This window comes from Corynebacterium massiliense DSM 45435 (assembly GCF_028609805.1).
Classification (GTDB): Bacteria; Actinomycetota; Actinomycetes; order Mycobacteriales; family Mycobacteriaceae; genus Corynebacterium; species Corynebacterium massiliense.
In genome coordinates this window covers 1,146,095-1,202,911 of sequence record NZ_CP063189.1, presented here as the reverse complement: position 1 = coordinate 1,202,911, position 56,817 = coordinate 1,146,095, and the positions used below count along the sequence as shown (strand labels likewise).

Annotated in this window: 52 protein-coding genes and 1 tRNA gene (2 of these 53 only partly in view); 32 read left to right on the top strand and 21 right to left on the bottom strand. The window is 65.0% G+C overall.

What is annotated here, in order from left to right; translation table 11 throughout:
- From rapZ to secG, 7 genes are all read left to right on the top strand, one after another.
- Positions 1 to 865, top strand: the 3' portion of a protein-coding gene (gene rapZ, locus CMASS_RS05660) for an RNase adapter RapZ (protein ID WP_022862043.1). It extends 8 nt beyond the left edge of the window; 865 of the gene's 873 nt are visible here — the last part of the coding sequence; its start codon lies off the left edge, out of view; its stop codon occupies positions 863 to 865.
- 59 nt (positions 866 to 924) lie between these two features.
- Positions 925 to 1,881 carry a gluconeogenesis factor YvcK family protein gene (locus CMASS_RS05655; protein WP_022862042.1) on the top strand — a complete coding sequence of 319 codons (957 nt, stop codon included), beginning with the start codon at positions 925 to 927 and terminating at the stop codon, positions 1,879 to 1,881.
- Positions 1,882 to 1,960: 79 nt separating this feature from the next.
- Complete coding sequence (whiA, locus tag CMASS_RS05650; protein ID WP_022862041.1) at positions 1,961 to 3,019, top strand: DNA-binding protein WhiA; 1,059 nt, start codon at positions 1,961 to 1,963, stop codon at positions 3,017 to 3,019.
- Positions 3,020 to 3,283: 264 nt separating this feature from the next.
- Positions 3,284 to 4,291: a type I glyceraldehyde-3-phosphate dehydrogenase gene (gene gap / locus CMASS_RS05645; protein ID WP_022862040.1), complete on the top strand. Its 1,008-nt coding sequence runs from the start codon at positions 3,284 to 3,286 to the stop codon at positions 4,289 to 4,291.
- A 114-nt stretch (positions 4,292 to 4,405) separates the two neighbouring features.
- On the top strand, positions 4,406 to 5,620 hold the full coding sequence (locus tag CMASS_RS05640) for a phosphoglycerate kinase (protein ID WP_027018460.1): 1,215 nt from the start codon (positions 4,406 to 4,408) through the stop codon (positions 5,618 to 5,620).
- 78 nt (positions 5,621 to 5,698) lie between these two features.
- A complete protein-coding gene (gene tpiA, locus CMASS_RS05635; RefSeq protein ID WP_022862036.1) occupies positions 5,699 to 6,484 on the top strand; it encodes a triose-phosphate isomerase in 786 nt (261 codons plus the stop codon).
- A 157-nt stretch (positions 6,485 to 6,641) separates the two neighbouring features.
- Positions 6,642 to 6,878: a preprotein translocase subunit SecG gene (gene secG / locus CMASS_RS05630; protein ID WP_022862035.1), complete on the top strand. Its 237-nt coding sequence runs from the start codon at positions 6,642 to 6,644 to the stop codon at positions 6,876 to 6,878.
- Positions 6,879 to 6,982: 104 nt separating this feature from the next.
- On the opposite strand, the gene pgl is transcribed toward secG, so the two are convergent.
- From pgl to tkt, 5 genes are all read right to left on the bottom strand, one after another.
- Entirely contained in the window at positions 6,983 to 7,729 is a 747-nt protein-coding gene (pgl, locus tag CMASS_RS05625; RefSeq protein WP_022862034.1) for a 6-phosphogluconolactonase, read from the bottom strand.
- A 67-nt stretch (positions 7,730 to 7,796) separates the two neighbouring features.
- Complete coding sequence (locus tag CMASS_RS05620; protein ID WP_022862033.1) at positions 7,797 to 8,738, bottom strand: glucose-6-phosphate dehydrogenase assembly protein OpcA; 942 nt, start codon at positions 8,736 to 8,738, stop codon at positions 7,797 to 7,799.
- 45 nt (positions 8,739 to 8,783) lie between these two features.
- Positions 8,784 to 10,322 carry a glucose-6-phosphate dehydrogenase gene (zwf, locus tag CMASS_RS05615; RefSeq protein WP_022862032.1) on the bottom strand — a complete coding sequence of 513 codons (1,539 nt, stop codon included), beginning with the start codon at positions 10,320 to 10,322 and terminating at the stop codon, positions 8,784 to 8,786.
- Positions 10,323 to 10,447: 125 nt separating this feature from the next.
- Positions 10,448 to 11,530, bottom strand: a complete 1,083-nt coding sequence (tal, locus tag CMASS_RS05610) for a transaldolase (RefSeq protein ID WP_022862031.1) — start codon at positions 11,528 to 11,530, stop codon at positions 10,448 to 10,450.
- A gap of 25 nt (positions 11,531 to 11,555) precedes the next feature.
- A complete protein-coding gene (gene tkt, locus CMASS_RS05605) occupies positions 11,556 to 13,730 on the bottom strand; it encodes a transketolase (RefSeq protein ID WP_205617715.1) in 2,175 nt (724 codons plus the stop codon).
- Positions 13,731 to 13,935: 205 nt separating this feature from the next.
- Between tkt and CMASS_RS05600 the strand changes: the two genes are divergently transcribed.
- A complete protein-coding gene (locus CMASS_RS05600) occupies positions 13,936 to 14,880 on the top strand; it encodes a heme o synthase (protein WP_022862029.1) in 945 nt (314 codons plus the stop codon).
- A gap of 38 nt (positions 14,881 to 14,918) precedes the next feature.
- Here CMASS_RS05600 and CMASS_RS05595 read toward each other — a convergent pair whose 3' ends face one another.
- From CMASS_RS05595 to mptB, 5 genes are all read right to left on the bottom strand, one after another.
- Complete coding sequence (locus tag CMASS_RS05595; protein WP_022862028.1) at positions 14,919 to 15,896, bottom strand: quinone oxidoreductase family protein; 978 nt, start codon at positions 15,894 to 15,896, stop codon at positions 14,919 to 14,921.
- Between the two features lie 42 nt (positions 15,897 to 15,938).
- A complete protein-coding gene (locus CMASS_RS05590) occupies positions 15,939 to 16,970 on the bottom strand; it encodes a COX15/CtaA family protein (protein ID WP_022862027.1) in 1,032 nt (343 codons plus the stop codon).
- Between the two features lie 64 nt (positions 16,971 to 17,034).
- Positions 17,035 to 17,826, bottom strand: a complete 792-nt coding sequence (locus tag CMASS_RS05585; RefSeq protein WP_022862026.1) for an ABC transporter permease — start codon at positions 17,824 to 17,826, stop codon at positions 17,035 to 17,037.
- Positions 17,827 to 17,828: 2 nt separating this feature from the next.
- Complete coding sequence (locus tag CMASS_RS05580; protein ID WP_027018457.1) at positions 17,829 to 18,746, bottom strand: ABC transporter ATP-binding protein; 918 nt, start codon at positions 18,744 to 18,746, stop codon at positions 17,829 to 17,831.
- A 6-nt stretch (positions 18,747 to 18,752) separates the two neighbouring features.
- Positions 18,753 to 20,540 (bottom strand): polyprenol phosphomannose-dependent alpha 1,6 mannosyltransferase MptB, encoded by a 1,788-nt coding sequence (gene mptB, locus CMASS_RS05575; protein ID WP_022862024.1) that lies wholly within the window; start codon positions 20,538 to 20,540, stop codon positions 18,753 to 18,755.
- Between the two features lie 186 nt (positions 20,541 to 20,726).
- Here mptB and CMASS_RS05570 point away from each other — a divergent pair, with 186 nt between their 5' ends.
- The 10 genes from CMASS_RS05570 (at position 20,727) to CMASS_RS05525 (ending at position 29,392) form a co-directional block, all read left to right on the top strand.
- A complete protein-coding gene (locus tag CMASS_RS05570) occupies positions 20,727 to 21,488 on the top strand; it encodes a helix-turn-helix transcriptional regulator (RefSeq protein ID WP_033399375.1) in 762 nt (253 codons plus the stop codon).
- Positions 21,485 to 22,930: a Fe-S cluster assembly protein SufB gene (sufB, locus tag CMASS_RS05565; protein ID WP_027018454.1), complete on the top strand. Its 1,446-nt coding sequence runs from the start codon at positions 21,485 to 21,487 to the stop codon at positions 22,928 to 22,930. The genes CMASS_RS05570 and sufB overlap by 4 nt, the downstream gene beginning before the upstream one ends.
- Positions 22,931 to 22,936: 6 nt before the next feature.
- The gene (gene sufD, locus CMASS_RS05560) at positions 22,937 to 24,103 is read left to right on the top strand and encodes a Fe-S cluster assembly protein SufD (protein WP_022862021.1); all 1,167 of its coding nucleotides are present in this window, start codon (positions 22,937 to 22,939) and stop codon (positions 24,101 to 24,103) included.
- A gap of 64 nt (positions 24,104 to 24,167) precedes the next feature.
- The gene (sufC, locus tag CMASS_RS05555) at positions 24,168 to 24,923 is read left to right on the top strand and encodes a Fe-S cluster assembly ATPase SufC (protein WP_022862020.1); all 756 of its coding nucleotides are present in this window, start codon (positions 24,168 to 24,170) and stop codon (positions 24,921 to 24,923) included.
- 31 nt (positions 24,924 to 24,954) lie between these two features.
- On the top strand, positions 24,955 to 26,199 hold the full coding sequence (locus tag CMASS_RS05550; protein WP_022862019.1) for a cysteine desulfurase: 1,245 nt from the start codon (positions 24,955 to 24,957) through the stop codon (positions 26,197 to 26,199).
- Positions 26,200 to 26,652 carry a Fe-S cluster assembly sulfur transfer protein SufU gene (gene sufU, locus CMASS_RS05545; RefSeq protein WP_022862018.1) on the top strand — a complete coding sequence of 151 codons (453 nt, stop codon included), beginning with the start codon at positions 26,200 to 26,202 and terminating at the stop codon, positions 26,650 to 26,652. It abuts the gene before it with no gap.
- Complete coding sequence (locus CMASS_RS05540; RefSeq protein WP_022862017.1) at positions 26,653 to 27,060, top strand: metal-sulfur cluster assembly factor; 408 nt, start codon at positions 26,653 to 26,655, stop codon at positions 27,058 to 27,060.
- Positions 27,061 to 27,141: 81 nt separating this feature from the next.
- A complete protein-coding gene (locus CMASS_RS05535) occupies positions 27,142 to 27,270 on the top strand; it encodes a hypothetical protein (RefSeq protein ID WP_022862016.1) in 129 nt (42 codons plus the stop codon).
- Between the two features lie 97 nt (positions 27,271 to 27,367).
- A complete protein-coding gene (locus tag CMASS_RS05530) occupies positions 27,368 to 28,999 on the top strand; it encodes an ABC-F family ATP-binding cassette domain-containing protein (protein ID WP_022862015.1) in 1,632 nt (543 codons plus the stop codon).
- Between the two features lie 105 nt (positions 29,000 to 29,104).
- Entirely contained in the window at positions 29,105 to 29,392 is a 288-nt protein-coding gene (locus tag CMASS_RS05525) for a hypothetical protein (RefSeq protein ID WP_156831744.1), read from the top strand.
- Between the two features lie 36 nt (positions 29,393 to 29,428).
- On the opposite strand, the gene CMASS_RS05520 is transcribed toward CMASS_RS05525, so the two are convergent.
- The gene (locus CMASS_RS05520) at positions 29,429 to 30,793 is read right to left on the bottom strand and encodes a PFL family protein (protein WP_022862013.1); all 1,365 of its coding nucleotides are present in this window, start codon (positions 30,791 to 30,793) and stop codon (positions 29,429 to 29,431) included.
- An 8-nt stretch (positions 30,794 to 30,801) separates the two neighbouring features.
- Positions 30,802 to 31,071: an ACT domain-containing protein gene (locus CMASS_RS05515; protein ID WP_022862012.1), complete on the bottom strand. Its 270-nt coding sequence runs from the start codon at positions 31,069 to 31,071 to the stop codon at positions 30,802 to 30,804.
- Between the two features lie 63 nt (positions 31,072 to 31,134).
- On the opposite strand from CMASS_RS05515, the gene CMASS_RS05510 reads away from it, so the two are divergent.
- From CMASS_RS05510 to CMASS_RS05495, 3 genes are all read left to right on the top strand, one after another.
- Positions 31,135 to 31,818 carry an SDR family oxidoreductase gene (locus CMASS_RS05510; protein WP_027018453.1) on the top strand — a complete coding sequence of 228 codons (684 nt, stop codon included), beginning with the start codon at positions 31,135 to 31,137 and terminating at the stop codon, positions 31,816 to 31,818.
- Between the two features lie 2 nt (positions 31,819 to 31,820).
- Positions 31,821 to 32,873 (top strand): nucleoside hydrolase, encoded by a 1,053-nt coding sequence (locus CMASS_RS05505; protein WP_022862010.1) that lies wholly within the window; start codon positions 31,821 to 31,823, stop codon positions 32,871 to 32,873.
- Positions 32,874 to 32,966: 93 nt separating this feature from the next.
- On the top strand, positions 32,967 to 35,630 hold the full coding sequence (locus tag CMASS_RS05495; RefSeq protein ID WP_084684298.1) for a CbiQ family ECF transporter T component: 2,664 nt from the start codon (positions 32,967 to 32,969) through the stop codon (positions 35,628 to 35,630).
- Between the two features lie 27 nt (positions 35,631 to 35,657).
- Here the strand turns inward: CMASS_RS05495 and CMASS_RS05490 are convergent, their stop codons facing one another.
- Both CMASS_RS05490 and CMASS_RS05485 read right to left on the bottom strand, forming a co-directional pair.
- Positions 35,658 to 36,230 carry a TetR/AcrR family transcriptional regulator gene (locus tag CMASS_RS05490; RefSeq protein ID WP_022862009.1) on the bottom strand — a complete coding sequence of 191 codons (573 nt, stop codon included), beginning with the start codon at positions 36,228 to 36,230 and terminating at the stop codon, positions 35,658 to 35,660.
- A 150-nt stretch (positions 36,231 to 36,380) separates the two neighbouring features.
- Positions 36,381 to 39,197 (bottom strand): aconitate hydratase, encoded by a 2,817-nt coding sequence (locus tag CMASS_RS05485; RefSeq protein ID WP_022862008.1) that lies wholly within the window; start codon positions 39,195 to 39,197, stop codon positions 36,381 to 36,383.
- Positions 39,198 to 39,513: 316 nt separating this feature from the next.
- On the opposite strand from CMASS_RS05485, the gene CMASS_RS05480 reads away from it, so the two are divergent.
- The 3 genes from CMASS_RS05480 (at position 39,514) to CMASS_RS05470 (ending at position 43,676) form a co-directional block, all read left to right on the top strand.
- A complete protein-coding gene (locus CMASS_RS05480; protein ID WP_033399388.1) occupies positions 39,514 to 39,984 on the top strand; it encodes an Rv1476 family membrane protein in 471 nt (156 codons plus the stop codon).
- Between the two features lie 656 nt (positions 39,985 to 40,640).
- Positions 40,641 to 42,563, top strand: a complete 1,923-nt coding sequence (locus CMASS_RS05475; RefSeq protein WP_022862006.1) for a DIP1281 family NlpC/P60 protein — start codon at positions 40,641 to 40,643, stop codon at positions 42,561 to 42,563.
- Between the two features lie 24 nt (positions 42,564 to 42,587).
- Positions 42,588 to 43,676, top strand: coding sequence for a ferrochelatase (locus tag CMASS_RS05470; RefSeq protein WP_022862005.1), 1,089 nt, complete (start codon positions 42,588 to 42,590; stop codon positions 43,674 to 43,676).
- Positions 43,677 to 43,688: 12 nt separating this feature from the next.
- On the opposite strand, the gene CMASS_RS05465 is transcribed toward CMASS_RS05470, so the two are convergent.
- A complete protein-coding gene (locus CMASS_RS05465) occupies positions 43,689 to 44,537 on the bottom strand; it encodes a hypothetical protein (RefSeq protein ID WP_022862004.1) in 849 nt (282 codons plus the stop codon).
- A gap of 33 nt (positions 44,538 to 44,570) precedes the next feature.
- Here CMASS_RS05465 and CMASS_RS05460 point away from each other — a divergent pair, with 33 nt between their 5' ends.
- Positions 44,571 to 45,419 (top strand): DUF3097 domain-containing protein, encoded by an 849-nt coding sequence (locus CMASS_RS05460; RefSeq protein WP_022862003.1) that lies wholly within the window; start codon positions 44,571 to 44,573, stop codon positions 45,417 to 45,419.
- On the opposite strand, the gene CMASS_RS05455 is transcribed toward CMASS_RS05460, so the two are convergent.
- The 4 genes from CMASS_RS05455 to CMASS_RS05440 form a co-directional block, all read right to left on the bottom strand.
- The gene (locus CMASS_RS05455; protein WP_022862002.1) at positions 45,416 to 45,997 is read right to left on the bottom strand and encodes a hypothetical protein; all 582 of its coding nucleotides are present in this window, start codon (positions 45,995 to 45,997) and stop codon (positions 45,416 to 45,418) included. The genes CMASS_RS05460 and CMASS_RS05455 overlap by 4 nt on opposite strands.
- Before the next feature lie 90 nt (positions 45,998 to 46,087).
- Entirely contained in the window at positions 46,088 to 46,858 is a 771-nt protein-coding gene (locus tag CMASS_RS05450) for a TVP38/TMEM64 family protein (protein ID WP_084684342.1), read from the bottom strand.
- A gap of 33 nt (positions 46,859 to 46,891) precedes the next feature.
- Positions 46,892 to 47,560, bottom strand: coding sequence for a GNAT family N-acetyltransferase (locus tag CMASS_RS05445; RefSeq protein ID WP_156831743.1), 669 nt, complete (start codon positions 47,558 to 47,560; stop codon positions 46,892 to 46,894).
- Between the two features lie 76 nt (positions 47,561 to 47,636).
- Positions 47,637 to 47,722, bottom strand: a tRNA-Leu gene (locus CMASS_RS05440).
- Between the two features lie 167 nt (positions 47,723 to 47,889).
- Here CMASS_RS05440 and CMASS_RS05435 point away from each other — a divergent pair.
- Positions 47,890 to 48,429, top strand: a complete 540-nt coding sequence (locus CMASS_RS05435; RefSeq protein WP_022861999.1) for a YbhB/YbcL family Raf kinase inhibitor-like protein — start codon at positions 47,890 to 47,892, stop codon at positions 48,427 to 48,429.
- Positions 48,430 to 48,447: 18 nt separating this feature from the next.
- Here the strand turns inward: CMASS_RS05435 and CMASS_RS05430 are convergent, their stop codons facing one another.
- Both CMASS_RS05430 and CMASS_RS05425 read right to left on the bottom strand, forming a co-directional pair.
- Complete coding sequence (locus CMASS_RS05430) at positions 48,448 to 49,596, bottom strand: quinone-dependent dihydroorotate dehydrogenase (protein ID WP_022861998.1); 1,149 nt, start codon at positions 49,594 to 49,596, stop codon at positions 48,448 to 48,450.
- Between the two features lie 22 nt (positions 49,597 to 49,618).
- Positions 49,619 to 50,689, bottom strand: coding sequence for an NHL repeat-containing protein (locus tag CMASS_RS05425; protein ID WP_022861997.1), 1,071 nt, complete (start codon positions 50,687 to 50,689; stop codon positions 49,619 to 49,621).
- A 105-nt stretch (positions 50,690 to 50,794) separates the two neighbouring features.
- Between CMASS_RS05425 and CMASS_RS05420 the strand changes: the two genes are divergently transcribed.
- From CMASS_RS05420 to CMASS_RS05395, 6 genes are all read left to right on the top strand, one after another.
- A complete protein-coding gene (locus CMASS_RS05420) occupies positions 50,795 to 51,622 on the top strand; it encodes an undecaprenyl-diphosphate phosphatase (protein ID WP_027018449.1) in 828 nt (275 codons plus the stop codon).
- Between the two features lie 33 nt (positions 51,623 to 51,655).
- Positions 51,656 to 52,909, top strand: a complete 1,254-nt coding sequence (mshC, locus tag CMASS_RS05415) for a cysteine--1-D-myo-inosityl 2-amino-2-deoxy-alpha-D-glucopyranoside ligase (protein WP_027018448.1) — start codon at positions 51,656 to 51,658, stop codon at positions 52,907 to 52,909.
- A gap of 21 nt (positions 52,910 to 52,930) precedes the next feature.
- The gene (locus tag CMASS_RS05410) at positions 52,931 to 53,311 is read left to right on the top strand and encodes a hypothetical protein (protein ID WP_027018447.1); all 381 of its coding nucleotides are present in this window, start codon (positions 52,931 to 52,933) and stop codon (positions 53,309 to 53,311) included.
- Between the two features lie 25 nt (positions 53,312 to 53,336).
- A complete protein-coding gene (locus CMASS_RS05405; protein WP_022861993.1) occupies positions 53,337 to 54,116 on the top strand; it encodes an HAD family hydrolase in 780 nt (259 codons plus the stop codon).
- 371 nt (positions 54,117 to 54,487) lie between these two features.
- Entirely contained in the window at positions 54,488 to 55,906 is a 1,419-nt protein-coding gene (gene aspA, locus CMASS_RS05400) for an aspartate ammonia-lyase (protein ID WP_156831755.1), read from the top strand.
- A gap of 244 nt (positions 55,907 to 56,150) precedes the next feature.
- A protein-coding gene (locus tag CMASS_RS05395; RefSeq protein ID WP_022861991.1) for an anaerobic C4-dicarboxylate transporter crosses the window boundary here: on the top strand, positions 56,151 to 56,817 show its 5' portion. It continues 641 nt past the right edge of the window; the window shows 667 of its 1,308 coding nt (coding positions 1-667); it begins with the start codon at positions 56,151 to 56,153; its stop codon lies off the right edge, out of view.

The following is a 56,817-nucleotide window of genomic DNA, read 5'->3' as shown; positions in this document are numbered from 1 at the left end:
GTTAGCGTCCCCTCCGGTTCTCATCACTGGAATGTCCGGCGGCGGGTTAAGCTCGGCGGCCAAAGTCTTAGAGGATAAAGGCTATTACGTCGCGCAGAACCTGCCGCCGCAGCTCATCGTGGAACTGTGTGAGCTGTGTGCTCGCAGCGATTCGCCGGTGGACAAGGTGGCGTTCGTGGCCGATGTGCGCACGCGCATGTTCCCCGGCTCGCTCGCGGACACGCTGGATCAGCTCACGCAGCGGGGGATGGCGCCCATCGTGTTGTTCATGGACGCCCGTGATGACGTGCTCATCCGCCGCTTCGACTCGGTGCGGCGCACCCACCCGCTGCAGGAGGGTGACACGCTCAAGCACGGTCTGCAGCGCGAGCGCGAAGCGGTGGCCAGTCTGCGCGCGAAGGCGGACGTCATCGTGGATTCGACCAACCTGTCGGTGCACGATTTGCGGCGCGCCATTGAGGCCTCGCTCGGCTCCCAGGCCGCGGCGGTGCCGCACGTGACCATCGAATCCTTCGGCTTTAAGCACGGGTCGCCGCGGGATGCGGACTTGGTAGTCGATGTCCGTTTCCTGCCAAACCCGTACTGGATTCCGGAGTTGCGGGCGTTTCGTGGCACCGACAAGGCGGTTGCGGACTACGTTTTGGAGCAACCACCGGCCCAGGAATTCGTGCGCCGCTTCCTCGACATGTTCGAGTCGATGCTCGCCGGCTACCGGCATGAAGGGAAAGACTTCATCACCGTCGGCGTGGGGTGCACCGGTGGCCACCACCGCTCCGTCGCCGTAGCGGAGGAACTGGGCCGGCGCCTGCGGGAACGCGGCGGGCTGGACATCAGCGTCCTCCACCGCGACTTCGATCGTTTCTAATTCGTCGCCGCAGTTTTTGCGATACCGCACTGAGTTGTAGAGGGAGTTTTTCGCACACTATGACGCATCCGCAGCACATGGCTTGCTTGGGCGGCGGCCACGGTCTTTACCAAACCCTTTTGGCTGCCCGCGAATGCGAAGCCGAGTCGATTACTGCGATCGTGACCGTGGCGGATGATGGCGGTTCGTCCGGCCGCCTGCGCCGCGAGCTGAAGATCATCCCGCCGGGAGATTTGCGCATGGCCTTGGCGGCGCTGTCCGACGGCGACGTGGACGACACGCTCTGGGCGCGTACGCTTCAGCACCGCTTCGGCGGCAACGGCGCCTTGGCCGGCCACGCCGTGGGCAACCTGATCATCGCCGGGCTCAATGAGGTGTTGGGGGACTACCAGGCGGCGTTGGACAAGATTGCGGAGCTGACCAAGTCGCATGGCCGGGTGGTTCCGGTGGTCAACCAGCCGCTGGAGATCGAGGCGGAGGTCGCCGGTCTTGACGATGACCCGCGGGTCATGCGGGCAGTCCGCGGCCAGGTGGCCGTGGCCTCCACTCCGGGGCAGGTGCGCCGCGTGCGCATCATCCCGGAGGATCCGCCGGCGAACCAGCTGGCCCTCGATGGCATCTGTGAGGCCGACCTCATCACGCTGGGGCCCGGCTCGTGGTTTTCTTCCGTGTTGCCACACGTGCTCGTCCCCGACGTCGTGCAGGCGATCAACGAATCCAACGCCCTGCGCGTAGTCGTACTCAACCTCACTGCCGAGCCGGGGGAGACGCACGGCTTTTCGATGGAGCGCCACCTCCACGTGCTCGCGCAGCACGCACCCGGCCTGGAGGTCGACTACATCATTGCCGACGCCGGCGCCCTGCGTAACGAAAGCGAGCGCGATTACCTCAAGCGGGCGGCGGAGACGTTTAACGCGGAGGTCGTCTTCGCCGACGTGGCCGCCGAGGGCGCGCGACACGATCCGCAGGCGCTCGCTGGCGAGCTGTTGTCGCTGTATCGGCGCGGCCGTCAGTAACCCCCTATCGGCGGCAGCGACCGAGTGGCTGCCGACTAGACTTTGAGCGCGTAATCGATCAATAGGCGGGAGCGTTAGTGTGACGGAGACTCTGACTGACAAGGTGAAGCAGGAGCTCGCCGCGACGTCCATCACGCGTCAGTCGGCCCGTGCGGCGGAGCTGACCGCGGTGTTGCGTTTTGCCGGCGAGGTAACCGTCCCCGGTTACGGGCCGGCCGCCGGGATCAGCGCCGATGACGTGGCCTACGACGTCTACCTCGACTCGGAAGAGGTGGCCGCCCGAGTGGTGCGCGAGATTGACGCCCTGTTCGGGATCCGCGCGCAGATCCTCGACATCCACGGCGGGCACACCGCCAGCACGCGCCAGGGCGTGGGAACCGACGGGCGGACGTCTGCGATAGCGAAGAACCAGTCGATCCGCGTCCACGTGCCGGAGCGGGCCCGCGAGCTGATTAGGCGGCTCGGGTTGGTCACCCGCTCGGGACACGCGGTGGTGGGGCTTCCCCCGCACGTCATCTCCGGCGGGGTGACGGATAACGAGGCGGCGTGGCGTGGCGCTTTTCTCGCGCGCGGATCGCTGACCGAACCCGGCCGTTCCTCGGCCCTCGAGGTCGCGTGCCCGTGCCCGGAGGCGGCACTCGCTTTGGTGGGGTGCGCGCGCCGCCTCAATGTGCCCACGAAGACGAAGGAGACCCGGGGCAGCGACCGCGTCGTTGTCCGCGACGGCGACGCCATTGGCGCCCTGCTTACCCGCCTGGGCGCGCAGCGCAGCCGACTCGAGTGGGAAGAAAAGCGCCGCCGCCGGGAAGCGCGCGTGACGCAGAACCGGCTGGCCAACTTCGACGACGCGAACCTGCGGCGCTCGGCACGGGCGGCCGTGACCGCTGCCGCGCGCGTGGAACGTGCCATCGCCATCCTTGGTGACGAGGTACCGGAGCACCTGGCGGACGCCGGGCACCTGCGCATTCAACATCGCCAAGCATCGCTCGAAGAACTCGGACGCCTGGCGGATCCGCCGATGACTAAGGACGCGGTGGCCGGGCGCATCCGGCGCCTGTTGTCCATGGCCGATAAGCGCGCCGAAGAACTCGGCATTCCGGACACCAACGAGTCCGTCAACGACGAGATCTTCGACTAGCGGGCGGGCGCGCAGGGCGCCCGCCCGCCCGCCTCGGGCTGTCTGCCCCCGCGGCTGCCCGCCTCCGGGGCCCGCTTTACCCCCGCACTATCGGGCAAACGGGCAGCCCGCTTCCTCCAGGTGTGGACTCGGTGCGCATACTGGGGAAATCCGCGAATTTGCGGTGCAGACGGGATTTTTCGCCGGTAACATCGGCGCACGAGGGAGCAGTTCATTCCCACTTAAAAATCTTGTCTTTCTCTCGTCTCTGAGGAGCGATTTCACGTGACTACCCGCGTTGGCATTAATGGTTTCGGCCGCATTGGCCGGTGTTTCTTCCGAGCAATCGCCCAGGGCGATTCCGACCTCGAGGTCGTGGCCATCAACGACCTGACCGACAACGAGCACCTGGTCAATCTGTTGAAGTTCGACTCCGTGCTGGGCAGGTTCGACGGAGAAATCGAGCACGACGATGAATCCATCACGGTCGACGGCCACCGCATCGCCGCCTTCGCCGAAAAGGACCCGCACAACATCCCGTGGGGCGAGCACGATGTCGACATCGTCATCGAGTCCACCGGTATCTTCCGCGACGCGCAGAAGGCCCACGTCCACATCGACAACGGCGCCAAGAAGGTCATCATCTCCGCGCCCGGTAAGAACGTGGACGGCACGTTCGTCTACGGCGTCAACTCCGACGACTACGATCCGCAGAACCACCACATCATCTCCGCGGCGTCGTGCACCACGAACTGCCTCGCGCCGATGGCCAAGGTCTTGCACGAGAAGTTCGGCATCGAAAAGGGCCTGATGACCACCATTCACGCCTACACCGGCGATCAGCGCCTGCAGGATGCGCCGCACAAGGACCCGCGCCGTGCCCGGGCCGCCGCCATCAACATGGTTCCGACGTCGACCGGCGCGGCCAAGGCGGTCTCGCTGGTCCTGCCGGAGCTGGAAGGCAAGCTCGACGGCTTTGCCATACGCGTACCGGTGGTTACCGGATCCGCCACCGATTTGACGTTCACCGCGTCCCGTGACGTGACCGTCGAGGAGATCAACGCCGCCGTGAAGGAGGCCGCGACCGGTGAGTTCGGCGAGATTCTCGAATACTCGGAGGATCCGCTGGTCTCCACCGACATCGTGACCGACCCGCACGGCTGCATTTTCGATGCAGGCATGACCAAGGTGTCCAACGGCAACCTGGTGAAGGTGCTCGGCTGGTACGACAACGAGTGGGGCTACACCTGCCAGCTGCTGCGTCTGACCGAGCAGGTCGGCGCCGCTCTGTAAGTTGCGTTAATTCACACTGCCGGTTCGCGGATAGGCCGAAAAGGCCCGCCCGCGGACCGGTATTCTTTTTCAGTGAACTCGGTACTTTAATTTCGACCCATTAAAGGAGAAACTATGGCTTTCCGGTCCGTCGATGAACTCTTGGCTGAAGGTGTGGAGGGCCGCCACGTCCTCGTCCGCTCGGACTTCAACGTCCCGCTGGATGAGGACGGGCAGATTACCGATGCCGGCCGCATCACCGCGTCCCTGCCCACCATCAAGGCCCTCGTCGAGGGCGGTGCGAAGGTAATCCTGTCCGCTCACCTGGGCCGCCCGGAGGGGGAGCCGGATCCGAAGTTCTCGCTCGCGCCGGTTGCCCGCGCGCTGTCGGTAGAGCTCGGCCAGGAAGTTGGGCTCGCCGCCGATGTCGTGGGGGAGGACGCCCACGCCCGTGCCGAAAAGCTCGGCGCCGGCGAGGTCATGTTGCTAGAAAACGTGCGTTTTGATGCCCGCGAGAAGTCCAAGGATGCCTCCGAGCGCGCGGCGCTGGCCAAGGAATTGGCCGGCCTGGCTGCGGACAAGGGCGCGTTTGTCTCCGACGGCTTTGGCGTGGTGCACCGTTCGCAGGCGTCCGTCTTCGACGTCGCGGAGATCCTGCCGGCGTACGCCGGCAAGTTGGTCGAAGAGGAGCTGTCTAAGCTCGCGGCCGTCGCGGAGAACCCGGAGAGCCCGTACACCGTGGTGTTGGGTGGTGCAAAGGTCTCCGACAAGCTGGGCGTTATCGAGGCGCTCGCCGGGAAGGCCGACCACATCCTCATCGGCGGCGGCATGTGCTACACCCTGTTGGCCGCCCAGGGCTATAACGTGCAGAACTCCCTGCTGGAAGAAGAGCAGATCGACAACTGCAAGGACCTGTTGGAGCGCTTCGGTGACAAGATCGTCCTGCCGGCAGACTTGGTCGCTGCGACCGAGTTCAAGGCCGACGCCGAGTCCAAGGTCGTAGAGCTCGACGGCATCCCGGAGGGCTGGATGTCCCTCGACATCGGACCGAAGGCCGCCGAGAAGTTCGGTGAGATCATCACCTCCTCCAAGACCGTGTTCTGGAACGGCCCGATGGGCGTGTTCGAGATGGAGGCCTTCGCCGGCGGCACCAAGGCGGTGGCCGAGGCCATCGCGGAGGCCACCAAGAATGGCGCGTTCACCGTCGTCGGCGGTGGCGACTCCGCCGCGGCGGTGCGCACTTTGGGTCTGCCGGAGGACGGCTTTAGCCACATCTCCACCGGCGGCGGCGCCTCCCTCGAATTCGTCGAGGGCAAGGACCTGCCGGGCGTATCCGTCCTGCAGGCCTAGCGCGCTCGTCGCCTGAGCTCACCTCCCGCACAGTCTCACCCCCGCTTACCCAGTTTCAAGAAAGGGCTGTTTATCCATATGGCTCGCACACCGCTTATCGCCGGCAACTGGAAGATGAACCTCAACCACATCGAAGCCATCGGCTCGGTGCAGAAGTTCACCTTCGCCCTGCCCAAGGAATACTACGAGGACGTCGACGTCGCGTTCCTGGTGCCGTTCACGGACATCCGCACCGTGCAGACGCTTGTCGATGGCGACAAGCTGAAGATCACCTACGGCGCGCAGGACGTCTCCGCCCACGAGTCTGGGGCGTACACCGGCGAGGTATCCGGCGCCATGCTGGCGAAGCTGGGCTGCACGTGGGTCGCCGTCGGCCACTCCGAGCGCCGTGAGTACCACGGTGAGACCAACGAGGTGGTCGCGCAGAAGGCGAAGGCGGCCATCGACAACGGCATCCGGCCCATCGTGTGCGTGGGCGAGCCGCTGGACGTGCGCGAGGCCGGTGACCACGTGGACTACGTGGTCACCCAGGTCCGCGAGTCGCTGGCCGGGCTCGATACCGCGCAGCTGGCCCAGGTGGTCATCGCCTACGAGCCGGTGTGGGCGATTGGTACCGGCAAGGTGGCGGAGCCGAGCGACGCCCAAGAAGTGTGTTCGGCTATCCGGAAAGCGATGGCGGATCTTGCCGGAGAAGATACGGCAGAAGAAACCCGCATCCTCTACGGCGGCTCCGTCAAGGTTGATTCCGTCGCGGACATCGTCTCCCAACCGGACGTCGACGGCGGGCTAGTGGGCGGCGCCTCGCTGGTGGGCGAGGACTTCGCCAAACTCGCCGCGAATGCGGCCCTGGCAACGCGTCGTTAACAACCAGGCACTAATTACGCCCGCGTCATTTTCACCCCGCGCCGACTTACGGGTGGGGTGAGCGCGTGGTGTACAGTATGCGGAGTAGTTGCGTCGCTGGGGCAGACCAGCGCCGCTTGCACCGAGCGCTCCGATACCCCGACCCAAAGGAAAGTTCATGGCTCTGACCTTGCAGATTATCCTGGTCATCGTCTCGATTCTGATGACCGTGGCTATTCTCTTCCACAAGGGTAAAGGCGGCGGCCTGTCCAGCCTGTTCGGCGGCGGAGTGCAGTCGAACCTGTCCGGTTCCACCACGGCGACCCGCAACCTGGACCGCATCACCGTCGTCCTCGTCATCATCTGGCTCGCCGCCATCATCGGCCTCAACCTCATCCAGGCGTACGCGGCTTAGCCAGCCTCGCGTCTAGAAAGACTTCCTAGACGCGAAAAATCCCGCGGGGTGTGCCCGAACAGCAAGCACAGCCCGCGGGATTTTTCGTAAGTCTTGATGCTTCCTTAGCTCTGCGCTTGAGGTGCGGCGTCGGCCGAGACGTACAACACGGCGTTGGTGACGCGGGGGACTCCGGCGGCCGGCCAGTCATCGGCAGACGCGCCGGCCACCACCTGCTGGGCCGCCTCGGCTTTTTCTGCACCGGTGACCAGGTGCCACGCCTGGGCGGCGCGCCCGATGGCGGGGAGGGTGAGCGAGACGCGCTCGGCCGGCGGCTTCGGCGAAACGGTCACTCCGATAACTAGCCGCTCCTTTTCCGCCACCGCCGCGGTGTGCGGGAACAGCGAGTTGATGTGGCCCTCCGGCCCCATGCCGAGCAGGTGCAGGTCGAAGCCTTCCGGCGCATGCGCGGCAATGACTTTCTCGTATTCGGCGGCAGCCGCGGAGACATCGTCAGTCGGCACCGCGCAGCCGTGGATGTGGTCGTCCGGCACGCCGACGGCATCGAGAAGCGCACGGCGGGCCTGTCCCTCGTTGGATTCGGGATCGGCGACATCCAGGTTGCGTTCGTCGCCGAAAAAGATGTGCACGCGCTGCCAGTCCACGGCCGGGGCGGTCGCGGCCTCGACCTGCTGGCGGATCTGCCCCAGCGTGCCGATGCCCGCGCCGCCGCCGGTCAACACGAGGCGGGGAACGCCATCGCCGTGCACGCCGGCGTGGGTGGCCTGAATGTCCGCCAGAAGTTTAAGGACGTCGCGCGCGGCGCGGGCCAACAGATCGTCTTTGGTGTCTACTCGTTCGATGCGCAGCATGGTGTCGCGGATGCTCCTTAGTCGTCGGCTGAAGTGTTCCTCGGGTCCGAAATTAACCGTCGTGCCGCTAGCAGTAGTTGACGCGGGTCAGCGCGCGCAGCGCCTTCGCGTACGGGGTGTCCGCCTCGAGGTGGCGCAGCTCTTCGGAGAGGACCTCGGCTACCGAGCGGCGCGACATGGCCACGAACCACTCGGGTGAGCCCGGCATGGCCACGCGCACCGTGTGGGCGTCGTGGACCTCGACGGTCACCGGGTTGTTGCGGCGGTGGAACTTAATCCTGCGGACCGGGAACCACTCCGGGTTGTCGTCGTCATCGATGGTGCGGCGAACTGCCACCCCGAGGCGATCCGCCAGCCACCCCGCCGCGATGTCGGGGGCCGCGCTGGTGGCCGGGCCGGACACGTCCACGGACTCGATGGGCTCGAACGGCTGGCGGTCCAAGGCGGAAGCGACGATGCCGCGCCAGAGAGTAAGCCCCGCCCAGACCATGTCCGAATCACCCGGCGTGTAACCGGTGCGCAGCGTGGATAGCGCGGTGCGCACCTCGTCGCGGCTGGCGTGCAGGCGGGAGGTATCCGTAATCCGGCGCTGGGCGATAGACCCGATCGGGTCGTCGGCTGGGGACTCCGGCGTGCGCGCCGGCCACCACGCCACGATCGGGGTGTCGGGCAGAAGGAGAGGGGTGACGACGGCCTCGGCTTCATCGGCAAGCGCGCCGTGCAGGCGCATCACCACCATCTCGGAGGCACCGGCCTCGCCGCCGACGCGCAGTTCCGCATCCAGCCCGGTCGGGGCCTCCGTGTCACCGGAGATGACCATCAGGACGCGGGACGGGTGCTCGTGCGAGGCGTCGCGGACGGCGGAGAGAATCGCGTCGACGTTGTCTTCCTCCGCCGCGGACACAATGAGGGTGAGCACCCTGCCGGTGGTCAGCGTGTAGTGCTCCTGGGCATCCAGGAGCGTGGAAAGGATCTGGCGCGTGGTGGTGTCGGGCAGCGGGATAATCATCGTGAAAGCGCGTTTCTCCTCGAAGGTGTATCTGGGTGTGCGTGCCTAGGGGCGGCGCCAGGCGCGGCCGTGGCGCTCCAGCATCTGATCAGCAGCCGGCGGGCCCCAGGTACCGGCCGGGTAGTCCTCCGGCGTGCCGCCGCTGGCCCAGTACTCCAGGATCGGATCCAGGATGGCCCAGGACAGCTCCACCTCCTCATTGGTGGGAAAGAGGGAGGACTGGTCGAGCAGGGCATCCAGGATGAGGCGCTCGTAAGCCTCGGGGGATTCCTCGGTGAAAGCCTGGGTGTAGGCGAAGTCCATGTTGACGTCGCGGACCTCCATCTCGGAGCCCGGGACCTTGGAGCCAAAACGCATGGTCACGCCCTCATCGGGCTGCACGCGAATGACCACCGCGTTTTGTCCCAGCGCGGAAATCTGCCCGGCGTGGAAGGGCTGGTGTGGCGCTTCCTTGAACACCAGGGCAATCTCGGTCACGCGCCGGCCGAGGCGTTTGCCGGTGCGCAGGTAGAACGGCACGCCGCCCCAGCGCCGCGAGTTGATTTCCAGGGTGCACGCGGCGTAGGTCTCCGTGGTCGATTCGGGGTCGAAGCCCTCTTCTTCCCGTAGGCCCTTGACGTACTCCGAGCCCTGCCAGCCCGCCGCGTACTGGCCGCGGGCGGTGGTCTTGTTCAGCGGGTGCACCGGGTGGGTGGCCCGCAGCACCTTGATCTTCTCTGCCTGCAGGGCGGATGGTTCGAAAGAGACTGGCTCTTCCATGGCCACGAGCGCCAGCAGCTGCAGCAGGTGGTTTTGGATCACGTCGCGGGCGGCACCGATGCCGTCGTAGTAACCGGCGCGCCCGCCCAAGCCGATGTCCTCGGCCATGGTGATCTGCACGTGGTCGATGTAGTGGCCGTTCCACATCGGCTCGAAGATCTGGTTGGCAAAGCGCAGCGCCATAATGTTTTGCACCGTCTCTTTGCCCAGGTAGTGGTCGATGCGAAAGACGGAGCTTTCCGGGAAAACGGCGTTGACGATCTCGTTGAGTTCACGCGCCGATTTCTGGTCGTGGCCAAAGGGCTTTTCGATGATGACGCGCCGCCACGAATCTTCTTCGCTGTAGGTGAGGCCGACGCGCTGCAGCTGGTGGCACACGGTGGAGAAAAACTGCGGCGGGATGGACAGGTAGTACGCCCAGTTCCCGCCGGTGCCGCGGGCGGCGTCCAACTCGCGCAGGCGGCTGGCCAGCGAATCGAACCCGGCATCGTCGAAGGAGCCGGAGACGAATTCGATGCCCTGCGCCAGGTGGTCCCACACGTGTTGGCGGAACTCGGTGCGCGACTTTTCCCGCACCGCCTTTTGCACGTAATCGCAAAATTCCTGCTTGCTCCAGTCGCGGCGGCCGTAGCCTACCAGGGTGAAGCCTGCCGGCAGCAGCCCGCGATTGGCCAGATCGTAGATGGCCGGCAGGAGTTTTTTGCGGGCCAGATCTCCCGTGACGCCGAAAATGACCAGGCCGGACGGTCCAGCAATGCGGGGCAGCCTCTTGTCAGTGTCGTCGCGCAGCGGGTTGACCCATTTGCCGGATCCGGACTCGGTCACGTGCTTCATTCCTTTCGGCGCAGAAGTAAGGATAAGAGTGTGTGTGAAAACCTGCGGGCGTTAGTGTACTGCCCGTAGGCACGCGGCTAGAACCTAGAGCTTTTAAAACCTAGAGCCACTAGAAACTAAAGCCGCTTGGCCATGGACTGCAATAGGTCGCTCCACGCGGTAACGAACTTGTCCACGCCCTCTTGCTCGAGCACGGCGAAGACGTCGGCGAAATCGATGCCGACTTCCGCCAGCTTCCGGAACGCCTCCTCGGCCTTCTCCCCGGACTCCGAAAGCGTGTCGCCGTGCAGGTCGTCTGCGGCCAATACCGCATCGATGGTGCCCTCCGGCATCGTGTTGACCGTGTCGGGGCCAGCGAGCTCGGTGACGTACTTGGTGGCCGGGTACTCCGGATTCTTCACTCCGGTCGAGGCCCACAGCGGGCGCTGCGGGTTCGTGCCGGCGGGGAGATCGGTGGCTTCGGCAAACTCCGCGCGGTAGACCGCGTACGCGCGCTGCGCGTTGGCCACGCCCGCGGTGCCCTTGAGCTCCAGCGCCTCTGGCGTGCCGATGGCATCGAGGCGCTTGTCCACCTCGGTGTCCAGGCGGGAGACGAAGAACGACGCGACCGAGTGGATGCGGCTGACATCGCGGCCGTTATCTGCCGCCTTCTGCACGCCCTTCTTGAAAGCGTCGATGACCTGGCGGTACCGCTCGACCGAGAAGATAAGGGTGACGTTGACGGAAATGCCCTCTGCCAGCGCGTCTGTGACCGCGGGCAGCGACTCGTCCGTCGCCGGGATCTTGATCATGAGGTTGGGGCGTTCCACCTTGCCCCACAGCTCGCGCGCCTGGGAGATGGTCGCCTCGTAGTCCGCGGAGACGCGTGGATCCACCTCGATGGACACGCGACCGTCGCGGCCACCCGACTGCGCGTAAATGTCGGCGAAGACGTCACAGGCTTCGCGGACGTCCTGGACGGCCAACGAATAGACCGCGTCGTCGACGGTGGCAGCGGCGGCCTTGAGGTCAGCAATGTCCGCGTCGTAAGCGTCGCCCTCGCTCATCGCCTTGGCAAAGATGGCCGGGTTGGTGGTGACACCCACGATGCTCTTGGAGTCAATGACCTCTTTGAGGTTGCCGGAGGTCAGCCGCTGGCGCGAGAGATCATCGAGCCAGGTAGAGGTGCCCAGTTCCGCGAGCTTGTCGATGTTGTTCACAATCTCGTCCTTTCTCTTTCGTGCGCTAGGCGTTCGCGCCGCGTGCAGCCGCCAGGGACTTCTTCGCGGCGGTGTAGACGGCGTCGGCGGTAATCCCGAAGTTCTCGTAGAGCTCGGTGTACGGCGCAGAGGCACCGAAGTGCTCAAGCGAGATGTTTTCGCCCATATCGCCGGTGTACTTGTGCCACGGCATGGCGATGCCGGCCTCCACCGAGACGCGGGCGCGGACCGCGCTCGGCAGCACGGACTCGCGGTATTCGGCGTCCTGCGCGTCAAACCACTCGAGGCACGGCGCGGAGACCACGCGGGCGGCGATGCCTTCCTCACCCAGGCGGCGGGCGGCCTCCACCGCGAGCTGCACCTCGGAACCGGTACCGATCAGGATGACGTCGGGGGTGCCTGCCTCACCGGCGGCATCGACCAGCGTGTAGGCGCCACGGCGGACGCCGTCGTGGGCCTTTTCCTTCGTGCCCTCCAGCACCGGCACGTTCTGGCGGGTCAGGCACAGGCCCTTCGGCGAGGGCTCGAATTCCAGCGCGGCGGCCCATGCCTGGGCGGTCTCGTTCGCATCCGCCGGGCGGATGACGGACAGGTGGGGGATGGTGCGCAGCGCCGCGAGGGTTTCTACCGGCTGGTGGGTCGGGCCGTCCTCGCCCAGGCCGATGGAATCGTGGGTCCACACGTAGTACGTGTCGTTCTGCATGAGCGCGCCCAGGCGCACCGCCGGGAACATGTACTCGGAGAAGATCAGGAACGTGCCGCCGTACACGCGGGTATTTCCGTGCAGCGCGATGCCGTTCATGATGGAAGACATTGCGTGCTCGCGGATGCCGAAGTGCAGGTTGCGGCCGAAAGGCTGGGCGGTCCACTTGTCGGTGGAGATGGTCTCCGGGCCAAACGAATCGGCACCCTCGATGGCGGTGTTGTTCGAGCCCGCCAGATCGGCCGAGCCGCCCCACAGCTCCGGAATGGACTTCGCCAGCGCCTGGATGGTCTTACCCGAGGCCTTGCGGGTGGCAATTCCCTTTTCATCCGGATCCCACGACGGCAGCTCCGCGTCGTAGTCCGCGGGCAGCTCATGGGCGCGGAAGCGCTCCAGAAACTCGTTTTTCTCCGGGTTCTTCTTTGCCCACGCGTCGAACTTCTCCTGCCACTTCCGGCGCGCATCCTGCGACCGCGCGGAGAGCCGGCGGGTGTGCTCGAGGACCTCGTCGTCGATGTGGAAGCGCACGTTCGGATCGAAGCCGAGCGCGTTCTTAATCGCATCGACCTCCTCCTGGCCCAGCGCGGCGCCGTGCGCGGCGCCGGTGTTCATCTTGGTGGGCGAGGGGTAGCCAATGACGGTCTTGACGCGGATGAACGTCGGGCGGGTCGTATCCGCCTTGGCTTGCGCAATGGCCTCCTCAATGGCGACCACGTCCTCGCCCGACTCGACGGTAAGCACCTGCCAGCCGTAGGCGGCGTAGCGGTCCACCACGTTTTCAGTAAACGCGATATTGGTGTTGTCCTCGATGGAAATCTCGTTGTCGTCCCAGAAGACGATGAGGTTGCCCAGCTTTTGGGTGCCGGCGATTGACGATGCCTCGGAGGTCACGCCCTCCTGCAGGTCACCGTCGGAGGCGATGGTGAAAATGAAGTGGTCGAACGGCGACTCGCCGGCCGGCGCATCCGGGTCGAACAGCCCGCGCTCCTTGCGCGCCGCCATGGCCATACCCACCGAGGAAGCCAAACCCTGGCCGAGGGGGCCGGTGGTGATTTCCACGCCGTCCGTGTGGGAGAACTCCGGGTGGCCCGGGGTCTTGGAACCCCAGGTGCGCAGCTGTTTGAGGTCCTCCATCTCCAGCCCGAAGCCGCCGAGGAAGAGCTGGATGTACTGGGTCAAAGAGGAGTGGCCGCAGGACAGGACAAAACGGTCGCGACCCAGCCACATGACATCGGCTGGGTCGTGGACCATCTGGCGCTGGTAGAGGGTGTAGGCGAGTGGTGCCAGAGACATTGCGGTGCCGGGGTGGCCGGAACCGCAGTTTTCCACTGCCTCGGCGGCTAGGACGCGGGCGGTGTCCACGGCGCGCGTGTCGGTATCGGTCCAGTCGTCGGGGTAGCGGGCAACGGTCTTGGACTGCAGCTCAGGTGGGAGAGTTGAGGGGGACACGAAATACGCCTCGCTAACGTGGTCGGAAATGGTTTCTAACGTCCTCATAGTAGTGGGGCGCGGGCGGCAAATGGGCGATTAGTGGCGAACTTGCACCGAACTGTAGGCTGTTGAGGTCTGGAACTTCCCGCGGCACGCGTGCGACTAGTTGATGTGACCATGTGAGCGCGCTGCGCCTATCCCGGCCCCAGCCGCTCGCGCCGGCCGCGCATTAGCCCCCACACTGTGTGCCCGATAGTTATGAGGAGAATCCTTGGAGACCATCAAGGCGTATTTTGCATTGACGAAGCCGCGGATCATCGAACTGCTGCTCGTCGCCGCAATCCCCGCGATGCTCCAAGCCCAACGCGGCATTGATGCCGTGGCGGACAACATCTGGCTCATCATTTCCACCATTTTCGGCGGATGGATGGGCGCTGCCGCCGCCCACACGTTCAACATGGTCGTCGACTATGAGATTGACCAGAAGATGCAGCGCACCCGCGCGCGTCCCCTGGTGCGCTCGAAGATTACTCGGCGCTCGGCGGCCATCTTTGGATCGGTGCTGCTCACGGTGTCCGTCCTCTGGCTGGGCGTGCTGGCGCACTCGTGGCTAGCGGCCTTCTTCGTCATCTTGACCAACGTTTTCTACATCTTCGTCTACACCAAGTGGCTGAAGATGAAAAACGCTCAAGGCGTGGTCTGGGGCGGACTGGCGGGATGCATGCCCGCCATGGTCGGCTGGGCGGTTATCCGCGATAACGCCACCGACGGCCAGGCGGACCGCTGGTGGCAGGCGATCGTGCTCTTCCTCATTATTTTCTTCTGGACCCCGCCGCACACGTGGGCGCTGGCCATGAAGTACAAGGAGGACTACCGCCGCGCCGGCGTGCCGATGCTCCCGGTCGTCGCCAGCGAGAAGGAAGTCACCCGCCAGATCACTTGGTACACGGTCGCTACCGTGGCCGTCTCGCTGCTCATCATTCCGGCCGCCTCGTGGATTTACCTGGTGGCGGCAGTAGCGTCCGGCGCGTTGTTCATTTGGATGGCGGTGCGCCTTCAGCAGGGCGTCGCCCGGGGCGCCAAGGTCAAGCCGATGCGCTTGTTTATCTACTCCAACAACTACCTGTCGGTCCTGTTCATCGGCCTGTCCGTCGACGCGATCGTGGGCTGGGAGCCCATTGGCCGGGCCCTCGGGATGTCCGCCGCGCTGTTTTAACTTCCAGCGTCTAACTTCCAGCGCGGCGCGCCACCGGGTTAGTCGTCTTTGACGTGCAGGACGATAGCCCCGGTCGTCTTCCGGGCTTCGAGGTCGCGATGGGCCTGGACGGCATCGGCAAGCGGGTAGGCCCCCGAAACGCGGAAATCGAGCTCACCGTCGAGGACGCCGCGCACGACGGCTTGGGCACGCATGTGGAACTCGCCCTCATTCGCCGTCCAGGCGGCCAGCGACGGGCGGGTGAGGAACAAAGCGCCGTGCTTGTTCAGTTCCTGGGGGTCGATGGGATCGACAGGCCCGGACGCCGCCCCGAACAGGCAGACGGTGCCGCGGGGGCGGGTGACCTCTAAAGACTCCTGGAACGTGGTCTTTCCCACGCCGTCGTACACCACGTCCACGCCGCGCCCGCCGTTGTGGCGGCGCACCGACTCGGCCAGGCCCTCCGAATAACCAAAGACCTGATCGGCGCCGGCGGCGTAGGCGAGCTCTTCTTTTTCCGGGGTAGACACGACGGAATACACGGTCGCGCCCTTGGCCTTGGCCATCTGGGTCACCAGGCGGCCTACGCCGCCCGCGCCGGCGGTGACGAGGCAGCTGTCGCCCTCGGAGAGGTCGTAGACGCCATTGGTGAGGTAGTGGGCGGTCATGCCCTGTATCAGCATCGAGGCGGCGACGTCGGTGTCGATCTCTTCAGGGACGAAGACGAGTTTGTCGCGCTCGACCAGCACCTGCTCGGCATAGGAACCGAACGCGTGGGCCCACGCGACCATCGTGCCTTCCGCGATGTCTCCCTGGGGATCGTGGATGACGCGGCCGGCGCCCTCCAGACCAGGCACGAAGGGTGTCTGGGCGTAGTACAGGCCGGTGCGGTAATAGGTGTCGATGTAGTTGACGCCGGCCGAGTGCACCTCGACGACAACGCAGTCTTCCTCGCGGGAGGCAGGATCGGGCTCAGCTACATCCGCTAGGCGCAGGGCTTCGGGCTCGCCGGTCTTTTCAATCTGGATAGCACGCATGCCTCACCACGGTAGTCGCCGAGGTGGGCACAGCGTGGCGATTTATGAGGCGAAGTGCGCTGCGCGGCGCGTATCACCGGCCGGGGAACCGGTGACCAATTCGTTCGCGTCACCTTTGCGCACCCGCGTAACACCGTGCGCGTACAGCAGGGCGCTAAAGCAGGTGACCACACCGGACATGCCGACGTGCGCGGGCACCGTCCACCGCGGGATGCCCAGCCGGAACTGGATGACGCCGATGACCCACTGGAGGAGAATGATGGCGATGAGCACCACGCCGGCCTTCTTCGTGGCCGACGGAGCACCGTGGCGGTAGAGCATCCACACCACTACCAGGGTGAAGGCAAGGTAGACGTACATGCACATCGCGTGCGCAACCGCCATGTACTCGGTGTTGACCTGCAGGCGGCTTTCCATGTGGATGGCGGCATCGCCCGAGTGGACACCGGAACCGGTCACCATCGTGCCGGTGATCAAAACGACGATGAGCGCGATATTGGCAATGAGGGTGAGGTTCTGGATGCGACCCGGGAACTGCCGGGTCGGGGTGCCGTCATCGGGGGTCTTGATGCGCGAGTACAGCATCGCGGCGAGCCACACCAAGGCCATCGAGGGCAAAAAGTGCAAGGCCACGGCCCACCACCGCAGGTTGAGCAAAACGGAAATGCCGCCAATGATCGCCTGGACGACGACGAGGATGAACGAGGCCCACGCGTAGACCTTGAGCTCTTTACGGCGCCGCGCCTTGTACACCACAACGATGGCGGCAATGGCTGCGGCCGAGACGACGAAGGTCAACAGACGGTTACCGAACTCAATGATCTGGTGGACGATGGGCAAGCCCTCCACCGGGACGAGCGAGTCCGGGTGGCACTTAGGCCACGTCTCACATCCCAGGCCCGAACCGGTCACGCGCACGGTCGAGCCGGTGATGGTGATGCCGATTTGGCACACAAGCAACACCAGCGCCACGGCGCGTTGCTGCTGGATGGTGGCGTAGCCGAAGAAATCCTTGAAGCGCTGCCACAGCGTGCGGTTGCGCGGTGGCGTAGGGGTCGTCGTACTCACCGCCATCACGTTAGTAGATGGCCGGGCAAAACTAAGAACCCCAAAGCCGCTGCGCGCACGTGATATGTATCTACGAGTCGAAGCGGAACCATTTGACCGCGGCAGCCGACGCGCCGGCGGCCCACGCCAGCAGCGACAGCCATGGCAGCCACGGGACTTCGCTGGCGAACGCCTCGTCGAGGCCGCTGGCCAGCGCCACCGTGGGCACCGCATTGGCGATGCCGTTGTGGCCCAGGCCCTGCGAATACATTACCCATCCCACGACGCCCAAGAGGATGAACCAGATGAGGTTCGCCACGGCCAGGACGACCTCGGCGGGCAGCGTGCCGCCGAGCAAAAGCCCGAGCGCGGTGAAGGCAGCCACTCCGACGAACAGGGTCACCGCGCCCAGCAGGAAGCCGGCCGGCGACGTTTGGAACCCGAGGAAGAGTGCCGCAGCGGTCAGCAGCACGACCTGGACGGCAACCATGGCGGCAACACCGAGGATCTTGCCCGCGATGATGGTCCAGGTGGGCACGCCGGACGCGCCCGTGCGCTTGAGGGCACCGTAGCGGCGGTCGAACGCGAGGGAGATGGCCTCACCGGTGAACCCCGCGCTGGTGGTTGCGACGGCCAGCACCATGGGGAAGATCTGCTGGATGCCGGCGGCATCGGCAAGCATCGGCAGCTTGGCCGTGCCGAAGAGGATGGCCAGCGGGATGATGATGCTCAGCAGGAGCTGCTCGCCGTGGCGCAGCATGAGCTTGGCCTCCGTAGCGCCTTGCGCGGCGGCCATGGTCCAGCCGGAGGCTTGCCGCGGGCGCGGGGCAAAGGTCCCGGGCGGGAAAGCCTCAGCAGAGGAGGCAGCGGAGTTGTTTTCCATGTCTAGCTCCTTAACTTCCGGCCGGTCAGTTCCAGAAACACGTCTTCCAAGTTGCGGTGCACCGTATCGATGCGCTGGGCCAAGACCCCCTGGCGCTCCAGCTCGGCGGCCACGGCGGCCAAAAGGTGCGGGGTGGCAGTCGCCTGGACGCGGTAATACAGCGGGCGGCTGGCTTGGATGTCGGCCCCGGTGTGCTCCCGGAAGGCGGCGGTGTCCACGGCCACGTCGGTCTCGACCACGACCAGGGGATTAGCGCCCTGGGTAACGAGCTCGGTGGGCGTTCCTTCCGCGATGGTCGTGCCGTGGTCGATGATGTGCACCCGGTCGGCGAGGGACTCCGCCTCGTCCATCAAGTGGGTGGTCAACACGACGGTGACGCCGTCACGCTTGAGGGCGCGCACCAGCTCCCACACCACCAGGCGGGATTGCGCGTCCAGGCCGGCGGTGGGTTCGTCCAAAAACACCAGATCCGGCCGGCCGATGATCGCCATCGCCAGCGAGAGGCGCTGCTTTTGGCCGCCGGAGAGGCGCCGGTAAGTCGTAGAGCGCACCCCGTCGAGTCCGAGCACGTCGAGCAGCCAGTCGGGGTCATGCGGGTTGCGGTAGTAGCGCGCGGTGAGGCGCAACATCTCGGCGGCCTTCAGGCCGTTGTAGGAGCCGCCGCCCTGCAGCATGATGCCGATCCGGGACCGCACCTGGTCCGGCTGGGAGCTCGGGTCAAGTCCGAGAACGGAGATGGTGCCGGAGGTCGGGGCAATAAACCCCTCGCACATTTCAATCGTGGTGGTTTTGCCCGCGCCGTTGGGGCCGAGGAGGCACAGCAACTCGCCGTCGCGGACACTGAGATCGAGCCCGTTGACGGCGGTCCGGGAGCCGAAGGTCTTCGTTACCCCGCGCAGGGACAATGCGCTAGTAGTCACGGCCTGTCAGTGTAAAACACGCTCGCCAAATCGCGATAGCGCTGCCCGCCACAGCCAGAGGATTGCCAGGAAAGACAAAACGGCGCCGGCGTAGATGACCGCGACCGTCCCCGGCGGCAGGCCGAGCCCGCGGGGCAGCACCATGATGCTCATGACCGCGGAGTAACCGATGACCCACACGCGGAAAATGAAGCGGTTGGCCCACGGGGCGAGCGGGAAGATGGCCCACAGGACATACCAGGGTTGCACGACCGGGAAGAAGACGACGAGGACGAACGTGGCGATGCCAAGGCCACCCACCGGGTGAATAGTCCCGCGCAGGGTGGCGCGCAGCATGCGGATCAGGAAGACGAGGGCGATAAAGACGCCCGTTGTGCGGGTCACGCCCAGGATCGCGTCGGTGTGATCGCCGAGGCCCAGCAGCATGCCGAGAAAACCCCATGCCACGCCGACTGCCGTGGAGAGAGACAACCACGAGCGCACGGTGGCGGCCCCGCCCTGGGCGCCCAGCCAGCCCAGACCGACGCCGGTAACTGCGGTAACGAGCGCGATGGAGCCGAGAAGCACTGCCAGCTGGAACGCGGCGGCCGCCGCGACTGCTCGCACCGCACCCCAACCGCGGTGGCTCATGAGCGTGCGGGCGAGGGCCATCCCGGCAAACCCGAGCGCGATAAAGCCGGTGACCTTGACCATCCCGGCGCAGGAGATGAGGGCGCCGCCGCAGGTGAACATCGGCACGCAGGTGCGCAACCAAGAAGTACCGGCGGCAAGGCGATCGAGCGCGGCGAGGGAGAGCTCCATGCCGGTCAGAATGCAGCCGAGCATGATTGCTTCGTTGTGGATTCCGCCAATGAGGTGCAGGACGGAAATCGGGTTGAGGATGCCGAGCCAGAGTGCGGCGGCGGGCACGACGTGGCAGCGGCGAGCCAGGCGGACGATGGCCCAGCCGGACAAGGCGACACCGCAAACTGCAAGCAATCGGTGGGCGATAACGCCGAAGAGTATGGAGTCGTGCGTGGCGGAACTAATCGCCGCGGCTATCCCCGTGGCGACCGGGCCGTAGGGAGACGGTGAGTTGGCCCAGATGAAGGGGACCGACCGGGCGAGCTCGTTGTCGGCGCCCAGCAGCTGAACGGGACCGGCGGCGTACGGATCCATGCCGTGGGCGGCAATGGAGCCTTGGGCCAGGTAAGAGTAGATGTCCTGGGTGAAAAGGGGAGCGGTCAAGATCAGAGGAATGACCCACCCGGCGTAAGTGGCCCATAACTGGCGTACGGAGACCACCCCGGAAGCCCGCGCGGGGTCGGGCGCGGTGCTGTCGTCTCGGCGGGTGGTAAACCGGCGCCACCCGCCCCATAAGGGGACGCCGACGAGCGGTGCCATGAGCAGCCAGGCGGTAACGAGGAGGCCGACGCCCGCCATCGTCAGTGCGGACGATGTCTGGAGCATTCGCGACATGACCGAGCCGAGCGGCAGCGAATCGAACGGGTTGCCTACCACCGGCAGGGCGCCAGCGCCCAACCCGCCGACAGAGATCAAGAATGCGCCCACGGTGCCCAGCCACCGCAGGGCGAAAAAGACACGACTCTCGGTCGGCGTGGGCTGGGACGCTGGCGGGGGCGCGGTAGGTGCCTCGCCCGCTGGGGTCGTCGGGGGCGCCGGGGCATCGTCACGCGCGGCGGTATCAGCTTGGGTGGGTTCAACGTGTAGACCCGCTGACCGGGATCCGGGAAGGCCGAGCCGGGGGATCTCCCGGCGGAACGGGGCCCAGAGGCGGTGCAGCGGCGTGATCATCGAATAGTACTGTAGCCGCCCAGGCTTGGTGGGGGTCGTTTTGCGGGGATGTGTGTTCGGCGCATGGCGCACTTTCCGGACAGCGCCCGGCCAGGAGTCACCCATAATTCGGGGCCGCGGCGTGGTGGAAATGGCATTCGGGAATGATTTAGGGAACACTAGTGTTGTCTAAAAAGACGCACGAACATGTCGGCGACCAATGGCAAGGAGGTGTGGCCCTCGATGCAGGAGACGCGATCGACTGAGGGGGAAACGCGCCGCCAGGTCATGCTGTATGTACTCAAAAACGGCCCGGTGACTGCCGCGGACATTGCTCACGAGCTTGGGCTGTCGGCTGCCGGGGTGCGTCGTCACTTAGACATCCTGGTCGATACGGGGTACGCAGAAACCGTTAAGCCGCGCGCCGGAGCAGCTGGCTCTGGACGAGCACACCGTGGGCGTCCTGCGAAGCATTTCCGGCTCACGGAAACCGGCCGGACGCAGTTCGGTCATTCCTACGATGAGCTAGCATCCGACGCGCTTCACGCAATCCGGCAGGCAGGGGGTAGCGCCGCCGTGGAGCGGTTCGCTACGGCCCACTGGAACCGTCTGCTCGCCGGCGTCGATCTTGACGCCGAAGTGCAGGCGGGGGATGAAGAATCCCTGTCGGATGCGGTGCGTAAACTGGCCGATGTGTTGGATGCGCACGGTTTCGCGGCCACGGTTACCAACGCGGGACGGGGAGTGCAGATTTGTCAGCACCACTGCCCGGTGGCCCGTGTGGCTGCAGAGCACCCGGAGTTGTGTGCAGCTGAGCAGGAGGTCGTTTCCGCAAAGCTGGGCACGCACGTGCAGCCACTGGCCACGATCGCGGACGGACACGGCATCTGCACTACGAATATCCCGTTGAACACCGCCTCAACCCCCACGACGCAAGAAGATGATTCCCATGAAAGGAGCGGGTCATGACTCAGGCAAATCCTGCCCCAGGAACTGAGAAGAAGATGACCGATGACGAAATCATCGATTCCATCGGTGCCTACGAATACGGCTGGCACGATTCCGACGCTGCTGGTGAGGCTGCACGTCGCGGACTCGATGAGTCCGTGGTGCGCCACATCTCTGAAAGCAAGAACGAGCCGGAATGGATGCTGAAGCGGCGCCTCAAGGCCTTGGATATTTACGATAAGAAGCCGCTTCCGCAGTGGGGTCCGGATGTCACCAATCTGGATTACGACAACATCAAGTACTACGTGAAGTCCACGGAGCAGCAGGCGCAGACCTGGGACGACCTGCCCGAGGACATTAAGAACACCTACGACAAGCTGGGCATTCCGGAAGCGGAAAAGCAGCGTCTTGTCGCCGGTGTTGCCGCACAGTACGAGTCTGAGGTGGTCTACCACCAGATCCGCGAGGATCTGGAGCGCCAGGGCGTCATCTTCGTCGACACCGACACCGGCCTGCGCGAATACCCGGAGCTGTTCCAGGAGTACTTCGAGTCCGTTGTCCCGGCGGGCGACAACAAGTTCTCCGCGCTGAACTCCGCAGTGTGGTCCGGCGGTTCCTTCATTTACGTGCCCAAGGGCGTGCACGTGGACATCCCGCTGCAGGCCTACTTCCGCATTAACACCGAGAACATGGGCCAGTTCGAGCGCACCCTCATCGTTGTGGACGAGGACGCGTACGTGCACTACGTCGAGGGCTGCACCGCGCCTATTTACACCTCGGATTCCCTCCACGCCGCCGTCGTGGAGATCGTGGTGAAGAAGGGCGGCCGCTGCCGCTACACCACCGTCCAGAACTGGTCGGGCAACGTGTACAACCTGGTCACCCAGCGTGCCCGCTGCGAAGAAGGCGCTGTGATGGAGTGGGTCGACGGCAACATCGGCTCCAAGGTGAACATGAAGTACCCGGCGGTCTGGATGACCGGCCCGCATGCCCACGGCGAGGTCCTGTCCGTCGCCTTCGCTGGCGAAAACCAGATCCAGGACACTGGCGCGAAGATGAAGCACCTGGCGCCGTACACCTCGTCCAACATCGTGTCTAAGTCGGTGTCCCGCTCCGGCGGCCGTTCCGCGTACCGCGGCCTGGTGGAGGTGCACAAGAACGCGCACCACTCCACCTCGAACGTCGAGTGTGACGCCCTGCTGGTGGACAACATCTCCCGGTCGGACACATACCCGTACAACGACATCCGCAACGAGTACGTCACCCTGGGTCACGAGGCGACGGTCTCGCAGGTGTCGGAGGAGCAGCTGTTCTACCTCATGTCGCGCGGAATCGACGAGGAAGAAGCTATGTCCATGATCGTGCGCGGCTTCATCGAACCCATCGCCAAGGAGCTGCCGATGGAATACGCACTCGAGTTGAACCGCCTCATTGAACTGCAGATGGAAGGATCGGTGGGCTAAACCGTAATGGTCAACGCAAACGAATTCTCGACTCAGCGGGGCGCTACCCACGAGACCAAGGGTGACCTTTTCCAGTCGACCGACGTCGCGGACTTCGACGTCCCGCGCGGCAAGGATGAGATCTGGCGCTTCACCCCGCTGCGCCGCCTCCGCGGCCTGCACAAGGGCGAGTTCTCCACCCCGGTCGCGCAGAAGATCGATGTCACTACCCCGGCCGGTGTCCACTCCGAGACCGTCGCGCCGGACGATGAGCGCTTGGGTCGCGCCGGCAAGCCGACCGACCGCGTGGCGGCACAGGCCTGGACCTCTATGCCGGAGGCACAGGTTGTCACCGTCGACCCGGAAGCGAACCCGGAGGAGCCGGTCACTGTCACCATCACCGGCGCGGGTGACGATGTCACCTCCTTCGGCATGACCTCCTTTGACATCGGCCACCACGCCGACGTGACCATCGTGTTGAAGTACGTAGGCTCCGGCACTCACGCCGACAACATTGAATTTCTCGTCGGCGATGAGGCCAACGTCACCGTCGTCATCGACGCGGACTGGGAGTCCGACGGCCTGCAGATGTCCCACCAGGTCATCTCCGTCGGCCGCGACGCCGTGATCCGCCACAACACCGCCATCTTCGGCGGCGACGTGGTCCGTATCGTCCCGCGCGTCAACTTCACCGCCCCGGGCGGCGATGCCGAGCTGCTCGGCGTCTACTTCGCCGACTCGGGCCAGTACTTCGAAAACCGCATGCTGGTCGATCACTCCGAGCCCAACTGCCGCTCCCGCGTCCTCTACAAGGGTGCTCTGCAGGGCGAGGAGATGAACGAAGCTCGTACGTGCTGGGTCGGTGACGTGCTCATCCGCCCGGATGCCCGCAACACCGACACCTACGAGACCAACAATAACCTCATCCTGACCAAGGGCGCGCGTGCCGATGCGATCCCGAACCTGGAGATCGCCACCGGCGAGATCGCCGGCGCGGGCCACGCCGCTACGGTGGGTCGATTCGATGAACTCGAGCTGTTCTACCTGATGTCCCGCGGCATCCCGGAGGCGGAAGCCCGCCGCCTCATCATCCAGGGCTTCTTCTTCGACGTGCTGCAGCGCATTCCGGTCGAGTCCCTGCGCGAGGACTTGGAAAAGCGGGTCGTCGACGAACTCGAGCGCATCACCGCTTAGACGGACTCACAGTCAGCCAAGCCCTATACACACACCACGTACGAAGCGAAAGAGAGTTAAAACTATGGCAACGCTGGAAATTAAAAACCTGCACGCCCAGGTGCTGCCGAGCGACGAGAACGAAGAGCCCAAGGAGATCCTGAAGGGCGTCGACCTGACCGTGAACTCCGGTGAGATCCACGCCATTATGGGCCCGAACGGCTCCGGCAAGTCCACCCTGTCCTACGTCATCGCGGGCCACCCGCGCTACGAGGTGACCGAAGGCGAGATCCTGCTGGACGGGGAGAACGTCCTCGAGATGGGCGTGGACGAGCGCGCCCGCGCCGGTCTTTTCCTCGCCATGCAGTACCCGACCGAGGTGCCGGGCGTGAAGATGAGCCAGTTCCTGCGCTCCGCGGTCACCGCTACCCGCGGCGAGGCACCGAAGCTGCGCGAGTGGAACAAGGAGCTCACCCAGGCGCGCGAGGACCTCAAGATCGATAAGTCCTTCGCCTCCCGTTCCGTGAACGAAGGTTTCTCCGGCGGCGAGAAGAAGCGCCACGAGGTCATGCAGCTCGACGTGCTCAAGCCGAAGTTCGCCATCATGGACGAGACCGACTCCGGCCTGGACGTCGACGCGCTGCGCATCGTCTCCGACGGCATTAACCGCTACCAGGACGAAACCAATGGCGGCATCGTCATGATTACGCACTACAAGCGCATCCTGAACTACGTGCGCCCGGAGTTCGTCCACGTCTTCGCCGGCGGCAAGATCGTGGAAACCGGCGGCCCGGAGCTGGCGGACCAGCTGGAGTCCGAGGGCTACGACAAGTTCCTGTAAGCGCAACTTAGGAAATCAGGACATACAGGGTATGACTCACTTCGACGTTGATGCGGTAAGGGAGCAGTTCCCGATCCTGCAGCGCACCGTGCGCGGCGGGAACCCGCTGGTGTATCTCGATTCCGGTGCCACTTCGCAGCGCCCGCTGCCGGTGTGGAAGGCGGAAGAAGAATTCGTGCTGGGCAACTTCGCGCCCGTGCACCGCGGGGCCTACCAGATCGCGGAGGAAGCCACGGACGCCTATGAGGACGCCCGCGCAGCCATCGCGAAGTTCGTGGGTGCCGACTACGAGGAAATCACGTTCACGAAGAACGCCACGGAGGCGCTCAACCTCGTGGCGTTCACCATGGGCGACGACCGGGCAGGGGACCTGCAGGTCGGCCCAGGCGACACGATCGTCATTACGGAGATCGAGCACCACGCGAACCTGGTGCCGTGGCAGGAACTGGCGCGGCGCACCGGCGCGACGTTGAAGTGGTACGCCGCGACTGACGATGGCCGCATCGACCTCGACTCGCTCGAGCTCGATGAATCGGTCAAGGTCGTCGCATTTACCCACCAGTCCAACGTCACCGGCGCGGTGGCGGACGTCGAAGAAATCGTTCGCCGCGCCAAGGCGGTGGGTGCCTACACCGTCTTGGACGCGTGCCAGTCGGTGCCGCACATGCCGGTTGACTTCCACGCGCTCGACGTAGACTTCGCGGCTTTCTCCGGGCACAAGATGTGCGGTCCGTCCGGCGTGGGCGTGCTCTACGGCAAGGGGGAGCACTTAAAGCAGCTCCCGCCATTTTTGACCGGCGGTTCCATGATCGAGATCGTGAAGATGGAAAAGACCACCTTCGCCGAGCCGCCGCAGCGCTTCGAAGCCGGCACGCAGATGACCAGCCAGGTCGTTGGTCTCGGCGCCGCGGTGAAGTTCCTCGAAGAGATCGGCATGGACAACATCCACGCCCATGAGCGCGAACTGACCGCGTACGCGCTGGAGAAGCTGCAGACCATCGACGGGCTGACCATCCTGGGGCCGACGTCGCCGGACAACCGCAGCGCGGCTATCGCGTTCGCGGTCGATGGCGTGCACCCGCACGACTTAGGCCAGGTTCTCGATGACCGCGGCGTGTGCATCCGCGTCGGACACCACTGCGCGTGGCCGGTGCACCGTTCGCTGGGGGCGCAGTCGAGCGCCCGGGCGAGCTTCTACCTCTACAACACGTTCGAAGAGATCGATAAGCTGGTCGAGGCAATCGAGCACGCTCGCGAGTTCTTTGGGGTGAACTAAATGAATCTTGATTCGATGTACCAGGACGTCATCCTGGATCACTACAAGCACCCCGTGCATGCGGGGCTGCGGGAGCCGTACCAGGCCGAGGTGCACCACGTGAACCCGTCGTGCGGTGACGAGTTGACCTTACGCGTGTGCCTGTCCGACGACGGCGAGACCGTGAAGGACGTCTCCTACGATGCGGAAGGGTGCTCCATTTCGCAGGCCTCGACGTCGGTCATGGCCGAGGAGATCATGGGGCTGAGCCTCACCGAGGCTCGCGAGAAGCTGGCCGAATTTGAGAAGATGGCCACCTCCCGCGGCGAATACGAGGGCGACGAGGACGTCATCGGCGACGGCGTGGCTTTTGCTGGCGTGTCCCGGTACCCGGCCCGTGTGAAGTGCGCGCTTCTCGGGTGGAAGGCATTCGAGGCCGCGTCGGTCGATGCGCTAACCGAATTGGAGAAGTAGATGACTGAGCCGTATCAGAACGAAAACTCAAGCTTCGACGGCAACTCCGAGGAGCAGAAGCGCCCGGAGCAGACCGAAGAGCAGATCAAGAAGGCCTACGACATCTCCGAGTATCTTCGCGATGTCATTGACCCGGAGCTCGGCATCAACATTGTGGATCTCGGTCTGGTCTACGATATCTGGCTCGAAGAGGAGCAGGGCAAGGAAATCGCCCACATCAACATGACGCTGACGTCCCCGGCCTGCCCGCTGACCGACATGATCGCAGAGCAGTCCGAAGAGGCCGTCGTGGGCAACGGCGTCGTGGACGGCATCCGCATCAACTGGGTCTGGATGCCGCCGTGGGGCCCGCACATGATCACCGAGGAAGGCCGCGAACAGCTGCAGGCCCTCGGCTTTGCCGTGTAGGTGAATAAAACTGTGTTAGGGTGCGTCCCACGGGGATCCCACCGTTTGGGCCCCGAAAATTCAGGCAAAGGAGTTGAGACGATGAGCATAGGCCTTCCAGAAATAGGCGTGTTAGCTGCGGTCGCCGGGATGTTACTGCTGAAGGTCGCGGTCGTGGCGGCAGTGATTGCGGCCGTGTGGTTCATCGTCAAGAAAGCCCGCCAAAGCTAGCTCTCCAACTCGGACAGGTTTAAAGACCCGCAGTGGCGCGACCCCGCCGTTGCGGGTCTTTTCTTTTCTGTGCGCGGTCAATTGTTAGTATCTTTCCGTGATTGTTACCAATGACCTCGAGGTTCGCGTCGGCGCCCGCACTCTGCTGGAGGCGCCGGGACACCACTTGCGCGTGCAGCACGGCGACCGCATCGGGCTGATCGGACGCAATGGCGCCGGTAAGACGACCACGATGCGCATCCTGTCGGGGGAGACCGAACCCCACGGCGGTTCGGTGACCGTTTCGGGGCCCATTGGTTACCTGCCGCAGGATTCCCGCGAGGGAAACTTGGAGCAAACCGCGCGTAACCGCGTGTTGTCAGCCCGCGGGCTGGATGAGATCCGCCGCTCGATGGACAAGCAGCAGCACCGGATGGAAACCGAGACGGATCCGGATAAGCAGGCCAAGGCCATCGAAAAGTTCTCCCGCATGGAGGAGCGCTACCACGCGCTTGGCGGCTACGAGGCGGATTCCGAGTGCGCCCAGATCTGCGATAACTTGGGCCTGCCGCAGCGCGTGCTGGATCAGAAACTCAACACGCTGTCCGGTGGTCAGCGCCGCCGTGTGGAGCTGGCGCAGATCCTGTTCGCAGCCACCGCCGGCTCGGGCAAGTCGGACACGACGTTGCTTCTCGATGAGCCCACCAACCACCTCGATGCCGACTCGATTACGTGGCTGCGCCACTTCCTGTCCAAGCACGAAGGCGGCCTGCTCATGATCTCCCACGACGTGGAGCTGCTGGAGGCCGTCTGCAACAAGGTCTGGTTCTTGGATGCCACGCGCGCCGAGGCCGACGTGTACAACATGGGGTACAAGAAGTATCTCGACGCGCGTGCCGCCGACGAGGCGCGCCGCCGCCGCGAGCGCGCCAACGCCGAGAAGAAGGCGTCCGCGCTGCAGAAGCAGGCCGCCAAATTCGGCGCCAAGGCCTCGAAAGCCGCAGCCGCGAAACAAATGTTGGCCCGCGCGGACAAGATGCTGGAAAACCTGGACGAGGTTCGCGTCTCCGACAAGGTGGCCAGCATCAAGTTCCCGGAGCCCGCGCACTGCGGCAAGACCCCGCTGAACGCCAAGGGGCTGACCAAGATGTACGGCTCACTTGAGGTCTTCGCGGGCGTGGATTTGGCAATCGACAAGGGCTCGCGTGTCGTGGTGCTGGGCTACAACGGCGCCGGCAAAACTACGTTGCTTAAGCTGCTCGCCGGCGAGGAACGCTCCGATGGCGAGGGTGGCATCGTCACCGGCCACGGTTTGCGCATCGGTTACTTCGCGCAGGAGCACGACACCATCGACCCGGACAAGTCTGTGTGGCAGAACACCATCGATGCCTGCCCGGAGGCCGACCAGCAGGACTTGCGTGGCCTTTTGGGCGCCTTCATGTTCTCCGGCGACAAGCTGCAGCAGCCCGCCGGCACGCTCTCCGGCGGTGAGAAGACCCGTCTGTCGCTGGCAACATTGGTGTCGTCGCGGGCGAACGTGCTGCTTCTCGATGAGCCGACCAACAACCTCGACCCCGTCTCGCGCGAGCAGGTTCTCGATGCCCTGCGCACGTATACCGGGGCAGTGGTACTGGTGACCCACGATCCGGGCGCGGTGAAGGCACTCGAACCGGAGCGCGTCATCATCATGCCCGACGGCGACGAAGACTTGTGGAGCGACGAGTACATGGAGATCGTCGAACTGGCCTAGCGGGTAGCAGCGGTGGCACGCAGCTACCCGTAGCGGAGCCTAGGCGGCAGTAATCCCTGCAAAGTTCGTGGCGCGGCATGCCCGCGCCGCCCTACAATGGCCCGCATGGCTCTATTTGATTCTTTGACTACGCTGTTTGGCGGAAAGAACGACAACGACAACGACGACAACAAGGGCAACGGCGGCAAGTTCGCAGCCCTCGACGCTCTTCTGAAGGCCGTCGCCGGTCACTTCCTCTACCACATCCCGAAGGAGAAGATCCGCGGCCCGCAGTGGCTGTGGGGAATCGTCATCGCCGGCGCTGGCCCGCTCGGCCCGATTGCCTTCCTGGCCGGTGGCCTGAAGTGGGATGAGAAGCCGTGGAAGGACGTGCTTCCCAGCGGCAAAAAGTAGTTGCCTAACGGCTAGGCCCGAGACTTTGCCTCGGGCCTAGTTGCGGAACCCGTGCACCGGGGCGGGGATGAACCCGCCGCGGTGGATGAATTCGCGGTTACCCACCGTGTTGACGGGAATGATGGGCGCGTAGCCCAACAGCCCGCCGAAGTTGACCTCGTCGCCGACGTCCTTGCCCGGAACCGGGATGACGCGCATGGCGGTCGTCTTATGGTTCATCATCCCGATGGCAGCCTCGTCGGCGATCATGCCGGCAATCGTCTCCGCCGGGGTGGACCCGGGCAAGGCGATCATGTCGAAGCCGACAGAGCAGATGGCGGTCATCGCCTCTAGCTTGTCCATCGAAATGGCGCCGCTGCGCACCGCGTCGATCATGCCGCGGTCCTCGGAGACGGGGATGAAAGACCCAGACAGCCCGCCCACGCGGGAGCAGGCCATCATGCCGCCCTTTTTCACCGAGTCATTGAGAAGCGCCAGCGCGGCGGTGGTGCCGTGCGTGCCCACCTGTTCGAGCCCCATGTGCTCCAGGATATGGGCGACGGAATCGCCGAGCTCCGCCGTGGGAGCGAGCGAGAGATCGACGATGCCGAACGGCACACCGAGGCGCTCGGCCGCCATGGTGCCCACCAGCTGCCCGGCGCGGGTGATCTTAAAGGCCGCCTTCTTGACCTCCTCGGCCACCTCGTTGAGCGTGGCACCTTCGAGCGAGCCGATAGCGCGGTCGACCACACCGGGCCCGGAGACACCGACGGAGACGACGCAGTCGGGTTCCTCGACGCCGTGGAACGCGCCAGCCATAAATGGGTTGTCGCCCACGGAATTGGCAAACACGACGAGCTTGGCGCAGGCGATCGCCGACTCTTCGGCGGTCAGTTCCGCCGCCTTTTTCACCGCCTCACCCATCTTGCGCGTGGCATCCATGTTGATGCCGGCGCGCGAGGAGGCGACGTTCACCGATGAGCACACCAAGTTCGTGGCAGAAAGTGCTTCCGGAATGGAGTGGATGAGGCGTTCATCGGCAGCCGTCATGCCCTTTTCCACCAAGGCGGAGTAACCGCCGACGAAGTCGACGCCGGTCTCGCGGGCGGCGCGGTCGAGCGCGTGCGCGACCTCCGCCGGGTTGCCCTCGGCCTGGGCCGTGATGAGCGAAACCGGAGTGACCGAGACTCGCTTGTTCACGATCGGGATGCCCAGTTCGGCCTCAATGTGGGAGACGGTATCCACCAGGTTTTCGGCCTGCGTGGTCACCTTGTCGTAGATCGCGTCGGCGGTCTCTTTCATCGTGGAGCGCGCGCAGCTCAAAAGGGAAATGCCCATCGTCACGGTGCGAATATCCAGGCGGTAGCGCTGGATCATGTCGATGACATCGAGAATGCGGTGCGCGTTGAGCGGGGTAGTCATAATCCGGCCTACACCTCGTTCATGGCAGTGAAGAGATCCTCGGACTGCACGTTGATGACCTGCTGGGTCGATTCGGCAACCTGGTTCATCTTCGCGCGGATGCCGGCGATGGTGATGTCGTCTTCGGAGTACTTCACGCGGAGGATCATGGTGAAGTAACCGGACGTCAGCGTTTGGGAGACATCGAGGATGTTGACATTTTCTTCAGCAAGGGCGGTGGCCACGGCGGCGATGATGCCGGTGTGGTCCACACCGGAGACGGTCAAAATTGCATGCATGCGATTCATGGTAGCGCCCCGCGGGGCTGATGTAGGCCGGTTCGGAAGCGTACGGTGGCGCTCATGACTGATACGACGAATACTCAGAAGGTTCTCTACATAGGCGGCCACGGCAAGGTCGGCCTGCTGGCCGCCCCGAAGCTCGTGGACGCGGGCCACGAGGTTACCTCCCTTATCCGCAAGGAAGAGCAGGTGGCGGACATCGAAAAGCTGGGTGCGAAGGCCCTGCTTCGCGATGTCACCGAGCTCTCCGTCGACGAATGGGCCGACATCCTCGCAGACTTCGACGTCGTCGTGTGGGGCGCGGGCAACGGTGGCCGGGGCGGTCGCGAGCTCACCTGGGCCGTCGACCGTGATGCCGCCCTGAAGTCCATCGACGCGGTGGAAAAGCTCGCCTCTGAGGGCAAGGACGCGCCGCGCTACCTCATGATTTCGTACGCCGGCGCGACCAAGAACGAGATGCCGGAGGAAAAGGATCCGGACTTCTACCCGTACGTTGAGGCGAAGAAGGAAGTGGACAACCGTCTCAACGCGACGGAGCTCGACTACCTCATCCTGGGCCCGGCCGTGCTGACCGAGGAGCCGGCCGGCGGCGTGGAGCTCGTCGCCGACGAGGTGGCCAAGGAAGGCCAGCACACCTCGCGCGAGCTGGTGGCGGACGTTGTCACCGAAATGGCGGGCCGTGAGACCTGGCCGGCATCCCCGCTGAGCTTCATCGACGGTGACGGCAAGGTCGCCGACATCTAACAATGGGACACACCCCGCATGCTGAGCCGCCAGTGGTGGTCATCGACTGCGATCCAGGCATCGATGACACCCTGGCGCTCATTTATTTGGTAGGCCTGCACCGCGCCGGCGAGATTGAGCTGGCGGCCGTCACGACATCGTCCGGCAACACCCACGCGCATGTCTCGGCCGCCAACGCCCGGTGGATCTTGGAGCTGTGCGGCGAGCACGTGCTTGCCGATGCCGCCGTCACCGCCGGCCAGCCCGCCCCAGCGCGGTGCGAGTTGGTCACCACCCCGGAGACTCACGGCGCCCACGGATTGGGGTATGCGCAGGCTCCTCAGCGGTGTGCCCGCGCCGCCGACCGAGAGCTCAGTGCTCCGGAAAAGTGGCAGCGCTGCTGGCTGGATGCCCTCGCGCGTGGCGGGAGCGCGAGCGGCGATAGCGCAGGCAGGGACGTCCACCTCATCGTCACCGGGCCGCTGACCAACGCCGCGGCCTTCGCCGCGCAGCACCCAGACGAGATGGATCGTTTCTCCTCCGTCACCGTCATGGGCGGGGCGGTCAATTACCGCGGCAACACGACGCCGACGGCCGAGTGGAACTTCTGGGTTGACCCCTACGCGGCGCGGGACTTCTTCGCGCGCCCGACTAGGGAGCTGACTACCCTGTGCTCGCTCGAGGTCACCGAGCAGATGCTGCTGACGCCGAGGCGTCTGGACGCGCTGGTGGCTGCGCTGGGAAAGACCCCGATGGGCGAGGTCCTGCCCGACATCGTGCGGTTTTACTTCGAGTTTCACGAGGCCCAAGGGGAGGGCTACCAGGCCCAGGTGCACGATCTGCTGACCTGCCTGATTGCCCTGGGGCGCGCCGATTGTGAAGCCGTCGATACCACCATCGCGGTCGAGGCGGACAGCGAGTTGCTGCGTGGGACCAGCGTGGCGGACCTGCGCGGACACTGGGCGCGCCCGGCCAATTCGCGGCTGGTGACCGCGGCTGATATCGACGGCGCATTCGCCGAATTCTTCCGCGGCGCAGGGTTGGTTAGCCATCCCGCATCCGGTTGGTTACGCTAGCGGGAAAGAATTTTCAGCCCAGCTACTTTGCTGAGCGTCCGCGCTGAGGTGACATAGGCGCGGGGAGACGCAACAACCTCTTCGGAATTTCCCATGTCACTTCTGTTTTCCCGCGGCCGGTTAATTACCCTCTTCGGCGTATTCTGCATCGCCGCGACGTGGGTCTTCGTGGTTATTGCCCGCCCGTCGTTTGGGGAGGGCGATGGCAGCACCGCCGCCGCGCTCGCCGATTCACGGGCCGGCCTTATCACCCTCGCCGGCTATCTAGCGGGCACCCTAGCGCTGGTCGCGGGGGTTTTGCCGCGGCTGCCCGCCCGCGTGATCGCGCTTATCCCGCTGGCGGTCGTGGCCAATGCTGCGGTGGGCCAAGTGGTCGGGTCGATAGGCATCCCGCTCTACCTGGATTCGGTAGGCACGGTTCTCATCGCTGCCCTCACCGGCCCTGCGGCGGGCCTGACCACCGGCGCGGTCTCGTCCGTGGCGTGGGGCCTGGTCAACCCGACGGCGCTGCCTTTCGCCGCGGTGTCGGCGGCAACCGGCGCGATGGCCGGTCTGGCGGTGGAGCGCGGTGCCTTCAAGTCCCCGTGGCGCATGGTGAGCGCGGGCGCGGTCATCGGGATCGTCTCTGGGATGCTGGCCGCGCCTGTTGCCGCGTTCGTCTACGGCGGCACGTCCGGGGTAGGGACCGGCGCGCTCGTGTCCGTGTTCCAAGAGGTGACCGGATCGCTTATCAGCTCGGTGACGTTGCAGTCCGCTGTATCGGATCCAGCGGACAAGATTGCGGTGCTGTTCATCGTGTGGGCAACACTCAAGGCGCTGCCCACACGGGCGTTGTCGCGCGATGCTAGCGCGGCGTCTTACCGGCCGGGTGCCAATCCGGCGACCGACCGGTTGCAGCGGTTTACGGAGCCGGTGCCCGCAGAAGACGGGGGAGCGCCTGCCCTGACGGTTTCTCGCCGCGGCTCACTGCGCCCGCTTGCGGTGCTGGCGCTGGCCGCCATCGCGTGGGGTGTGGTCTTTACCGCCAACTCGACGTGGGTATCGCTTTTAGTAGTGGCGGTGGCGTTGGTGGTGTGTGTCGCGGCGTCGCGCCGGCTGCATCTGGCAGCGGCGTCGGTAGCCGTTTCACTGCCGGTGGCCTTGTCCGTCGCTATCATCCACGCACCACACGGTGATCATCCCATCGGCTGGGGCGTGACCTCCGATGGCCTAATGACGGCCGCCGGGCTCTCCGCCCGCTGCTGGGCGCTAGCGTCGTGCGTGCTCGCGGCATCAGCATGCATTCGCCCGGCCGAGTTGGCTAAGTCGATTGAGCGCGTGGCAGGCACCAGCCCGGCAGGCACCAGCCCGACAGCCCGCCGGCTGGCCTATCTCGCCGGTGTTGCCATCCAGGTCATCCCGCAGACCGGCCGGCAGGTCGCGGTCGTCCGCGACGCCAACCAACTCCGCGGCGTGAGAGCGAACGTGCGGACCATCGTCCCACACTTCGCCGTCCCGGTGATGAGCCGACTGCTCGGAAGCGGCGCGCAGCGCGGCCGGGCGTTGGCTGCCATCGGTTTCGATGACTCTGCCGCGGTATCCTCGTCTCACGCATCCGCTTCCCGCCCGGGTGCTCCAATACAGCACATCGTCCTCGGGCCGGACACGGTGAAGGAAGACTACGCGGATCACCTAGCACGGGAGTACGGGACCGTCGCGGTCGTGGGGCCGCAGCCTGATGCGCACGTGAGCCTTCTGCGCGACACCGTGGAAGAAGAGCTCGCTTTGCCCCTGGAATACCGCGGCGTGGATGCTGCGATCATCGACCACTGCGTGCGCGAGACCACGCACCTCCTCGGGCTAAGCGAACACCTCGGCGCAGATCCGACGACGCTATCAGGAGGGCAAACCCGCCGGCTCGCCATCGGTGCGGTGGGAATTAGCAGGCCAGATGTTCTGGTGGTCTGCGATCCCACCGTGGGCCTGGACCCGCAGGCCCGCAAGCAGGTGGCCGAGTACCTGCAGGCGCTTGCCGATGCCCACACCGCAGTCATCACGGTCGGCTACGAATCCGACCCTCTGCTCGGCGGCCGCGTCATCGAGCACGATTCCATGGGCCGGAGGGACGCTGCGGACCGCTCGGCCGCGTTGCCAGCGCCGGTGGCCCCCGTCGGCGCAACGACGGAGCTCGGCCCGGTGATTGCCACGCGGGGCCGAAAAGATGGCCGCACTGCGGCATTTCGCGTCGGGCCCGTGTCCATCCCCGTGCGCACGGGCGGCGTGACGTGGTTGCGCGGGCCAAACGGGGCGGGCAAGACCACGGTACTGCGCTGCCTTGCCGGGCTGGATGCGGGCGATACTGAAGGGGCACCCTACCTGCGCGACGAATGGGACGTGGCCATGGCGCTGCAGTCAGCAGACGACCAACTCATCGAGCCGCGGTGCGCGGATGTCGCGTTCGCTGGAATGCTCCGGCGTTTAGATATTGACGCATGTGCGCACCCTCTCGATTTATCCGAAAGCGCGCAAAAGCTCCTCAACGTCGCCGCGGAGTTGGACGGTGCGTCCCGCGGCCAGCGGGGCAGCGGCTTCCGGCTCGTCCTACTCGACGAGCCGGACGCGGGGCTGGCACCGCGGCATCGGCAGGCACTGCATGCCGAAATCGCGCGGGCTCTCCAAAACGGCGCGGCGATGATTCTTACCTGTCACGACGACCGTTTCGCCGCAGCGGTGCGCGAATACGCGACGGTGACGGAAGTAAAACTCGCCGACAGGTAAAAATCAGCTCCAGCGGCGGCCGGGGCTCTACAGCAGCGAGCGCGAGTGACGGATGCTGTGCTCGACCACGTCGAGCACCTCGTGCAGCCCGTCGGTATCGCCCAGGGCTAGGCGGGTGATGAACCCGTCCATGAAGGTCTCCAGGTAAGCGACGAGGGTGTCGATGTCGACATCGTCACGCAGGCGACCCTTCTCCGCGTTGGAGCGCAGGCGGGAATACACGGCATCGTTAAGAACGCTTTGGTGGTCACGCCAGCGGGCGCGAAACGATGGGTCCGTGCGCAGCAGGCTGATGATCTCCAGCCGGGTGGCCAGCCAGTCGTGGCGTTCCGGGTGGTTGAGCATGTCGCGCATGACCTCTACCAAACCCTCTTGGCAGACCACTTCCGCCTGCCGGGCGGCGTCCTCCTGGGCGAGCGCCAGAAACAGCGACTCCTTATCCCGGAAGTGGTGGAAGATGGCGCCGCGGGACTTTCCGGTCGCCTGTTCCAAAAGCCGCACCGACGCGCCCTCGTAGCCATGTTCCGCGAAGCATCTGCGGGCGCCGACCAGAATGTCGTGGCGGCGGCGCTGGAGTTCTTCATCACTGACGATGGGCATGGTGTAAACAGAGTCCTTCTATGAGCGTGTCGGTGCGGAAAAAGGGCCGCGACCTCACCACAGCGCAGGCTGGGCAGTCGCGGCCCTTCAATGAAAAGTGCCTCAAGGCTAGGCAGCCAGTACCGATGGGCACTGGCCGGCCGTTAGCTCTTAGGCGTTAACCATCCCGCGCAGAACGAACTGCAGGATGCCGCCGTTGCGGTAGTACTCCGCCTCACCCGGCGTGTCGATGCGGACGTTGACGTCGAACTCGACCGTGGAGCCGTCCTCCTTGGTCGCGGTGACGTGCACCTCCTTCGGGTGGCCGTCGTTGAAGCCGTCGAGACCGGTGATGTCGAAGGTCTCGGTGCCGTCCAGGCCGAGGGACTCGTGGGAGTCGCCGTCCTTGAACTGCAGCGGAGCCACGCCCATGCCGATGAGGTTGGAGCGGTGGATGCGCTCGTAGGACTCAGCGATGACCGCCTTGACACCCAGCAGGTGGGTGCCCTTGGCGGCCCAGTCACGGGAGGAACCGGTGCCGTACTCGGCGCCAGCCAGAACGACCAGCGGGGTGTTTTCCTTGGCGTAGTTCTGGGCTGCGTCGTAGATGAACTCCTGCGGCGCACCCTCCTGGGTGAAGTCGCGGGTGTAACCACCGGCGACATCGACAAGCTCGTTGCGCAGGCGGATGTTGCCGAAGGTACCGCGAACCATGATCTCGTGGTTACCGCGACGGGAACCGTAGGAGTTGTAGTTCGGGCGGGAAACGCCGTTCTCGTCCAGGTAGTTCGCCGCCGGGGTGCCCGGCTTGATGGCGGAAGCGGGGGAGATGTGGTCGGTGGTGACCGAGTCGCCCAGCTTGACCAGGACGCGAGCGCCCTTGACGTCTTCGATCTTCTCCGGCTCGAGCCCCATGTCCTCGAAGAACGGAGCCTTGCGGACGTAGGTGGAGTCCTCGTCCCACTGGAAGGTCTCGCCCTCCGGGACGTTCAGGTTCTGCCACTGCTCGTCGCCCTTGAAGACGTCGGCGTAGTCAGCCTCGTACATCTCGCGGGAGATGGCGGACTGGATGGTCTCCTCGATCTCCTCCGGGGTCGGCCAGATGTCCTTCAGGAAGACATCGTTGCCGTCCTGGTCCTGGCCCAGCGGCTGGGTGTCGAAGTCGAAGTCCATCGTGCCGGCGATGGCGTAGGCGATGACCATGATCGGCGACGCCAGGTAGTTCATCTTGATGTCCGGGTTGATGCGACCCTCGAAGTTGCGGTTACCGGACAGCACGGCGGTTGCGGCCAGATCCGCCTCGTTGATGGCGTCGGACACCTCGTCCGGCAGCGGACCGGAGTTACCGATGCAGGTGGTGCAGCCGAAGCCTGCGAGGTAGAAGCCCATGGCTTCCAGGTCCTTCCACAGGTCGGCGCGCTTGTAGTAGCCGTCCACAACCTGGGAGCCCGGCGCCATCGTGGTCTTGACCCACGGCTTGGACTTCAGGCCCTTAGCCGCAGCCTTGCGGGCGATGAGGCCGGCGCCGACCATGACGGACGGGTTGGAGGTGTTGGTGCAGGAGGTAATTGCAGCCACACCGACCATGCCGTGGTCCAGGGTGAACTCGCCGCCGGAGCGGGACTCGACGGTGATCGGGGAGGACTGGCGGCCGACCGGGTCGATGGCGGCGGTCTCGCCGTGGCCCTCACGGGCAGCGTTGAGGCCACCGGTGATGTCATCGTGCTCGCCAGAGACCTCGCCGGACTCGGCGGTCATGCGGCGTGCCTCCGGGGTGTTTTCCTCGGTGACGACGTCGCCCTCGGCGTAGTTGTGGAGATCCTTGCGGAACTGAGCCTTCGCGTCCTCGACGAGGATGCGGTCCTGCGGGCGCTTCGGGCCGGCGATGGACGGCTTGACGGTGGACAGGTCCAGCTCGAGGTACTCGGAGTACTTGGCTTCCTCGGCGTCCTGCTCGAGCCACATGCCCTGCGCCTTGGCGTAGGCCTCGACGCGCTCGATCTGCTCCTTGGGGCGGCCGGTGAGCTCCAGGTACTTCACGGTCTCTTCGTCGATCGGGAAGATGGCCGAGGTGGAGCCGAACTCCGGCGACATGTTGCCGATGGTGGCGCGGTTAGCCAGCGGGACGGACTTCACGCCGTTGCCGTAGAACTCGACGAACTTCTGCACCACGCCGTGCTCGCGCAGCATGTCGGTGATGGTGAGAACCACGTCGGTGGCGGTCACACCGGTCGGGATCTCGCCGGTCAGCTTGAAGCCGACGACCTTCGGGATGAGCATGGAGACCGGCTGGCCCAGCATGGCAGCCTCGGCCTCGATGCCGCCGACGCCCCAGCCCAGGATGCCCAGGCCGTTTTCCATGGTGGTGTGGGAGTCGGTACCGATACAGGTATCCGGGTACGCCAGGCCCTCGTTGTCGAAGATGACGCGGGCCAGGTACTCAATGTTGACCTGGTGAACAATGCCGGTTCCCGGAGGAACGACGCGGAAGTTGGAGAAGTTCTCCGCACCCCAGCGCAGGAACTGGTAGCGCTCCTCGTTGCGCTCGTACTCGATCTCGACGTTCTTATCCAGAGCCTCGGGGGAGCCGAAGGCCTCCGCGATCACGGAGTGGTCGATGACCATCTCAGCCGGGTTGAGCGGGTTGACCTGATCCGGGGTGCCGCCCAGGTTGGTCACGGCCTCGCGCATGGTTGCCAGGTCGACAACACACGGAACGCCGGTGAAGTCCTGCATGAGAACGCGGGCCGGGGTGAACTGAATCTCGGTGTCCGGCTCAGCTTCCGGGTCCCAGTTAGCAAGCGCCTTAATGTGATCGGCGGTGACGTTCTTGCCGTCCTCGTGACGCAGCAGGTTTTCTGCAAGAACCTTCAACGAGTAGGGAAGCTTGCTCAGCCCCTCAACCTCGTTGATGTCGAAGTACTCGTAGGTCTTGTCGCCTACTTCCAAGGTCTTCTTAGCGCCGAAAGAATTCAAGCTTTCAGTCACAGGGAGCTCCATTCCTTGTCTGAGTATTGTTCACAGCTCACCGCCCTGCGCGTGTGTGCCGCGGGCCCGCGGCAAGAGCGTGCGTGCCGTACGGGCTCGCGAACGCGGGGCGCGTGAGACGAGACGAACGCGATGGTTCACCCATCGAGTATAGGTGGGTAAACCGTCGACTTCTGTCACTATAACAGTACGCTCGTCCTGTTTCAGCTTTTCCGGTCGTGCCTTGACCGAATTTTCCACTATTTGACCTACCGTAGGCGCGCGCCCGCGAAGAAAGGGGCGTATGTCACTGTCCACGCGCGAGGAGAACGGCCCCATGTTTGACCAGACCTATTTCGACGCCGTGGATCTCGCCGATCTGTCAGAGCAGTTGCGTGACGATGCCGTCGCGTTTACCAACCCAGACCTCGCGCGGGACCCGTCGGTGCAGGAGCAAATCCATGACAGTCTGCGGCCCGGCGACGGCATTGCCGTCGTAGATGTTGCTGACCAACCCTACGGCTGGGCGCGGGATGTGGCGACCAAGCTGCAAGAGGCGACCGGGTTGGACACCGTAATCGTTCAACAGCCCGGTAGTGTCTCCGCCGTCAGCGATAACTGGAGCCGGGCAGAGATCGAAGCCGCCCAGGCTCAAACCACGCCGGGGCAAAGTCAGGTCGACATGTTGCACACCTTCTACGACGCCCTCCCGGCTGGCGATCCGGCCTGGGGGCTTATCGTTCCGCTGGTCCTGGCGGTATGCGCGCTGGCTTTCTGGGGTGCATACCGGGCAGCAAACCGTCGGTAACGCGGGGCACGTGGGCTAGCCGACGGGCGGATGTTCTAAGTTCAGTCTGGTCTACAGACTTGACGTGGGTGGCCTGAATATGAGCCCCGATCAACGTTTCCTCCTTGATTGGCCGTTTGCTTGCGGGGGTAATGCGACCACAAGAGACGTTTATCAAACCGTGATGTGATGAAGAACACAGCAGTGGGGCGTGTCGGGCGTGTCTGCAGGTAAGGTGCGCATGCTAACGCGCGGGAGGCGTGCGTTCTGCTGTGAATTGTGAGAATTGAGTGCAGTGAGTGGGGTTAGTGGCATAAGGTGCTCATATCGCCTCAAGGGTTGACTTTGAAACCGTCTATTCCGAGCGAGTCCTTGACTGACGTACACACGGGCATGTGGGGAAGCACGCCGCGGTTATGCGCTTCAGTTGGGCGGCCACGCGCGGGTAGTGGGCTGGGTCGAAGTGTTCGTTTGGGGCACCGTGAAGAAACCGTTCTGAAAGACTATGCCCCCATTCGTACGACAAGTGTGCAGACTTGATTGTTGACTTCCCGTGATGCGGTGTTCGTAGAGCGACCGCGCAGTACACGCGTGCCATGCGCAGATGCAGGTGCGTGTGTGCGGGAAGTCCAGTCCACTGTGCATGCGTGCTGATGGGTGGCAGAAGGAGACGTTTCGTGGCCACCACTTTGTTCAAACGCTCGCGCCGACCCAAACGGGGCGGCGGGCTCATGCAGTCGGCCTTGGCGGCTGTTGCATGCACGACGACGCTGTCCGTCGTCGCACCGACCACACCCGCCGTAGCGAAAGAACCTGATCCCTCGGCAATCATCGGTGAACTGACGTCCAAGCTGGACGGCGGCTCGGCATCCATTGGTGATGTCGCCAGCGCGCTCGCCGGGGTCGAAGACGAGATCGCCCGCATCGAAGGCGAGATCGGCCAGTACCGCGAGGCCGTCAACCAGGCGCTCGTGGACCTCCAGGACGCCCGTTCGGAGTCCATCCAGGCGAAAAACGGCACCCGGACTGCGCAGGCCGAGTTGGACCAGGCACAAAAGGATCTTGATGCCGCCAAGGAGAAGCTGGATGATCTCTCCCGCACCGCGTACCGGCGCGCTAACACCAGCGAGGCCGTGACGAATGCCTCGGGCCAGGACGCCCGAGAAGACATGCTGGAGCGCCGTTCCTATCTGCGCGAGCAGGCCGAGGATCAGAAAAAGACCGTTGACAGCCTGGAGCGCGTGCGCACGGAAAAGGCGAACAAGGAGTCTCAGCTGCGCAAGGCAGAGGAACTCGCCGACAAGCGCGTGGACCGCGCCACCGAAGCGGAGTCGGCAGCCCGCGATCGCCTCTCCGATAGCCAGTCGCACATCGAGTCCTCGCTGAAGAAGCGCGACGAGCTCGTCGACAAGCAGGAGGCGGCACAGACCGCTATCGATGGCGCCCGGGACAAAGACAAGTCCGGAAGCGGCGAGAAGTCCGGTAGCGACGACAAGCACGGCGATGAGTCCGAGAAGAAGTCGGAGACTCACCAGTCCACCGACCAATCCGCCGCTACGCAGTCCTCGCAGGACGGAGATAAGTCGGCATCGGCACGCACGAGCGACAAGTCCGAGAACAAGTCCTCCGACGCGAAGTCGGACGACGCGAAGACGGATGCTGCGGACAAGGCCGACGAGAAGGGCGCCAAGGAGGAAGGCATCACGGAGGAGCAGAAGAAGCAGCTTCTCGATGCCGCGTTCCAGGCCGCCGCCGACATCGTGGCGGACTCGCAGCCGGACCACGCCGCTTTCGAGGAAACCGCCTACGAAGACGGCGCGACCATCCCGGCGATCCAATACGACGGTGCGGCTAGCCAGCAGGGCGCCAACCAGCAGGGTGCTAACCAGCAGACTGGTGAGCAGAACGGCCAGCAGGCTACCAGCAACGGTCAGTCGGCAACCTCGAACCAGTCGGCACAGTCCGCGCAGTCCGCGCAATCGGCCCAGTCGGCGCAATCCGCGCAGAGCGGCACGGCCGACGGGACGTCGGACTCGCAGCAGCAGGCGCAGGGCATCACGAACACCGCCACCGGTGCGGACGAGGACCTGGTCAACGACCTCGATGGCGTCCTGGAAGATCTGGATACCTCGACCACGATTACTGACAAGGCCGGCGAGAAGATCTCGGATAAGTCCCGCGAGGACAAGATCGAGGCCGTCATCGACCGTGCGATGGCGCAGGTGGGCATGCCGTACGCCTGGGGCGGCGGCAACGCCAACGGCCCGACCAAGGGCATCAGTGACGGCGGTGTGGCCGACTCCCACGGCGACTACAACAAGGTCGGTTTCGACTGCTCCGGTCTGGTCATCTACGCCTTCGCAGCCGCCGGCATCTCCCTGCCGCACTTCACCGGGTACCAGTACCAGCGCGGTGAGAAGGTGGATCCCAGCCAGATGCAGCGCGGCGACCTCATCTTCTACGGCCCGAATGGCGGTGAGCACGTGGCCATCTACCTGGGCGACGGGCAGATGCTTGAGGCTCCGCAGTCCGGCTCCACCGTCTCGGTCAACCCGGTGCGCCAAGCCGGCATGGCTCCGTATGCCGTTCGCTTGATCTAAACCAAAAGTTGTAGTGTTTACAGCATGTCTGTAACTACTACGACGCCCGCGGAGTTCGACGCCCTCCTCGTTCTTTCCTTCGGTGGCCCGGAAGGAAACGAGGAGGTCGTTCCGTTTTTGGAGAACGTCACGCGGGGCCGCGGTATCCCGCGCGAGCGGCTCGCCCAGGTAGGAAAGCATTACTTCCACTTCGATGGCGTCAGTCCGCTCAACCGGCTGAACCGCGAGATGATTGCGAACATCGAAAAGGAGCTGGGCTCTCGCGGCCGTTCGTTGCCCGTCTACTTTGGCAACCGCAACTGGCACCCGTTTGCCACGGACACCGCCGAGCGGATGGCGCGCGACGGAGTGCGCAACGTAGCGGTCTTTGCCACCTCAGCGTGGGGAGGCTATTCCGCGTGCCGCCAGTACGACGAGGACATTGAACGCGTGCGGCAACACTTGGCCGAAAAGGGGCTGCCGGATATCACGTTCACCAAGATCCGGCAATTTTACGATCACCCCCAGTTCGTCTCCGATTTGGCAAAGAGCGTCCAGCGCGCGGTCGAGCAGGTCCCGGACGCGGAGCGAGACGCTACGGCGGTGCTGTTTTCGGCGCACTCGGTGCCGAACGCGCACGACGATGCCGGCGGGGCGGCAGGCGATAAGAATTTGTACTCGCGCCAGGTCGCGGAGGCGTCCCGCCTCGTCGCCGAGGCCGCGGGGGTCAGCGACTACTCGGTGGTGTGGCAGTCGCGCTCCGGCAACCCGCGCACCCCGTGGCTGGAGCCGGACGTGGTGGACTACACCACGGAGATTGCCACGACGGAGGGAGTGACCTCCGTGGTGGTCTGTCCCATCGGCTTTATTGCCGACCACATGGAGGTAATCTGGGACCTCGACACCGAGCTTGTCGATGCCGCCACGAAGCTCGGCGTCCGCGTCTTTCGCGCGGACACGGTGGGCACCCAGGCGTCGTTTGCGCATATGGTGGTCGACCTGTTGGAAGAGCTCGAATCCGGCGCCTTTGGCCGCGGCGAGTACGCGTCGCTGGGCCAGGTCACGGTCCAGGGGTGCACTCAAGACGGCGAACCGTGCGCCGTCGGGTGCTGCGAAATCAAACCCGCGAGCTAGCTAAAAGGCTGCTTAGCGGGAAAACTCCCGCACGCTGTAGGCCACGCCCGTCATGCGCGCGGCACGAATGTGCCGCCACAGGCGGAGCAGCTGCGGATCAAAAGAGTGGTCGCGGGCGCGCTCGGCGACGGCCTCAATGATCGCGGCGACGTTGTCGGCGCGTGCGAATAGCTTGGCCGCGCGGGCAGGAACCGCGGCGGGCAAACCGGGGGTGTCGTAAAAATCCGACAGCGTGCCCACTGTTAGCCGCGGGCGGGGGAGATCCGGCGCGGCGAACTCGGCCTGGGCGGCCGCGGCCTCAATCATGTCCGCGGACTCGTTGGTGGCCTCCGTCAGCAGCGCGTCCGCCTCGCCGGGAGACAGCCAGGCGGGGGCGGGCAGGGGCGTGGTTTCCTCGATAACCTCCCATTGGGTTCCCACCGCAGCGTCACGGCCGCTGTCACCGGTGGATCGGTGGGCGTCTGGGCGCGGGCCTGCGTCCGGGATGAGAACGAGGTGGCGGTCCGGATCGGCGGTGCGCACGACGATGGCCCCGCTGCGGTTGCGGGCAGCCCGTTTCGCCGATTCGCTGCCCGCCGGCAGTGCGGGGGCCTCGCCGGGGCCAGAAAGGATGAGGCGCACCACGGGTTCGCCGGGGCTGTCGCCGTCGGCGGCAGTGGTGGCGGTCGCGGCGGCGGTCGCCTCCTCGCGCACGAGCGCGAGGAGATCTACGAAAGGCCTCCCGTCGGCCACGGTCTGCTCGCCGCCGAGCGCGCGCAGGGCATCCAGGAAGTCGTCGGTCGCCGCGTGCCCGTAGAGCCAGGCTCCCAGCCAAACCGCGGTGTTTTGCAGTGGTGACCAGACCTCGGCGCGTATATCCATAGCGGGCCAGTGTAGGCGATAGGCTCATTCCCTATGAGTTTTGCTTCCCGTGACCCCTATGCCGGAGACATCTTCTCAGGACACCAGCGCAACCGCCCGCGGTCCTATCCGGAGGTGCCGGCGGAGCCCGGCATGGTGGTGGAGGTGCGTGGCGACGACTTCGTCGGCGCCGTCATGGGAGTGGATAAAACCATCTTCGGCGAAGTCGTGCGCTTAGAGGACCGGCACGGGGTCGAGCGGGTCTTCAACCTGGTCAAAGGCGGTTTCCTGTTCGAGGGCGAGCCGGTCACCTTGGTGCGGTACGTGCCCAAAGCCGCACCTCGCAAATCCAATTCGGGTTCTCGCCGGGTAGAAAATGTGGAGGCCAAGGTGGCGGCGCCGTCGCGCATCTGGGTGGAGGGCATCCATGATGCCGCCATCGTGGAGAAGGTCTGGGGCCATGATCTGCGCGTGGAGGGCGTGGTCGTGGAGTACCTCGAGGGCCTGGACAACTTGGAGGCTCGCCTCAAAGAATTCCAGCCGGGGCCTGGACGCCGCGTGGGGGTCTTGGCAGATCACCTGGTGGAGGGATCGAAAGAAACCCGCATGACGGAGACGGTGGGCGAGCACGTGCTTGTCACCGGACACCCTTACATCGACATCTGGGCGGCGGTGAAGCCCGAGCGCCTCGGCTTGCGCGAGTGGCCGGACGTGCCCTACGGCGAGGACTGGAAGACGGGCATCTGCCGCCGCGTCGGCTGGTCCGACCGGAAAGAAGGGTGGAACCGCGTCTATAACGCGGTCAATACCTTTAGGGATCTGGACTCGACGCTCATCGGCGCGGTCGAGCGGCTCGTGGATTTTGTGACCACCCCGGAACTGAGCAAGTCAGATCTGCTTTAGCGCTGGGGGTCGGCCGCGCGGTCCAGCACGCGCAGCGCCAGCTGCCAGCCGGCGGTCTCGGCGGCCCAGCCGGCCGCCTGCAGGCGCTGCGACATCGCCTGCTTGGAGATGCCGAGCTGCTCTGCCGCCTCGTTCTGGTTCCACCCGCCGCGCACCAGGCTCGTGGCCTCCCGGCCTTCCGGGGTGCGCTTGTGCAGGATGTGGCCCAGCAGCCCAAAAATGGCGGTGATATCGTCCGCCCGCGCGGCGCGCTCAGCGCGATCCACCTCCACGTCGTCTACGAGCGCATATACCTTGCCGGCGCGGGACGCTTTCCGGAGTGACCGCGTGGCCGCCTCCGCGGCCTCTTCCTCATCCGGGGCGATGCCGATGCCGATGGCCCAGGCGCCATCGGCAAGCAGCGCCATGGTGACCTCGTAGACGCTCTCGGCGGAATCCACGACCGCGCGGATGTCTTCCACGCCCAGGCGGGCGAATTCACCCACCCCGTCGAGGGTGGACAACGCCTCGGCAGACCGCCCCACCAGGTCAGAACGCTGGGCGGAACGACCACGGTAACGGGCGTGAATAGCGAACATGAGGCGGCGTGCTCCTTCCGGGATTTCGAGGGGTTGGTGGCGGCTGCGCGCTGGCGGTCACACACACCACTGACTACATGTGTGTGCAGTCTACCCGTGGCCCTTGACGCGGTCGCGGTGGGCATCGTAAAGCAACGCACCGATAGCGAAGACGGCCAGCACGGCCATGGCGGCGATGACCCACGGATCCGCGTGGCCGGTCAAGGTATCGCCGAAGAAGACGCCGAGCGCCGTGGTGGGGATGGAGCCGAGTGCGGTGGCCACGGTGAACTGCCCCAGCGGGATGGGGGTTAGGCCGGCCACGTAGTTGAGAATGGAAAAGGGCACGGCGCCGACCATGCGGAGCGTGACGATGGCCACCCATCCCCGGCGCTGCAAGTAATCGTTGATGCCAGCGACGGTGGGGTGGTGAAGGCGCGGCGCGATCCAACTTCCGAGCGCGCTGCGGACGGCGGTAAACGCCAGCATCGCCGAGATGGTCAGCGAGACGAGCGCGAGGGCGAACCCAGACCACGGGCCGAAGAGGATTCCGGCGGTGACGGTCCAGATAGTGCGGGGCAGGGGAAAGAGAGTGAAGACGACGTAGAGGGCGGCAAAGACCACCACGAACCAGGGGCCGGTGTGGTGGGCCCACGCGCGCAATTGCGCCATATCCACGTGGGTGAGGACAACCATCAGGGTGACGAGCGCAGCGCCGCCGGCGAGCACCGTCAGCCACCGCCTGGCGTCCCAGTGCGCGACGGCGCGCGCCCCATCCCGGATAAGCCCGCGGGCGAATGCCCACAGGCCGGAGAGGGTAGGTCGCCCAGGTTCTACAGTTCGCCGAGAGCGGTGCGTGCGAGTGTCTCCCGGGAAGTTCATGGGCGAGGATTTTAGCACCGCGCGGGCGGGTAGCTACTTCAACTCCTTGGTGTATGCGGCGCTGGCCGGATCTTCCGGCTCCCGCCACATAGCAATCTCCGGGGGATCGGAGAGCTTGTCACCGGGGATGTCGATCTCGCCCAACTCCACGAACCCGAACGAGCGGTACAGCGCCGCCGACTTCGGCGTCGACGCCTCCAAGTACACCGGGGAGTTCTGCGCGCGCTGTAAACCATGGCGCAAAAGGGTGGAGCCCACGCCGAGCCCCTGCGCGTCCGGGCTCACGCCCAGGGCGAAGGTGTACCAGTGCGGGAACGGTGGGTGGGCGGCCTCCGCGCGTGCCTCTCGGCGGGCGACGAAGGCGCTGGCGCGGCCAAAGAGCTTGACGTAGCGCGGCAGCAGGCGCACAAAGCGCGCGTTGGACATTTGCTCGCCGGGTTTGGCCCACAAGCCCACGCCGTAAATCTTGTCGCCTTCCACGGCCAAGTCGATCTTCCCGCGCTCGAAGTAGTGGCCGTAGACCTGGATCTCGTAGATGGCGCGGGCGAAATCCACCGGATCGTGGTCGGAGGCGTGCGCGAGGATGGAACGCACCGCGCGGTCTTCTGCGAAGACATGGGCCAGAAGCTCAATGGCCTCTGGGAGATCGTCCTTGCGCGCGGGTCGGATAGTGACGTTGTGGTTGTGCTTATCGTTCGGCATGCACCACACGATATAGAAAGTGAAAAAGCCCCGAGTCGCACCGTGGGAAACGATGTGTCTCGGGGCCTTTAGGCGGTGCCCGGAGGGGGACTTGAACCCCCACGTCCGTTAATAGGACACTAGCACCTCAAGCTAGCGCGTCTGCCATTCCGCCACCCGGGCTTATCTAATTTTTGTCTGTGCCTCAGGGGCACTTGAAATACAGTAGCCCCTCGGCCGTTTATTTTACAAATCGGCAGCGCAATGAGGTTTTTCAACGGGGTTTGAGACGGTGAATTGGCGGGAAAATTACTCTGACGTAATCCCACCTCCTCAGGTACAAAGGAGGCATGTCCGACATCAACGATTCTCGTTTCCCCGGTTCCAATCCGTTCGCGCCGCTGCGCGATCTGCCTTCTTTTACCCTGTCCAGCACGGACCTCGTCGACGGTGACGAGCTAGCTAAAAAGCACTGCCAGCTGGATAACGTTTCGCCCCAGCTGGAGTGGTCCAACCTGCCGGAGGGGACCGAGTCCCTGGCAGTGACCTGCTACGACCCGGACGCGCCGACCATGTCTGGCTTCTGGCACTGGGCGGCCTTCAACATCCCGGCGGATGTCACGGAGCTGCCCACAGGCGCCGGTTCCGCAGCCGATCTGGGAATCGACGGCGTGGTCTCGTTGGTCAATGACGGCGGCCAGCGGGAGTACATCGGCGCCCAGCCGCCGGCCGGCCACGGCCCGCACCGCTACATCTACATCGTGCACGCCGTCGACGTGCCGGCCCTGGACATCCCGGAGGATGCTTCCCCGGCGGTCCTGGGCTTTAACCTGCACTTCCACGCCTTGGGCCGCGCGGTCCTGTGGGGCTGGTACGAAGAGTCCGAGTAAACCGAACCCTTCCAGGGCCTACCGTTCGACGGCCTTCCATTCAAGGCCACTGCCCACGGCTTCAGAAATGTTTTCGAGGCCGTGGGCTTTCAGCTGTGTGGCGATGCCCCGGTGCACTCGGTGGATCCACCCCGGGCCGCCGTAGATGAACGCGGTGTAGGCCTGCAGCAGGGAAGCACCCGCTGCAATGCGCTCCCAGGCCTGCTGCGGCGTGGAGATGCCGCCGGCGCCGATGAGGACCAAGTCTTCGCCCACGCGCTCGTACAGCCGGCGGAGTACTTCCGTGGAGCGCTCGGTCAGCGGCGCGCCCGACACGCCGCCAGCGCCCATCTCTGCCACGCGCGACGCGGGCGTAGTGAGCCCCTCGCGGGAAATGGTCGTGTTGGTGGCCACAATGCCGGACAGGCCCATCTCGCCGGCCAGATCCGCAACCGCGTCAATATCCGGATCCGAAAGATCAGGCGCGATCTTCACCAGCACCGGGGTATCGGTGGACTCGGTGACCGCCTGCATGATGGGGCGCAGAGACTCGACGGCCTGCAGGTCGCGCAGCCCCGGCGTGTTGGGGGAGGAGACGTTGACGACGAGATAATCCGCCAGCCCGCCCAACAGGGAGGCCGAGCGGCGGTAGTCATCGACTGCTTCGTCGAGCGGGGTCTTTTTCGTCTTTCCGATGTTGATGCCGATGACGTCATCGGAGTGGCGCGCCCGGAGGTTTTTGGCCGCCGCCATAGCTCCGTGGTTGTTGAAGCCCATGCGGTTGAGCAGCGCCTTATCGGCCGGCAGGCGGAAAAGGCGCGGCTGCGGGTTGCCCGGCTGGCCGTATGCGGTGACGGTGCCCAGCTCGGCGTAGCCGAAACCGACCGGCCCCCAGGCATCGGCAGCCGCGGCGTTTTTGTCGAACCCGGCAGCCAACCCGAGCGGGCGCGGGAAGTGGACGCCGAAGACGGTCTGGGCCAGGGAATCGTCGTTGACCGGCACGATTCGGTTGACCGCGCGGTTAAGCGGGGTGGCCGCACTGAACCCGCGCAGCGCCGCGGTCATCCACGTGTGGATGCGCTCCGGGTCGATGGTGAACATGCCTTTGAGCGCCAGCTGGTACGCCGCGTCGAAGGCACGGCCCGGAAGCGAGGTGGGGTTATCCGCGGAAACGTGGTGCTGCGTCATGGGTGAAATTCGCCGTCCTTACCTACTTATCCAGCGCCGGATCCGAAACCACTTGGATCCCCTCGCCGGTTGCGGAGGCGAAGACCACGGTGCCATCGGCAAGCACGGTCATGCTCTGGGCATCGGCAAGCGTGTCGACCTGCCCCCGCGGTTCCGGAACGCCGGTAGAAATGTCGAATGCCTGCGCCTTATTGTTGTCCGTCGTGGTAGCCCAGGCAAGCTGGCGTTTCGCATCCCACGCCACCGCCCAGGGGGAGCCATCCGTCAGCCCCAGCTGGTGCAGGCGGACCACGTCATCATCGGTGTAGATGGCGATGCGCTTGCCGATCGTGTCCGACACCACAATGACCCCGTCGCGGCTCGTGGCGGCCTCGCCCAGGCCCTGGCCCACGCGGAGGCGGCCACCGGCGCGCGACTTGTCCAGATCCAGCGACTGGATCGTGGTGTCTGCGCGCTTGAGACGGACGATGCCGTCGTCCTTATCGCCGTTGCCCACCGCGAGCAGCTGATCCGTGCCTGCCTCGACGCGGATTTCTTCCGCGCGGGAGCCATCGCGATACACGGCGACGCGGTCGACGTCGCGCGAGGTGACGTAGAGATCCCCGGTCTCCGTGACCGTCGCGGCGGTGACTGGGAACTCCTCGTCGACCTTGACGTGGGAGACATCCGCGGGCGAGTCAGCCGGGACAAACAGCACCTCGTCGCCGCAGGGAGCGACGAATTTGTCCGGGTCGGTGGCGGTTGTGATGTCGCCGCACTCGCCAGGCAGGGAAATGGTCTTCGCCTTCCCGGCGCGGAAGTCATCGACCGACCCCACGGCTAGCGTGTCGCCGGAGCGCGCGGCGAGGGTGGTGCCGATCGATTCGAGGTCGGTGATGTCGTCGAGGCCGCGCGGCGCGTTGAGGATATCGCCGGCGAGCTTATCCCCGGATTCCTCGGTGCGCGGTGACTCCGCCGGGGTAGCGTTGCCCTGCACCTCGGCTTCCTTGGCGTCATCGGGCGGGGTGTTTGCCTGACACCCAGCGGCGGCCAGCGCGCCGGAAAGGGTCGCGGCGAGCGCTACGGCCGTTGCGGTGCGGCGCGGGAAATTCATCGACGATCCAAGCACGGCTGTTTATCGTAGCAGCGGGGCAGCTGTAGGCTGTGGCGGGTGAATAACGTCAGCACTCTCGCACAACAGTCTCCCGAGCTCACCGATATGAGCTGGTTGCAGACCATTGTCCTGTCCATTCTGCAGGGCCTGACCGAGTTCCTCCCCGTGTCCTCATCGGGGCACTTGCGCATCTTCTCCGAGCTGTTCTGGGGAGCCGATGCCGGCGCGTCCTTTACCGCCGTGATCCAGCTCGGCACCGAGCTAGCCGTCTTGGTCTACTTCGCGCCCATGATCTGGCAGATCCTCCGCGGGTGGTTCCGCGGCTGGGCGGACAAGGACTCCCGCGGTCAGGACTGGCGGATGGGCTGGTTCGTCATCGTTGGTTCCGTGCCCATTGTGTTTGCGGGCCTGTTCTTGCAGGACCTCATCCGCAGCACCTTCCGCAATCTGTGGGCCACCGCCGCGATGCTCATCCTATTCTCGTTCGTCTTCATTGCCGCCGAGAAGTGGGGGCAGAAGAAGCGCGACTTCGATCAGCTCACGTTCAAGGACGCGATCGTGATGGGCCTGTGTCAGTGCCTTGCGCTCATCCCCGGTGTCTCGCGGTCCGGCGGCACGATTTCGGGCGGTTTGTTCTTAGGTCTTAATAGGGAAGTGGCCACCCGCTTTTCCTTCCTGTTGGCCATCCCGGCTGTGCTTGGTTCCGGGCTCTTCGAGTTGAAGGACGCGCTCGACCCGTCCGCCGGACAGGTGGCCACGGTGCCGCAGCTGGCCGTGGGCACGGCCATCGCCTTCGTCATTGGCTACGCGTCTATCGCCTGGCTGCTGAAGTTCGTGTCCAACCACTCGTTCGCCTGGTTCGCGGCGTACCGCATTCCGCTGGGCCTGTTGGTCATGCTGCTGCTTGCCACGGGGGCAATCCAGCCGTATTAGCGCGCGAATATGGCCCTGACTACCATGGCGGGCATGCAAAATTGGCCTACTCCCTCCATTGAGTCCGTGCCGGGTGAAGCCCGCCAGCTGCACCTGCGGGACACCGCCGATGGCGCGGTGCGCCCAGTAGAAATTTCCGGGGATGAAGCCCGGATGTACGTCTGCGGCATTACCCCGTACGACTCGACTCACCTCGGCCACGCCGCGACTTACCTGACGTTCGATCTCATCTACCGCGTTCTGCTGGATAACGGCTACCGCGTCCACTACGTCCAGAACGTCACCGACGTCGACGATCCGCTCTTCGAGCGCGCCGAGCGCGACGGCGTGGACTGGCGGGAGTTGGGCGACGAACAGACCGCGCTGTTTCGCTCCGACATGGAAACTCTCGAGGCGTTCCCGCCGCAGGACTTCGTCGGCGCCATGGAAGCGATTGACGAGATCATTGACTTGGTTCAGCGCCTGCTGGACAACGGCGCGGCCTACGTGGTCGACGATCCGGACTACCCGGACGTTTACGCCTCGATAGCGGCCACCGAGCAGTTCGGCTACGAGTCCAATTACTCACGCGAGCAGATGGAGCAGTTCTTCGCCGAGCGCGGCGGCGATCCGGATCGCCCGGGGAAGAAGGATCCGCTCGACGCGCTTATCTGGCGCGCGCACCGCGATGGGGAGCCGAAGTGGGACTCGCCGTTCGGCCCCGGGCGGCCGGGCTGGCACGTGGAGTGTTCGGCCATCGCCACCAACCGCCTGGGCTCCACCTTCCACATCCAGGGCGGCGGCAACGATCTCATTTTCCCGCACCATGAATTTTCCGCCGCCCACGCGGAGGCCGGTTTGGGTGTGGACCGGATGGCCGACTTCTACGTCCATACCGGCATGATCGGCCTCGACGGGACCAAGATGTCGAAGTCCCTCGGCAACCTGGTGTTCGTTCACGAGCTGACCAAGCAGGGCTATGCCCCGTCCGCAATCCGCCTCGGCGTCTTTTCCGGCCACTACCGCAGCGAACGCGACTGGTCGGACGAGGTGCTCGAGGAGGCCTCTGCGCGCCTGCGCCGGTGGACCGCGGCCGTGGCCGAGCGCCCGGGCAGCTTGCCGCGTGCGCAGCGTTTGGTGTCCGATGTCCGCGCCGCACTGGCAGACGATCTGGATACCCCGACGGTGCTGCAGCGTGTCGATGAGTGGGCCCAGGAAGACCTCGAAGCCCACGGCGCCGACGACCCGGAGGCCGGGGATGTGGTGGCGACGGCACTTCATTCGCTGCTCGGCGTGCGGGCTCGCTGATCTTGGGTCACAATGAGCGGCATGAGCATCCGCGCTGATTTCCAAGCCGACGTCGACGAGTTCATCGGCGATCTCGAATCCTTTGCCACCGGTAGCTACCTCAAACCCGAAGAACGCGAGAACTGGGAGCAGCCGTTCGATCCGGCGGCGCTGCCGGGGCTGAAGTCGCGCATCGAGAACCTCCTCGACGCGCTGGACGAGCTGCCGGACGATCCGACCGGCCCGGTTCTGGCCACCATCGTCACGCGCCACGTCGAAGACATCGACGAATACAACGACTCGTTCGCTGGCGCGATTGTGGAAAAGGAAGAAAAAGACGAGCTGCGCGAGCTGATCTACAACGCCGCCGGCGCCACTGGGGCGGACGACGAAGCGCTGGCGCAGCTCCCGGATTTTTCCTAACCGCCCGCTGCGTACACTAAGCCCCATGTCGCATTCCACTCCCACCTCGCCGCAATCGCCTGGCACTCCCGCACCTTCCGAGCTCTCTGAGTCTTCCGGTGACTTTGCTCCCGCCGCCATTTTCTGGGACATGGACGGGACACTGGTCAACTCGGAGCCGCTGTGGGGCGAGGCGATGTATTACCTGGCATCGCTCATGGGGCATTCGCTCACCCCGGACGAGCGCGCGCAGACCATCGGCGCGGCGTTTCCCGACATGCTGCGCTACATGGCCCGCATTTCCGGCGTGGAGCTCACGGATGCGGACGCTGCCTATTACAAGGCGCAGCTGTTCAGCAAGATCAAAGACCTCTTCGCGCAGCGCTTGACGATGTTCCCTGGCGTCCGAGTGCTGTTGGCGGAGCTGCGACGCGCCGGCCTGCCGATGCTCGTGACCACCAATACCCAGCGAGAAGTCGCCGACTCGGCCATTACCGCCATCGGCCGGGAGTTTTTCACCGACACCATCTGCGGCGACGAGGTTCCGCAGGGGAAGCCGGCGCCCGACATGTACCTCGAAGCCGCGCGCCGCGTCGGCGCGGAACCGCAGCAGTGCTTAGTGTTCGAGGACTCGACGGCGGGTATGACCGCAGCGCTCGCCGCCGGGTGTCGCGTGATTGGGCTCCCCGAAACCGATGACATCTCCGTCCCGGACGGGGCGGTTCCCATCACCTCCCTGCGCGGTAGCGCACACCGCCACCTCGACGGGGCCACGGCGGCAGACGTCTTCGCCTGGTTTGAGCGGTTGCCCGCTTTTAGGGGATAGTTTTCAATCCTGTTCAACCGCCTCCACCGGCTGGTTATGATGGTCGAAGGTGTGCTTAACGGCCCCTTGGTTTAAGGCCTCATTTCGAATGAATTAGGAGTGTGACTGGATTGTCTAAGAACAGCAAAAAGGACAAGTCCAAGGACAAGGTCAAGAACAAAGACAAGAACCTGAAGAAGGATTCCCACGCCGTGGAGACGGATGAGGGAGTCAAGTTCGCCGACGTGAAGGCGCGGGCCAAGGAAGCCGCTGCGGATGACAATGCCACCGCCGCGGTCGAGGCCGAGCACGGCGTGCGTGACGATGCCCAGGGGAAAGCCGGCGAGGCCGACACCACCGATCCGGGCGCCCAGGCTGCTCAGTCCGGCAAGATGCGTTCCGAAGAGGATCTGCTCGGTGCGCTCGACGTGCCGGCTGACGCGTACTACGGCGTCCACACCACCCGCGCCATCAACAACTTCCAGATCTCCTACGTCACCATTAACTCCATCCCGGCGTTTATTCGCGGCATGGTCATGGTGAAGAAGGCGGCCGCGATGGCCAACCGCCGTCTGCACACCCTGCCGGGCGACAAGGCCGAAGCGATCATCTGGGCCTGCGACCAGATCCTGGAAGAGGGCCGGTGCATGGACCAGTTCCCGATCGACGTCTTCCAGGGCGGCGCGGGCACCTCGGTCAACATGAACACCAACGAGGTCGTGGCCAACCTGGCACTGGAGTACCTGGGCAAGGAGAAGGGCTCCTACGACATCATCAACCCGAACGATGACGTCAACATGTCCCAATCCACCAACGACGCGTACCCGACCGGCTTCCGCCTCGGCCTGTACACCGCCGTCGAGCAGCTCATCGAGCGCTTCGACGAGCTGCAGGACGCGTTTTCCGCCAAGGCAGACGAGTTCCACGACTACCTGAAGATGGGCCGCACCCAGCTGCAGGACGCGGTCCCGATGACCCTGGGCGACGAGTTCAAGGCATTCGCGCACAACCTGCAGGAAGAGCAGGCCGTGCTGCGCGACGCGCAGGCGCGCCTCCTCGAGGTCAACCTGGGTGCTACCGCCATCGGCACGGGCGTGAACACCCCGGCCGGCTACCGCCACCAGGTCACCGCCGCGCTGTCCGAGGTGACCGGTTTGGACATCAAGTCCTCCCGCGACCTTATCGAGGCGACCTCGGACACCGGTTCCTACGTCCTGTTGCACTCCGCCATCAAGCGCGCCGCAAGCAAGCTGTCCAAGATCTGCAACGATCTCCGCCTGCTGTCGTCCGGCCCGCGCGCCGGCCTCCACGAGATCAACCTGCCGCCGGTCCAGGCGGGCTCCTCCATCATGCCGGGCAAGGTCAACCCGGTCATCCCGGAGGTGGTCAACCAGGTGTGCTTCAAGGTGCACGGCAACGACGTCGCCGTGTCCATGGCTTCCGAGGCGGGCCAGCTCCAGCTCAACGTCATGGAGCCGGTGATCGGCGAGGCGCTGTTCCAGTCCATCCGCATCATGGGCAACGCCGTGAAGACTCTGCGCACCAAGTGCGTCGAGGGCATCACCGCTAACAAGGACGTCTGCCGCAAGTACGTGGAGGATTCCATCGGCATCGTCACCTACCTCAACCCGTTCATCGGTCACCACAACGGCGACATGATCGCCAAGGAGTCCCTGGAGACGGGCAAGGGCGTGCGCGAGCTCGTCTTGGAGAAGGGCCTGCTCGATGAGGCCACCCTCGACCGCGTTCTGTCCGTGCAGAACCTGATGCACCCAGAGTTCCGCGGCAAGCTGTACCTCGACGAGGACTAATTCACCCCGCTAGGGAAGAGCGAACGCATACCCCCGCCTTTCCGGCGGGGGTATTTTGCTGCCCACACGCCGATGTGTGACCGGACACAATTGGGTCTGTCAGTTAGGTATAAGGCAGATTGGTAAGGACAATGAGAAGCGGAGCGAAAAGCCTTTCGCGTCCCCGTCCGCGTCGGTGTTGTCTGCCCGTTTCGCCGCGCGGAGCGCGGCCCTAAAACGTGCCTAGACCACGGAGTATCTGGCAATGGTCATCGTCCACATCCTCATCGTGCTGGCGGCCATCTTCCTAGGCGCCCGCCTTGGTTCCATCGCCATCGGCTTTGCTGGCGGCCTCGGCGTACTGCTGCTCGGCCTGACCGGCATCCCGGTTACGCGCGAAGACATTCCCTTCGACGTCATCGGCATCATCATGTGCGTCATCGCCGCCATCGCCGCGATGCAGCGCGCCGGCGGCATGGACTACCTCGTCCACGTCGCGGAGCGCTGGCTGCGCAAGAACCCGAAGCACATCACGTTCTACGCGCCCATCGTCACGTGGCTGATGACCGTCCTGGCAGGCACCGGGCACACGGCCTTTTCCACCCTGCCCGTCATCGTGGAGGTGTCCAAGGAAGGCGGGGTGCGCCCGTCACGCCCGCTGTCCGTGGCGGTGGTCGCCTCCCAGATGGGTATTGTCGCCTCGCCGATTTCCGCAGCGGTCGTGCTGATGGCCTCGCTCCTCGAGCCGATGGAGGTGGGCTACCTCCAGGTGCTTGCGGTGGTCATCCCGGCGACGTTCCTGTCCATCTTCCCGGCCGCATGGCTGGCAAACCGCTCTGGCAAGGAACTCGACGACGATCCCGTCTACCGCGAGCGCATGGCTAACGGCCAGGTGAAACCGCCGCGTGGGGCCGATACGTACGTCGCGCCCA

Bases quoted from the DNA above. Each gene is read 5' to 3' on its own strand.
- CMASS_RS05655 (WP_022862042.1), top strand. From the start codon at position 925: ATGACGCATCCGCAGCACATGGCTTGCTTGGGCGGCGGCCACGGTCTT.
- CMASS_RS05640 (WP_027018460.1), top strand. From the start codon at position 4,406: ATGGCTTTCCGGTCCGTCGATGAACTCTTGGCTGAAGGTGTGGAGGGC.
- tpiA (WP_022862036.1), top strand. From the start codon at position 5,699: ATGGCTCGCACACCGCTTATCGCCGGCAACTGGAAGATGAACCTCAAC.
- secG (WP_022862035.1), top strand. From the start codon at position 6,642: ATGGCTCTGACCTTGCAGATTATCCTGGTCATCGTCTCGATTCTGATG.
- pgl (WP_022862034.1), bottom strand. From the start codon at position 7,729: ATGCTGCGCATCGAACGAGTAGACACCAAAGACGATCTGTTGGCCCGC.
- CMASS_RS05620 (WP_022862033.1), bottom strand. From the start codon at position 8,738: ATGATTATCCCGCTGCCCGACACCACCACGCGCCAGATCCTTTCCACG.
- tkt (WP_205617715.1), bottom strand. From the start codon at position 13,730: ATGAGGACGTTAGAAACCATTTCCGACCACGTTAGCGAGGCGTATTTC.
- CMASS_RS05595 (WP_022862028.1), bottom strand. From the start codon at position 15,896: ATGCGTGCTATCCAGATTGAAAAGACCGGCGAGCCCGAAGCCCTGCGC.
- CMASS_RS05590 (WP_022862027.1), bottom strand. From the start codon at position 16,970: ATGGCGGTGAGTACGACGACCCCTACGCCACCGCGCAACCGCACGCTG.
- CMASS_RS05585 (WP_022862026.1), bottom strand. From the start codon at position 17,826: ATGGAAAACAACTCCGCTGCCTCCTCTGCTGAGGCTTTCCCGCCCGGG.
- mptB (WP_022862024.1), bottom strand. From the start codon at position 20,540: ATGATCACGCCGCTGCACCGCCTCTGGGCCCCGTTCCGCCGGGAGATC.
- CMASS_RS05570 (WP_033399375.1), top strand. From the start codon at position 20,727: ATGTCGGCGACCAATGGCAAGGAGGTGTGGCCCTCGATGCAGGAGACG.
- sufB (WP_027018454.1), top strand. From the start codon at position 21,485: ATGACTCAGGCAAATCCTGCCCCAGGAACTGAGAAGAAGATGACCGAT.
- sufD (WP_022862021.1), top strand. From the start codon at position 22,937: ATGGTCAACGCAAACGAATTCTCGACTCAGCGGGGCGCTACCCACGAG.
- sufC (WP_022862020.1), top strand. From the start codon at position 24,168: ATGGCAACGCTGGAAATTAAAAACCTGCACGCCCAGGTGCTGCCGAGC.
- CMASS_RS05550 (WP_022862019.1), top strand. From the start codon at position 24,955: ATGACTCACTTCGACGTTGATGCGGTAAGGGAGCAGTTCCCGATCCTG.
- sufU (WP_022862018.1), top strand. From the start codon at position 26,200: ATGAATCTTGATTCGATGTACCAGGACGTCATCCTGGATCACTACAAG.
- CMASS_RS05540 (WP_022862017.1), top strand. From the start codon at position 26,653: ATGACTGAGCCGTATCAGAACGAAAACTCAAGCTTCGACGGCAACTCC.
- CMASS_RS05535 (WP_022862016.1), top strand. From the start codon at position 27,142: ATGAGCATAGGCCTTCCAGAAATAGGCGTGTTAGCTGCGGTCGCCGGG.
- CMASS_RS05525 (WP_156831744.1), top strand. From the start codon at position 29,105: ATGGCTCTATTTGATTCTTTGACTACGCTGTTTGGCGGAAAGAACGAC.
- CMASS_RS05520 (WP_022862013.1), bottom strand. From the start codon at position 30,793: ATGACTACCCCGCTCAACGCGCACCGCATTCTCGATGTCATCGACATG.
- CMASS_RS05515 (WP_022862012.1), bottom strand. From the start codon at position 31,071: ATGCATGCAATTTTGACCGTCTCCGGTGTGGACCACACCGGCATCATC.
- CMASS_RS05510 (WP_027018453.1), top strand. From the start codon at position 31,135: ATGACTGATACGACGAATACTCAGAAGGTTCTCTACATAGGCGGCCAC.
- CMASS_RS05505 (WP_022862010.1), top strand. From the start codon at position 31,821: ATGGGACACACCCCGCATGCTGAGCCGCCAGTGGTGGTCATCGACTGC.
- CMASS_RS05495 (WP_084684298.1), top strand. From the start codon at position 32,967: ATGTCACTTCTGTTTTCCCGCGGCCGGTTAATTACCCTCTTCGGCGTA.
- CMASS_RS05490 (WP_022862009.1), bottom strand. From the start codon at position 36,230: ATGCCCATCGTCAGTGATGAAGAACTCCAGCGCCGCCGCCACGACATT.
- CMASS_RS05480 (WP_033399388.1), top strand. From the start codon at position 39,514: ATGTTTGACCAGACCTATTTCGACGCCGTGGATCTCGCCGATCTGTCA.
- CMASS_RS05470 (WP_022862005.1), top strand. From the start codon at position 42,588: ATGTCTGTAACTACTACGACGCCCGCGGAGTTCGACGCCCTCCTCGTT.
- CMASS_RS05465 (WP_022862004.1), bottom strand. From the start codon at position 44,537: ATGGATATACGCGCCGAGGTCTGGTCACCACTGCAAAACACCGCGGTT.
- CMASS_RS05460 (WP_022862003.1), top strand. From the start codon at position 44,571: ATGAGTTTTGCTTCCCGTGACCCCTATGCCGGAGACATCTTCTCAGGA.
- CMASS_RS05455 (WP_022862002.1), bottom strand. From the start codon at position 45,997: ATGTTCGCTATTCACGCCCGTTACCGTGGTCGTTCCGCCCAGCGTTCT.
- CMASS_RS05450 (WP_084684342.1), bottom strand. From the start codon at position 46,858: ATGAACTTCCCGGGAGACACTCGCACGCACCGCTCTCGGCGAACTGTA.
- CMASS_RS05445 (WP_156831743.1), bottom strand. From the start codon at position 47,560: ATGCCGAACGATAAGCACAACCACAACGTCACTATCCGACCCGCGCGC.
- CMASS_RS05435 (WP_022861999.1), top strand. From the start codon at position 47,890: ATGTCCGACATCAACGATTCTCGTTTCCCCGGTTCCAATCCGTTCGCG.
- CMASS_RS05430 (WP_022861998.1), bottom strand. From the start codon at position 49,596: ATGACGCAGCACCACGTTTCCGCGGATAACCCCACCTCGCTTCCGGGC.
- CMASS_RS05425 (WP_022861997.1), bottom strand. From the start codon at position 50,689: ATGAATTTCCCGCGCCGCACCGCAACGGCCGTAGCGCTCGCCGCGACC.
- CMASS_RS05420 (WP_027018449.1), top strand. From the start codon at position 50,795: ATGAGCTGGTTGCAGACCATTGTCCTGTCCATTCTGCAGGGCCTGACC.
- mshC (WP_027018448.1), top strand. From the start codon at position 51,656: ATGCAAAATTGGCCTACTCCCTCCATTGAGTCCGTGCCGGGTGAAGCC.
- CMASS_RS05410 (WP_027018447.1), top strand. From the start codon at position 52,931: ATGAGCATCCGCGCTGATTTCCAAGCCGACGTCGACGAGTTCATCGGC.
- CMASS_RS05405 (WP_022861993.1), top strand. From the start codon at position 53,337: ATGTCGCATTCCACTCCCACCTCGCCGCAATCGCCTGGCACTCCCGCA.
- aspA (WP_156831755.1), top strand. From the start codon at position 54,488: ATGCGTTCCGAAGAGGATCTGCTCGGTGCGCTCGACGTGCCGGCTGAC.